Annotated in this window: 52 protein-coding genes (1 of these 52 running past the window's edge); 24 read left to right on the top strand and 28 right to left on the bottom strand. The window is 68.9% G+C overall.

Annotated features, from left to right (window positions below):
* Positions 1-22: 22 nt before the first annotated feature.
* Genes imuA through ABGI63_RS08920 form a run of 3 tightly spaced genes read left to right on the top strand, consistent with a single transcriptional unit; the run spans position 23 to position 5,227 of the window.
* Positions 23-781 carry a translesion DNA synthesis-associated protein ImuA gene (gene imuA / locus ABGI63_RS08930; RefSeq protein ID WP_349742102.1) on the top strand — a complete coding sequence of 253 codons (759 nt, stop codon included), beginning with the start codon at positions 23-25 and terminating at the stop codon, positions 779-781.
* The gene (locus tag ABGI63_RS08925) at positions 738-2,057 is read left to right on the top strand and encodes a Y-family DNA polymerase (RefSeq protein WP_349742101.1); all 1,320 of its coding nucleotides are present in this window, start codon (positions 738-740) and stop codon (positions 2,055-2,057) included. Before imuA ends, ABGI63_RS08925 begins: the two co-directional genes overlap by 44 nt.
* Entirely contained in the window at positions 2,054-5,227 is a 3,174-nt protein-coding gene (locus ABGI63_RS08920) for an error-prone DNA polymerase (RefSeq protein WP_349742100.1), read from the top strand. The genes ABGI63_RS08925 and ABGI63_RS08920 overlap by 4 nt, the downstream gene beginning before the upstream one ends.
* Before the next feature lie 9 nt (positions 5,228-5,236).
* On the opposite strand, the gene ABGI63_RS08915 is transcribed toward ABGI63_RS08920, so the two are convergent.
* Positions 5,237-5,737, bottom strand: a complete 501-nt coding sequence (locus tag ABGI63_RS08915; RefSeq protein ID WP_349742099.1) for a YgjV family protein — start codon at positions 5,735-5,737, stop codon at positions 5,237-5,239.
* A gap of 76 nt (positions 5,738-5,813) precedes the next feature.
* Here ABGI63_RS08915 and ABGI63_RS08910 point away from each other — a divergent pair, with 76 nt between their 5' ends.
* The 3 genes from ABGI63_RS08910 to ABGI63_RS08900 are packed head-to-tail and all read left to right on the top strand — an operon-like array spanning position 5,814 to position 7,150.
* Positions 5,814-6,275, top strand: coding sequence for an META domain-containing protein (locus ABGI63_RS08910; protein WP_349742098.1), 462 nt, complete (start codon positions 5,814-5,816; stop codon positions 6,273-6,275).
* Positions 6,272-6,874, top strand: coding sequence for a GNAT family N-acetyltransferase (locus ABGI63_RS08905; protein WP_349742097.1), 603 nt, complete (start codon positions 6,272-6,274; stop codon positions 6,872-6,874). The genes ABGI63_RS08910 and ABGI63_RS08905 overlap by 4 nt, the downstream gene beginning before the upstream one ends.
* Positions 6,875-6,928: 54 nt before the next feature.
* Positions 6,929-7,150, top strand: a complete 222-nt coding sequence (locus tag ABGI63_RS08900) for a hypothetical protein (protein ID WP_137941120.1) — start codon at positions 6,929-6,931, stop codon at positions 7,148-7,150.
* Positions 7,151-7,197: 47 nt separating this feature from the next.
* On the opposite strand, the gene ABGI63_RS08895 is transcribed toward ABGI63_RS08900, so the two are convergent.
* The 3 genes from ABGI63_RS08895 to ABGI63_RS08885 all read right to left on the bottom strand — a co-directional run bounded on the left by ABGI63_RS08895 (position 7,198) and on the right by ABGI63_RS08885 (position 9,507).
* Positions 7,198-7,704 (bottom strand): pyridoxamine 5'-phosphate oxidase family protein, encoded by a 507-nt coding sequence (locus ABGI63_RS08895; protein WP_349742096.1) that lies wholly within the window; start codon positions 7,702-7,704, stop codon positions 7,198-7,200.
* Between the two features lie 24 nt (positions 7,705-7,728).
* Positions 7,729-8,490, bottom strand: coding sequence for a PRC-barrel domain-containing protein (locus tag ABGI63_RS08890; RefSeq protein ID WP_349742095.1), 762 nt, complete (start codon positions 8,488-8,490; stop codon positions 7,729-7,731).
* 96 nt (positions 8,491-8,586) lie between these two features.
* Positions 8,587-9,507, bottom strand: coding sequence for a LysR family transcriptional regulator (locus ABGI63_RS08885; RefSeq protein WP_349742094.1), 921 nt, complete (start codon positions 9,505-9,507; stop codon positions 8,587-8,589).
* A 90-nt stretch (positions 9,508-9,597) separates the two neighbouring features.
* Between ABGI63_RS08885 and ABGI63_RS08880 the strand changes: the two genes are divergently transcribed.
* The gene (locus tag ABGI63_RS08880; RefSeq protein WP_349742093.1) at positions 9,598-10,617 is read left to right on the top strand and encodes a zinc-binding alcohol dehydrogenase family protein; all 1,020 of its coding nucleotides are present in this window, start codon (positions 9,598-9,600) and stop codon (positions 10,615-10,617) included.
* On the opposite strand, the gene nudC is transcribed toward ABGI63_RS08880, so the two are convergent.
* Complete coding sequence (nudC, locus tag ABGI63_RS08875) at positions 10,614-11,441, bottom strand: NAD(+) diphosphatase (protein ID WP_349742092.1); 828 nt, start codon at positions 11,439-11,441, stop codon at positions 10,614-10,616. The two genes, ABGI63_RS08880 and nudC, sit on opposite strands and share 4 nt — an antisense overlap.
* A gap of 345 nt (positions 11,442-11,786) precedes the next feature.
* Here nudC and ABGI63_RS08870 point away from each other — a divergent pair, with 345 nt between their 5' ends.
* A complete protein-coding gene (locus ABGI63_RS08870) occupies positions 11,787-13,001 on the top strand; it encodes a vanadium-dependent haloperoxidase (RefSeq protein WP_349742091.1) in 1,215 nt (404 codons plus the stop codon).
* 85 nt (positions 13,002-13,086) lie between these two features.
* The gene (locus tag ABGI63_RS08865; RefSeq protein WP_349742090.1) at positions 13,087-14,097 is read left to right on the top strand and encodes a TFIIB-type zinc ribbon-containing protein; all 1,011 of its coding nucleotides are present in this window, start codon (positions 13,087-13,089) and stop codon (positions 14,095-14,097) included.
* Between the two features lie 6 nt (positions 14,098-14,103).
* On the opposite strand, the gene ABGI63_RS08860 is transcribed toward ABGI63_RS08865, so the two are convergent.
* Complete coding sequence (locus tag ABGI63_RS08860; protein WP_349742089.1) at positions 14,104-16,101, bottom strand: SDR family oxidoreductase; 1,998 nt, start codon at positions 16,099-16,101, stop codon at positions 14,104-14,106.
* A gap of 171 nt (positions 16,102-16,272) precedes the next feature.
* On the opposite strand from ABGI63_RS08860, the gene ABGI63_RS08855 reads away from it, so the two are divergent.
* From ABGI63_RS08855 to ABGI63_RS08845, 3 genes are all read left to right on the top strand, one after another.
* Positions 16,273-16,908: a phasin family protein gene (locus ABGI63_RS08855; RefSeq protein ID WP_349742088.1), complete on the top strand. Its 636-nt coding sequence runs from the start codon at positions 16,273-16,275 to the stop codon at positions 16,906-16,908.
* Positions 16,909-16,944: 36 nt separating this feature from the next.
* Positions 16,945-18,147 carry a patatin-like phospholipase family protein gene (locus ABGI63_RS08850; protein ID WP_349742087.1) on the top strand — a complete coding sequence of 401 codons (1,203 nt, stop codon included), beginning with the start codon at positions 16,945-16,947 and terminating at the stop codon, positions 18,145-18,147.
* 123 nt (positions 18,148-18,270) lie between these two features.
* A complete protein-coding gene (locus ABGI63_RS08845; protein WP_349742086.1) occupies positions 18,271-18,882 on the top strand; it encodes a PEP-CTERM sorting domain-containing protein in 612 nt (203 codons plus the stop codon).
* Positions 18,883-18,975: 93 nt separating this feature from the next.
* On the opposite strand, the gene ABGI63_RS08840 is transcribed toward ABGI63_RS08845, so the two are convergent.
* The gene (locus tag ABGI63_RS08840) at positions 18,976-20,466 is read right to left on the bottom strand and encodes a carboxypeptidase M32 (RefSeq protein ID WP_349742085.1); all 1,491 of its coding nucleotides are present in this window, start codon (positions 20,464-20,466) and stop codon (positions 18,976-18,978) included.
* Between the two features lie 55 nt (positions 20,467-20,521).
* Complete coding sequence (locus ABGI63_RS08835) at positions 20,522-21,004, bottom strand: YqaA family protein (RefSeq protein WP_137941137.1); 483 nt, start codon at positions 21,002-21,004, stop codon at positions 20,522-20,524.
* A 198-nt stretch (positions 21,005-21,202) separates the two neighbouring features.
* Between ABGI63_RS08835 and ABGI63_RS08830 the strand changes: the two genes are divergently transcribed.
* From ABGI63_RS08830 to purH, 4 genes are all read left to right on the top strand, one after another.
* Positions 21,203-22,033, top strand: a complete 831-nt coding sequence (locus tag ABGI63_RS08830) for a substrate-binding periplasmic protein (protein WP_349742084.1) — start codon at positions 21,203-21,205, stop codon at positions 22,031-22,033.
* 83 nt (positions 22,034-22,116) lie between these two features.
* Positions 22,117-23,163, top strand: a complete 1,047-nt coding sequence (gene dusB / locus ABGI63_RS08825; protein ID WP_349742083.1) for a tRNA dihydrouridine synthase DusB — start codon at positions 22,117-22,119, stop codon at positions 23,161-23,163.
* Positions 23,160-23,393, top strand: coding sequence for a Fis family transcriptional regulator (locus tag ABGI63_RS08820; RefSeq protein ID WP_137941139.1), 234 nt, complete (start codon positions 23,160-23,162; stop codon positions 23,391-23,393). The genes dusB and ABGI63_RS08820 overlap by 4 nt, the downstream gene beginning before the upstream one ends.
* A gap of 21 nt (positions 23,394-23,414) precedes the next feature.
* A complete protein-coding gene (gene purH / locus ABGI63_RS08815; RefSeq protein WP_349742082.1) occupies positions 23,415-24,995 on the top strand; it encodes a bifunctional phosphoribosylaminoimidazolecarboxamide formyltransferase/IMP cyclohydrolase in 1,581 nt (526 codons plus the stop codon).
* 40 nt (positions 24,996-25,035) lie between these two features.
* On the opposite strand, the gene ABGI63_RS08810 is transcribed toward purH, so the two are convergent.
* Positions 25,036-25,506: an Lrp/AsnC family transcriptional regulator gene (locus tag ABGI63_RS08810; protein ID WP_266006685.1), complete on the bottom strand. Its 471-nt coding sequence runs from the start codon at positions 25,504-25,506 to the stop codon at positions 25,036-25,038.
* A 123-nt stretch (positions 25,507-25,629) separates the two neighbouring features.
* Here ABGI63_RS08810 and ABGI63_RS08805 point away from each other — a divergent pair, with 123 nt between their 5' ends.
* Together ABGI63_RS08805 and ABGI63_RS08800 are read left to right on the top strand one after the other, a co-directional pair.
* Entirely contained in the window at positions 25,630-29,199 is a 3,570-nt protein-coding gene (locus ABGI63_RS08805; protein ID WP_349742081.1) for an indolepyruvate ferredoxin oxidoreductase family protein, read from the top strand.
* A gap of 95 nt (positions 29,200-29,294) precedes the next feature.
* On the top strand, positions 29,295-30,101 hold the full coding sequence (locus ABGI63_RS08800) for a CsgG/HfaB family protein (protein ID WP_349742080.1): 807 nt from the start codon (positions 29,295-29,297) through the stop codon (positions 30,099-30,101).
* Positions 30,102-30,119: 18 nt separating this feature from the next.
* Here ABGI63_RS08800 and ABGI63_RS08795 read toward each other — a convergent pair whose 3' ends face one another.
* The 12 genes from ABGI63_RS08795 to ABGI63_RS08740 form a co-directional block, all read right to left on the bottom strand.
* The gene (locus ABGI63_RS08795) at positions 30,120-30,938 is read right to left on the bottom strand and encodes a M55 family metallopeptidase (RefSeq protein ID WP_349742079.1); all 819 of its coding nucleotides are present in this window, start codon (positions 30,936-30,938) and stop codon (positions 30,120-30,122) included.
* Positions 30,935-31,954 (bottom strand): DmpA family aminopeptidase, encoded by a 1,020-nt coding sequence (locus ABGI63_RS08790; protein ID WP_349742078.1) that lies wholly within the window; start codon positions 31,952-31,954, stop codon positions 30,935-30,937. Before ABGI63_RS08790 ends, ABGI63_RS08795 begins: the two co-directional genes overlap by 4 nt.
* A 1-nt stretch (position 31,955) precedes the next feature.
* Entirely contained in the window at positions 31,956-32,876 is a 921-nt protein-coding gene (gene gsiD / locus ABGI63_RS08785; RefSeq protein WP_349742077.1) for a glutathione ABC transporter permease GsiD, read from the bottom strand.
* Positions 32,842-33,762, bottom strand: coding sequence for a glutathione ABC transporter permease GsiC (gene gsiC, locus ABGI63_RS08780; protein WP_349742076.1), 921 nt, complete (start codon positions 33,760-33,762; stop codon positions 32,842-32,844). Before gsiC ends, gsiD begins: the two co-directional genes overlap by 35 nt.
* 83 nt (positions 33,763-33,845) lie before the next feature.
* Positions 33,846-35,396 carry a glutathione ABC transporter substrate-binding protein GsiB gene (gene gsiB / locus ABGI63_RS08775; RefSeq protein ID WP_432767401.1) on the bottom strand — a complete coding sequence of 517 codons (1,551 nt, stop codon included), beginning with the start codon at positions 35,394-35,396 and terminating at the stop codon, positions 33,846-33,848.
* Between the two features lie 47 nt (positions 35,397-35,443).
* Positions 35,444-37,336 carry a dipeptide ABC transporter ATP-binding protein gene (locus ABGI63_RS08770; protein ID WP_349742074.1) on the bottom strand — a complete coding sequence of 631 codons (1,893 nt, stop codon included), beginning with the start codon at positions 37,334-37,336 and terminating at the stop codon, positions 35,444-35,446.
* Between the two features lie 24 nt (positions 37,337-37,360).
* Entirely contained in the window at positions 37,361-38,326 is a 966-nt protein-coding gene (locus tag ABGI63_RS08765) for an isoaspartyl peptidase/L-asparaginase family protein (protein WP_349742073.1), read from the bottom strand.
* Positions 38,323-39,252, bottom strand: a complete 930-nt coding sequence (locus ABGI63_RS08760) for a MurR/RpiR family transcriptional regulator (RefSeq protein ID WP_349742072.1) — start codon at positions 39,250-39,252, stop codon at positions 38,323-38,325. The genes ABGI63_RS08765 and ABGI63_RS08760 overlap by 4 nt, the downstream gene beginning before the upstream one ends.
* A 198-nt stretch (positions 39,253-39,450) precedes the next feature.
* Positions 39,451-39,942 (bottom strand): OmpA family protein, encoded by a 492-nt coding sequence (locus ABGI63_RS08755; protein WP_349742071.1) that lies wholly within the window; start codon positions 39,940-39,942, stop codon positions 39,451-39,453.
* A 30-nt stretch (positions 39,943-39,972) separates the two neighbouring features.
* Positions 39,973-42,168: a xanthine dehydrogenase family protein molybdopterin-binding subunit gene (locus ABGI63_RS08750; protein ID WP_349742070.1), complete on the bottom strand. Its 2,196-nt coding sequence runs from the start codon at positions 42,166-42,168 to the stop codon at positions 39,973-39,975.
* Positions 42,165-42,629, bottom strand: coding sequence for a (2Fe-2S)-binding protein (locus tag ABGI63_RS08745; protein WP_349742069.1), 465 nt, complete (start codon positions 42,627-42,629; stop codon positions 42,165-42,167). Before ABGI63_RS08745 ends, ABGI63_RS08750 begins: the two co-directional genes overlap by 4 nt.
* Positions 42,630-42,747: 118 nt before the next feature.
* Positions 42,748-42,978 carry a hypothetical protein gene (locus tag ABGI63_RS08740; protein ID WP_349742068.1) on the bottom strand — a complete coding sequence of 77 codons (231 nt, stop codon included), beginning with the start codon at positions 42,976-42,978 and terminating at the stop codon, positions 42,748-42,750.
* 177 nt (positions 42,979-43,155) lie between these two features.
* Here ABGI63_RS08740 and ABGI63_RS08735 point away from each other — a divergent pair, with 177 nt between their 5' ends.
* A complete protein-coding gene (locus ABGI63_RS08735; RefSeq protein WP_349742067.1) occupies positions 43,156-44,595 on the top strand; it encodes a class II fumarate hydratase in 1,440 nt (479 codons plus the stop codon).
* Here ABGI63_RS08735 and ABGI63_RS08730 read toward each other — a convergent pair.
* A complete protein-coding gene (locus ABGI63_RS08730) occupies positions 44,592-45,569 on the bottom strand; it encodes an alpha/beta hydrolase family protein (protein WP_349742066.1) in 978 nt (325 codons plus the stop codon). The genes ABGI63_RS08735 and ABGI63_RS08730 overlap by 4 nt on opposite strands.
* Positions 45,570-45,632: 63 nt before the next feature.
* On the opposite strand from ABGI63_RS08730, the gene ABGI63_RS08725 reads away from it, so the two are divergent.
* Positions 45,633-46,571: a LysR family transcriptional regulator gene (locus ABGI63_RS08725; protein ID WP_349742065.1), complete on the top strand. Its 939-nt coding sequence runs from the start codon at positions 45,633-45,635 to the stop codon at positions 46,569-46,571.
* Here ABGI63_RS08725 and ABGI63_RS08720 read toward each other — a convergent pair.
* Both ABGI63_RS08720 and ABGI63_RS08715 read right to left on the bottom strand, forming a co-directional pair.
* The gene (locus ABGI63_RS08720; RefSeq protein WP_349742064.1) at positions 46,531-47,160 is read right to left on the bottom strand and encodes a cytochrome b; all 630 of its coding nucleotides are present in this window, start codon (positions 47,158-47,160) and stop codon (positions 46,531-46,533) included. The genes ABGI63_RS08725 and ABGI63_RS08720 overlap by 41 nt on opposite strands.
* Positions 47,147-47,482, bottom strand: coding sequence for a hypothetical protein (locus ABGI63_RS08715; RefSeq protein ID WP_349742063.1), 336 nt, complete (start codon positions 47,480-47,482; stop codon positions 47,147-47,149). The genes ABGI63_RS08720 and ABGI63_RS08715 overlap by 14 nt, the downstream gene beginning before the upstream one ends.
* A gap of 187 nt (positions 47,483-47,669) precedes the next feature.
* Here ABGI63_RS08715 and ABGI63_RS08710 point away from each other — a divergent pair, with 187 nt between their 5' ends.
* The 4 genes from ABGI63_RS08710 to ABGI63_RS08695 all read left to right on the top strand — a co-directional run bounded on the left by ABGI63_RS08710 (position 47,670) and on the right by ABGI63_RS08695 (position 50,482).
* Positions 47,670-48,572 carry a LysR substrate-binding domain-containing protein gene (locus ABGI63_RS08710; RefSeq protein ID WP_349742062.1) on the top strand — a complete coding sequence of 301 codons (903 nt, stop codon included), beginning with the start codon at positions 47,670-47,672 and terminating at the stop codon, positions 48,570-48,572.
* Positions 48,573-48,691: 119 nt separating this feature from the next.
* Positions 48,692-49,144, top strand: coding sequence for an Hsp20/alpha crystallin family protein (locus tag ABGI63_RS08705; RefSeq protein WP_349742061.1), 453 nt, complete (start codon positions 48,692-48,694; stop codon positions 49,142-49,144).
* A 21-nt stretch (positions 49,145-49,165) separates the two neighbouring features.
* Positions 49,166-49,540: an Hsp20/alpha crystallin family protein gene (locus ABGI63_RS08700; protein ID WP_349742060.1), complete on the top strand. Its 375-nt coding sequence runs from the start codon at positions 49,166-49,168 to the stop codon at positions 49,538-49,540.
* 177 nt (positions 49,541-49,717) lie between these two features.
* A complete protein-coding gene (locus tag ABGI63_RS08695; RefSeq protein ID WP_349742059.1) occupies positions 49,718-50,482 on the top strand; it encodes an SDR family oxidoreductase in 765 nt (254 codons plus the stop codon).
* Between the two features lie 6 nt (positions 50,483-50,488).
* Here ABGI63_RS08695 and ABGI63_RS08690 read toward each other — a convergent pair whose 3' ends face one another.
* From ABGI63_RS08690 to ABGI63_RS08675, 4 genes are all read right to left on the bottom strand, one after another.
* Complete coding sequence (locus ABGI63_RS08690; protein ID WP_349742058.1) at positions 50,489-51,379, bottom strand: LysR family transcriptional regulator; 891 nt, start codon at positions 51,377-51,379, stop codon at positions 50,489-50,491.
* 77 nt (positions 51,380-51,456) lie between these two features.
* Positions 51,457-52,587, bottom strand: coding sequence for an acyl-CoA dehydrogenase family protein (locus ABGI63_RS08685; RefSeq protein WP_349742057.1), 1,131 nt, complete (start codon positions 52,585-52,587; stop codon positions 51,457-51,459).
* 5 nt (positions 52,588-52,592) lie between these two features.
* Positions 52,593-53,261, bottom strand: coding sequence for an SDR family oxidoreductase (locus ABGI63_RS08680; protein ID WP_349742056.1), 669 nt, complete (start codon positions 53,259-53,261; stop codon positions 52,593-52,595).
* Between the two features lie 3 nt (positions 53,262-53,264).
* On the bottom strand, positions 53,265-54,424 hold the 3' portion of the coding sequence (locus ABGI63_RS08675; protein ID WP_349742055.1) for an acetyl-CoA C-acyltransferase. 19 nt of this gene lie beyond the right edge of the window; 1,160 of the gene's 1,179 nt are visible here — the last part of the coding sequence; its start codon lies beyond the right edge, outside the window; its stop codon occupies positions 53,265-53,267.

Genomic DNA, 54,424 nt, shown 5'->3' with positions numbered 1-54,424 from the left:
TTATTGAATCATTGCAGTCCCCATGCACGCCCCCCTCTCCCTGCTCGAAGGCCCGCTGCGCCAGTCGCTCTGGCGCGGCTCCGAGCTGGCCCATGGCAGCAGCCCGGGCCTGCCCAGCGGCTTCGCCGCGCTGGACGCCGCCCTGCCCGGCGGCGGTTGGCCGGGCCGCAGCCTCAGCGAGATCCTGCAGCCGCGCCCGGGGGTCTGCGAGTTCCGGCTGCTGGGTCCGGCACTGGCGGCGGCCCAGGCCGGCGGGCGCAGCCTGCTACTAATCAACCCGCCCTTCACACCGCATCTGCCCGGCCTGGCGGCCTGGGGCCTGAACAGCCGGCAGCTCGTCTGGCTGGCCCCCGCCACGCCGATCCAGATCCTGTGGACGCTGGAGCAGGTGCTGAAGGCCAATGCCGCCGGCGCCGTGCTGGCCTGGCTGCCGGCCTCGACGCGGCCCGAGCAGTTGCGTCGGCTGCAGGCCTGCGCACTAGGGGCACAGGCGCCCTGCTTTGTGTTCCGGCCCGAGCAGGCGGCGGCGCAGTCCTCGGCCGCGCCACTGCGCCTCGTGCTGCAGCCCCAGGAAGCCTGGGGCCTGGAGCTGCGCCTGATCAAGCGCCGCGGCCCGGCGCTGGCGGCGCCGCTGCGCCTGCAGGCCGTGCCGCCGGCGCTGGCCCCGGTGCTGGCGGCACGGCTGCTGCAGGCCTCGCGGCCGGCCCCGCTGACCCCACCCACGCCGGAGTTGCGCGATGCATTGGCTCGCCCTGCTCGCATCGTCGCCCTCGGCGCCTGAGGGCCCGTCCACCGAGGCGGATCTGCGCGCCCTGGGCTGGTGGGCGCTGCAGTTCACGCCCCGGGTGGCGCGGCTGGAGGAGGCCGTGGTGCTGGAGGTCGGCGCCAGCCTGCGCCTGTTCGGCGGCGCGCAGCGCCTGCACCGGCGGCTGTGGCGCGAGGCTAGGGATCTGGGCCTGGCCGGCATGGCCTGGGCGCCGACCAGCCTGGGTGCGCTGGCGCTGGCGCGTGTCGGTCAGCACGACGGCCTGAGCAGGCCGCTGGACGAGTTGCTGGACGCCCTGCCGCTGGGCACGCTGAGCGCCGCCCGCGCCCATGAGGCCATGCTGCTGCGCCTGGGTTGCCGGCGCCTGGGCCAGCTGCGCGCGCTGCCGCGCCGCGCCGTCGGCCGGCGCTTCGGCGACGGCCTGCTGCTGGCCCTGGATCGCGCCTACGGCCACAGCCACGAGGCCCACACCTGGCTGCAGGCGCCGGAGCGTTTCGAGGCGCGACTGGAACTGCCCTTTCGCATCGAACACGCCCCGGCCCTGGTGCATTACGCCGAGGTCCTGCTGCGCCAGCTGTGCGGCTGGCTGGCCGCACGCCAGGCCGGCATCAAGCAGCTGACCCTGGCCTGGCAGCACGATGCGATGCGCGGCCGCGATGTGGTGCTGGACGGCGCGCTGCAGTTCGGCACCGCCGACCCCAGCCGCGATCTGCGCCACCTGAGCCGGCTGCTGGCCGAGCATCTGGCGCGGCTGGAGCTGGCCGCGCCGGTCGGCGAGCTGAGCCTGCGCGCCGATGAGGTGATGCTGCGTCCCGAGCAGGCGGCCAGCCTGCTGCCCCTCTCTTCCGGTTCCGGACCCGACGAGGCCACCGAGCCGCTGCCGCGCCTGTTGGAGCGCCTGGCTGTGCGTCTGGGGCCGGAGCGGGTGCGCGCCGGCCAGTTGCAGGAAGACCACCGGCTGGAATGCATGCAGCGCTGGGAGCCCTGGCCCGGCCCGGTGCGCCCCGCAGCAGCGCGCGTGCCGCTGCTGCCACAGCCCGCCTGGCTGCTGGAGCCGCCGCAGCGGCTGGAGGTGCGCGCCAGCCAGCCGCGCCATCTGGGCGAACCGCTGCAGCTGCTGACCCGACCGCAGCGCATCGAAGGCGGTTGGTGGCAGCAAGGCGCGGGGCCGGGCGTGGTGCAGCGCGACTATGTGCTGGCGCTGAGTCCGCAGGCCGGGCTCTTGTGGATCTACCAGCAACGGCTCTCCAAGGTCGAGGCTGGCTGGTTTCTGCATGGGGTTTTCGCATGATCCCTGACTACGCCGAGCTGCACTGCCTCAGCAATTTCAGTTTTCTGCGCGGCGCCTCCAACCCCGAGGAGCTGGTCGAGCGCGCGCACCGGCTCGGCTACGCCGGCATCGCGATCACCGACGAATGCTCGCTGGCCGGCGTGGTGCGGGCCTATACCCAGCTCAAGCGCCTGCGCGAGGCCGATCCGCAGTCCGCCCTGCCCCGCTTGCTGATCGGCGCCGAGTTCCTGGTGCGCGACGACGCCGGCGGTGAACCCGACTTCAAGCTGGTGGCAATCGCCCGGCATCTGGAGGGCTACGGCAACCTCTGCCAGTTCATCACCCAGCTGCGGCGCGAGAGCGCGAGCAAGGGCCAGTACCGGCTGCGCCGCGCCCAGTTGCAGCCCGGCCGGCTTGCCGGCTGCCAGCTGATCCTGCTGCCGCGTCGCGAGGCGGACGACGCGGCGCTGCTGGCGCCAGCGCTCTGGCTCTTGCGCCATCACCCGGGCCAGGCCTGGATCGGGGTCGAGCTCTTGCGCGAGATCGGCGACGAGCTGTGGCTACAGCGCCTGCGCACGGTGGCCGATACCACCGCGCTGCCGCTGCTGGCCTGCGGCGATGTGCATATGCATCTGCGCTCGCGCAAGCCGCTGCAGGATGTGATGACGGCCACCCGGCTGGCCAAGCCGGTGCGCGACTGCGGCCTGGACCTGCAGCCCAATGCCGAACGCCACCTGCGCAGCCGGCTGCGCCTGGCCCAGCTCTATCCGGCCGACCTGCTGGCGCAGACCCTGGTCTTGATGGCGGGCTGCACCTTCTCGCTGGATGAGATCCGCTACCAGTACCCCAGCGAGGTCGTGCCGGCCGGCGAGACGCCGGCCAGCCATCTGCGCCGGCTGACCTATGCGGGCATGGCGGACCGCTGGAAGGACGGCGTGCCCAAGCAATGGCGCGAGCGCATCGACTACGAGCTGGCCCTGATCGAGGACCTGCGCTACGAGCATTACTTCCTGACCGTGGCCGATATCGTCGCCCATGCGCGCAGCCTTGGCATCCTCTGCCAGGGTCGCGGCTCGGCGGCCAATAGCGTGGTCTGCTACTGCCTGAAGATCACCTCGGTCGACCCGGGCCGCAGCACCCTACTGTTCGAACGCTTCATCAGCAAGGAGCGCAACGAGCCGCCCGATATCGATGTGGACTTCGAGCATGAGCGGCGCGAGGAGGTGATCCAGTACCTCTACAGCAAGTACGGTCGCGAGCGAGCCGCGCTGGCCGCCACCGTGATCAGCTACCGCGCCAAGAGCGCGATCCGCGATGTCGGCAAGGCGCTGGGCATGGACGAAGCCTTGCTGGAGCGGCTGGCGCTGGACCACCATGGCTGGTCCGAGGAGTCGCTGCCCGATGCGCGGCTACGCCAGCTCTGCGTCGAGCTGGGCCTCGACGAGGATGGCCGGACCCTGCGCCAGCTGGTGCAGCTCTCGCGCCAGCTGATGGGCATGCCGCGCCATCTGAGCCAGCATGTCGGCGGCTTTGTGCTGACCCAGGGCCCGCTGGACCGGCTGGTGCCGATCGAGAACGCGGCGATGGACAAGCGCACGGTGATCGAATGGGACAAGGACGATCTGGACAGCGTCGGGCTGATGAAGGTGGACGTGCTCGCCCTGGGCATGCTGAGCTGCCTGCGGCGCTGCTTCGATTTCTACCGCCAGTGGCGCGGCAAGGATTACGACCTGGCCAGCATCCCCGAGGGCGACCCGCCGACCTACGAGATGATCTGCAAGGCCGACACCGTCGGCGTGTTCCAGATCGAGAGCCGCGCGCAGATGTCCATGCTGCCGCGGCTGCGGCCACAGAACTATTACGACCTGGTGGTCGAGGTGGCCATCGTGCGCCCCGGGCCCATCGAGGGCGGCATGGTCCATCCCTATCTGAAGAACCGCGCCGAGCACCGCGCCGGCCGCAAGATCGACTATCCCAAGGGCCTGGAACCGGCGCTGGAACGCACCTTCGGCGTGCCGATCTTCCAGGAGCAGGTGATGCAGGTGGCGATGATTGCCGCCGACTTCACGGCCGGCGAGGCCGACCAGCTGCGCCGCGCGATGGCGGCCTGGAAGCGGCCCGGCGATCTGCAGCAGTTCTACGAGAAGATCATCGGCAATATGCGCCGCAACGGCTACGAGGACGAATACGCCGAGCGCATCTTCAAGCAGATCAAGGGCTTCGCCTCCTACGGTTTTCCGGAATCCCACGCCGCCAGCTTCGCGCTGCTGACCTATGTGTCCTGCTGGCTCAAATGCCATGAGCCCGCGATCTTTCTGTGCGCGCTCTTGAACTCGCAGCCGCTGGGTTTCTACACACCGAGCCAGCTGGTGCAGGACGCGCGGCGCCATGGCGTCGAGGTGCGGCCGGCCGATGTCAGTCTCAGCGAGATCGACAGCAGCCTGGAGCCCAACCCCGGTGCCAAGCAGGACCTGGCCGTGCGCCTGGGCCTGCGCCTGGTTTCCGGCCTGTCGGCCGAGGCGTCGACGCGCATCGTCGCAGCGCGCGCCGAGGCGTCGTTTGCCGATGCGCAAGACCTGGCCCTGCGCGCAAGACTGGAGCAGCGCGAGATGCAGCAGCTGGCCGCCGCCGACGCGCTGCTGTCGCTGGCCGGGCACCGTCGCCAGCAGGTCTGGCAGGCGACGGCCTGGCACAGGCTGCCACCGCTGCTGCGCGAGGCCGGGGCGCAGGAGGCCGAGGGCGAGGCCCAGCTGGCGCTGCCCGCCGCCGCCGAGGGCGAGGAGGTGCGCTGGGACTATGCGGCCACCGGCCTGACCCTGCGCAGCCACCCGCTGGCCATCCTGCGGCCGCAGCTGAGCCAGCGCGGCCTGCTCAGCTCGACCGAGCTGCTCGGCTGGCCCAGCGGCCGCAGCGCCCGAACCTGCGGCATCGTCACCGTGCGCCAGCGCCCGCAGACCGCCAAGGGCACGATCTTCGTCTCGCTGGAGGACGAGGGCGGCAATGTGCAGGTCATCGTCTGGGCCGATGTCTACGCCAAGCACCGCTCCACCATCATCGGCGCCCGCCTGCTGGCCGTGCGGGGCCGCTGGCAGAAGGAAAAAAACGGCGTGGCCCATCTGCTGGCCCAGGACTTCCGGGACCTCTCGCACCTGCTGGGGCCCATCCTGATGCCCAGCCGGGATTTCCATTGAGGTCCGGGCTCAGCGCCCGGCCCGCCACAGCCGCCAGATCGTCAGGCCGTTGACGCCGGCCACCACCAGCTCCAGCAAGGTGCCGCCCACCGAGCCGACCAGGGCGTTGTGGACCACCCAGCACAACGTGCCGGCCAGCATCAGCAGCCGCATCTGCAGGCCCTGCAGCAGGAACAGCGCCAGGCTGCCCAGGCAGGAGGCGGCGATCGGCAGCAGCGAGACAAGGCCGCTGAACAGCCAGCAGCCCAGCGCCAGGTTCAGGCCCACGAAGAACGCCGCCAGCCAGCGCGAGCGGCTGTACATCGCCGCCACCGAGCGCCCCAGCGAGACCAGGGAACTGGCCACCGCCGTGGGCTGGCCCAGCAGCCAGAAATGCAGCACATAGGCGAAACACTCGACCGCCATGAACTGCTTGAAGCGCCGGTCATCGGTCTGCACAAAGCAGCCGACGCCGAACACCAAAGCCAGATAGCCCAGCAGCTGGGCGGGCGACAACAGGGTGGGCATCATGGGTGACAACAAGGCGGCGGGAGCAGGCGCTATTCTCGGGGGCGCCACCCGCTTTGGAGTCACCCGAATGATTGCGATGAAGACCCGTCTTTGCCTGAGCCTGCTGGGCGTGATGCTGAGCGCCTGCGCCACGCCGCCCAGCCCGCCGCCACCAGCCGCGTCGGCCGCAAAACCCGACCCCCTGCTGATCGCCGAGGGCCGCGAGTGGCGGCTGGTGGAGCTGATGGGCCAAGCGGTCAAACCCGACGCGAGCGGCCGTGTGCCGACGCTGAGCTTCAAGCAGGAGGGTCAGAGCCTGCGTGTCAGCGGCCACAACGGCTGCAACGGTTTCTTCGGCCAGGCCGAGCAAGGCGCGCCGCTGCGCCTGCGCTTCGACAAGCTGGCCAGCACGCTGCGCGCCTGCCCCGACATGAGCCTGGAGCAGCAATTCATGCAGGCGCTGGAGCGCACCGACAGCTACCACGCCGACGCCAAGCAGCTGCAGCTGCACCGCGCCCGGATGGCGCCGCTGGCGCGCTTCGAGCCGGCGGCGCCTTGAGCGCCAGGCACCCGCTGCTGTTCCGCGTCGATGAGCTCGTCGCGGCACGCCGCTTCGACCCCGCCGACGCGCCGCTGCTGCAGGCCTTTCTCGACGCCAACCCCGAGTACTTCGAGCGCATCGGTGGCGCGCCGCCCAAGCCCGACGAGGCCGCCACCGAGCTGGCCGAGCGGCCGCCGGCCGAGCTGAGCTGGCGCGAGCACTTCAATATCGGGCTGTGGCGCGAAGCGCCGGACACCGCGCCGGCGCTGATCGGCTTCGCCATCGTCGACAGCGATCTGGTGATCGAGGGCTGCTGGCATGTGGCGCTGTTCATCATCGCCACGGCCCTGCATGGCCAGGGCATCGCGCCGCGCTGCTACCGGGCGCTGGAGCAATGGGCGGCGGCTCAGGGCGCGCGCTGGATGCGGCTGGGCGTGGTGCTGGGCAACGCCAGGGCGGAGGCTTTCTGGCGGCACCTGGGCTTTGTCGAACTGCGCCGCCGCGAGGGCGTGCCGGCCAATGACAGGCTCAACACGGTGCGGGTGCTGCTCAAGCCCTTGCGCGAGCCCGATGTGGCGCCCTATCTGGCCTTGGTGGCGCGCGATCGGCCCGAATGAGGGTAGGCGCTGCTATCCTCGGCCGCAAACCCAACAGCCCAGAAAGCGTCCACCATGAACACCGTCCGGATCGCCGCCATCGCCCTGATCATCGCCGGCGTGCTGGGTTTGCTCTACGGCAACTTCAGCTACACCAAGGAAACCCATGATGTGAAGCTGGGCCCGATCGAGCTGTCGGTCAAGGAGAAGCAGACGGTCAATGTGCCGGGCTGGGCCGGCGCGGCCGCGATCGCGCTGGGCGTGGTGCTGCTGGTGGTGGGGGGCAGGAAGCCCTGACCGTTGCGGCGCGACCGGGCCGGCCGCGCAGAGGCGGCGTAGCGAACTCAGCGCAAGCGGATCTCGCCGCTCTCGCCCAGCGAGGTCGGCGGCCTGCCGGTGACGACCGCCTTGGCCATGGTGTAGAGCTGGGTCAGCTTGCTTTCCCTCATGTCCCAGTAATGGGCATGAATGATCTTGACCTCGACCAGGGCCAGGTCCGGGTCATCGACCCCGCCGGGGAACCAGGCCAAGGCTTGCGGCGACCAGAGTTCGCGGGCCTTGGCAATATCGCTGACCACCCGCGCACAACCCGAGACCGACACATAGCGATCCTGGTCTGGATCGGCATAGGCCAGGTTGACCATGGCCTCGGCGGTCAGTTCGTCGACCGGCTCGCCGCTGCGGGACATGAAGAACCACAGGCAGTCATCGTCCTCGAGCTTGCGGTTCTGCGTGGTCATCGGCCGCGAGTGCAGATGGCTGTTGTCATGCAGGGTCGTGAGCATCGCAAAGCGGATGTCCTTGATCAGTTCCCATAGCAACAGACGGGGCGGCGGCGCTTCGGTCGTCATTGAGTCCATGTAGCTGGTCATCGCTCAGTACCAATAGCCCTGCCGGCCATGGGCCTCGTGCAGCCGCTCCTCGAACTCGCGGTTCAGCAGCACGCTGTCGTCGTATTCGGGGCTGTTCTTGATCTGCTCCCGGGTCAGCTGGGTGTAGACGGTTTTCTCGCTCCACTCGATGCGGTCGATCCAGTGCGTGGCGATCAGCACCTTCTTGCCGCCCGGCCACCAGTTGCGCGTGTCGACCACCAGATAGCGAATCGCCCAGGAGGCCTCGTCGAAGATGAAGTCCTTGACATGGCCGAGGCTGCCGTCGAGCGCATGGATGTCGTAGCCGCTGACATTGGCGCTGCTGCGCAGATGCACATCCTCGGGGGCCAGGTCTTGCTCGGCGCGCTCGATCTCGGCCTGGGTCTGCAGGCCGGTCGGCGGCAGCACCGGCAGGGCCTCCATCGCCCACAGGCCGACACCGCCCCAGTACTGCGGATAGTTGTAATAGTCCAGATAGACCCGCTCATGGCCGCGCAAGACCGGCTTGTGGGTGTCGATGCCCGGGCTTTTCTCGACCTGCTCGCGGCTGAGTCCGACCTGGATCTGCTTGACCCGACCCAGCGGCGGCTGCACCGCATAGGGCGAGATCAGCACCTCCCGCCCGGCCAGCCAGGAGCCGGTGTCGACCACCAGATAGCGGATGGTCCAGGCCTGATCGTCGAAATAGGCTTCCTTGACCTCACCGACCTCGCCTTCGGTCGCGCTGAGCGTGGATCCGCTGAGTTGGCTGATGCTGTTCAACATGGCAACACTCCTTGATCGCTGTGATGCCGACAGCTTGCCGTGCATCGCCGCCGCTGCCTGTAGGACAGCCGGCCCTTGCCGCGCCGGAGAATCACGCTAGGCCAGATGCGCCGCCAGATGCTCGACCAGCAGTCGCAGCCGCTGCGGCATGAAGCGCTGGCTGGGCATCACCGCATGCAGCGGCAGCTCGTCGCCGATCCAGTCCGGGAACAGCTCGACCAGGGCGCCGCTGGCCAGGCTGGCGCGCACATCGAGCTCGCTCTTGCAGATCACGCCGCGGCCCTCCAACGCCCAGCGATGGGCCAGCGCGCCGTCGTCGCAGCTGCGCCGCCCGCGCACCCGCACCAGCAGCGGCGCCGCCTCGGGCTGCTCGCGCGGGCGCAAGCGCCATTCCTGCTCGATGCGGTTGCGTATCTTCATCGTCAGGCAGTCATGGGTGGCCAGCTCGCTGGGATGCGCCGGCCGGCCGGCGCGCGCCAGATAGGCCGGTGCGGCCACCACGCAGCGCCGTGCCGCGCACAGGCGCCGCGCCACCAGGCGCGAGTCGGCCAGCTCGCCATAGCGCAGCGCCAGGTCGACATCGTCGCGTACCACATCGAGCAGCGAGTCGCTGACGCTGAGCTGCAGCTCCAGCCCCGGATGCTGGTCGAGGAAGGCATCCAGCAGCGGCAGCAAGACCTGGCGCGTCAGATCGCTCGACGCGCTGACGCGCAGGCGGCCGCGCAGCAGCGTGCGCGAGGCCGCGCCGGGGCCGCCCTCGTCGAGCAGGGCCACGCCTTCGTCGAGCAGCTCCAAGGCCCGCTGGCCATAGTCGCGCAGGCGCTCGCCGGCGGCGCTCAGGCGCAGCGCCCGCGTGCTGCGCTCGACCAGGCGCACGCCCAGCCGGGTTTCGAGCTTCTTCAGCATCGCGCTGGCGGCCGCCGGCGTGATCTGTAGCGCCCGCGAAGCGGCCGTCAGACTGCCACCGCGCGCGCATTCGATGAGCAGGCGCAGCTCGTCGGTATTTTCAATTTTCATTTGAAACTGAATCGTATTAAAGCGGCTTTTTCAGAAAGCAAGCGAGCCTCACCATAACAGCCATCGCAACGTTTCCTGAAGGAGTTCCCCATGCAAGCCATCGGCTATTTCAAGGCCCAGCCCATTGCCGCCGCCGAGTCCCTGCTCGATCTCGAGCTGCCCGTGCCGACGCCCGGCCCGCTCGATCTGCTGGTCGAGATCAGCGCCATCGCGGTCAACCCGGTCGACGCCAAGGTGCGCGCCAGCCGCAGCAGCGCCGACGGCCACACGCCGGTGCTGCTGGGCTGGGACGCGGTGGGCATCGTGCGCGGCCTGGGCGCGGCGGTGCAGGGTTTCGCCGTCGGTGACCGCGTCTGGTATGCCGGCGCCATCACGCGCGCCGGCAGCTATGCACAGTTCCAGACGGTGGACCATCGCATCGCCGCGCTGGCCCCGCGCAGCGCCAGCGACGCCGAGGCCGCCGCGCTGCCGCTGACCGGCATCACCGCCTGGGAGCTGCTGTTTGATCGGCTGGAGGTGCAGGCCCGGCCCGAGCGGCCGGTCAGCCTGCTGGTGACCGGCGCGGCCGGCGGCGTGGGCTCCATCCTCGTGCAGCTGGCGCGCGCGCTGCCGCATCTGACCGTGATCGCCACGGCCTCGCGGCCCGAGTCGGCCGCCTGGCTGCGCGAGCTGGGCGCCCATCACGTGATTGACCACAGCCAGCCGCTGGCCGCGCAGGTCGCTGCGCTGGGCGCCGCGCCGCTGCGCTATGTGGCCAGCCTGACCCACACGCCGCAGCACTTCGGCCAGCTGGTCGAGGCGCTGGAGCCGCAGGGCCGGCTGGCTTTGATCGACGACTTCGCGCCGGAGCAGCTCAATGTGATGGCACTGAAGGGCAAGAGCCTGTCGCTGCACTGGGAGATGATGTTCACCCGCTCGATGCATGCCACCCACGACATCACCGAGCAGGGCCGGCTGCTGGCCGAGTTGGCCCGCCGCATCGACGCCGGCGAGCTGCGCAGCACCCTGGGCCAGGTGCTCGGCACGATCAATGCCGCCAACCTGAAACAAGCCCATGCGCTGATCGAGAGCCAGCGCAGCATCGGCAAGCTGGTGCTGGCCGGTTTCTAAACCTTGCTCAGCGCCGCCACCTGATCGCGGATCAGGTGGCCGGCGATCGAGAAGCGCGGCGGGATGCCGGGCAAGGCGTCGAGCAGGAACCAGCGTGCATCCTCGATCTCACCGGCCTGCGGCACGATCTCGCCGTCCACCCACTCGGCCGTGTAGGCCACCATCAGGCTGTGCGGAAAGGGCCAGCTCTGGCTGCCGTAGTAGCGCAGATGCGCGACCCGCACGCCGACCTCCTCGGCCACCTCGCGGTGCACGCAGTCCTCCAGCGATTCGCCGGCCTCGACAAAGCCGGCCAGCGCGCTGTAGAAGCCCGGCGCATAGCCGGGCGAGCGCGCCAGCAGCAGCTCGGGGCCATCCGGGCGGCGGCGCCACACCAGACACATCATCGCCGGGCTCAGCCGCGGGTAGCAGACCTGGCCGCAGGCCGGGCAGCGCCGCGCCCGCTCATGCGCCAGCGCCTCGGTCGCCGTGCCGCAGACGCCACAGAAGCGATGGGTCCGTTCCCACTCCAGCACCTGGGCCGCACGCCCGGCCAGCTGCATCAGCGGCTCGGGCAGTGTCATCATCGCGGCGCGCAGCGGCAGCGCCTCGAAGCCCGGCGGCGCCTCGGCCAGCTGCAGCGCCCAGCAATCACGCTCGTCCAGCCGACCGAGGTAATGGCGGCGGCCCTGCACCGGCTCGAACACGGCCGATGTCTGCGGGCTCAGCATCTGCTCGCGCAGCAGCAGGCGGCCTCCGACGAAGACGAAGTACCAGGCCTCGGCGGTGCTGGCTGCCGGGTCGGCGGGTGAAGCGGCGGGAAAAACGGCGGCGTGGAATTGCATGGGGATGGACTTTATGCCCAAGTCCTTGACTTGGTTGGCTGTTGTCGTCGCTGTAGGGCGCCGGAGTTTGGGGCTCAAGCTTCTGCCGTCGGTTCGGGAGACGCAAGCGCGCCAGCAGGAGTGGCAGCAAGGCCAGCGGGCTCCGTCTGGCATGGCAGGGGACCGGGGTGCCAGACATCTTCTTTGCGACAGGGGCCAGGCGCTAACGATCTCCGCCAGGTAGGCTGTTCCTGGCAGCGGAATTTTCAACTGGCAATAGCCGCAGAAGGAAGGGACAGCCGGGGCATTGCGGCACAGGGGCCCGCGTTTCATGATGGCCGCTCGTCTGCAACGTCAGGAGCGACCATGAACGCAAGCAATGCAAAGCGTCTGAGTGTCTTCGCCATGCCCGTGCTGCTGGCAGCAGGCGTGCAGGCCGACGTGGTCACGGACTGGAACCAGAAGGCCAGCGAGATCACCGTGGCCCACCAGGCCGGGCCTTGGGGCCAGGCACCGATGGCACTGATCCAGGCGGCGGTGTTCGAGTCCGTCAATGCGATCACCCGGCGCTATCCGCAGGCCGGGTACTTGAAGCTGGAGGCGCCGGCGGGAGCCTCGATCGACGCCGCGGTGGCCGCGGCCAATCGCGCCGTACTGGCCCGCATGGCGACGACGCAGGCCGCGGCGGTCGACGCGGCCTACCAGGCCGCGCTCGCCGCCATTCCCGAAGGGCCCGCCAAGACGGACGGTGTTGCGCTGGGCGAGAAGGCCGCGGCAGGCATCCTGGCACGGCGGGCCCCCACGGGCGCACCGCCCGTCTTCTACCGGCCCGTCACCAATCCCGGGCACTATGTACCGACGGTCGTGCCGGCCATGGCCGATCTGCCGCCGGCGCGCTGCTGGGTGCTGGACCGGGTCGATCAGTTCCGCCCCGGACCGCCGCCCGATCTGAAGAGCGCGGTCTGGGCTCGCGACTACAACGAGGTCAAGGCCCTTGGCGCGCGCACCGGCAGCCAGCGCAACGCGGAACAGACCGAGATCGCCCGCTTCTGGGCTGCCACAACGCCGACGATCTACTATCCGCTCGCCCGCTCGGTAGCGAGTCAGCCCGGGCGCGACATCACACAGAATGCGCGCTTGCTGGCGGCCAGCGGGCAGGCGATGGTCGATGCCATCGACGCGGTCTTCGACGCCAAGTACCACTACCATTTCTGGCGCCCGTTCACGGCGATCCGCAACGGCGATCAGGACGGCAACGACGCCACCGAGCGCGATGCCGGCTGGCTGCCCCTGATCGAGACGCCGATGCATCCCGAATACCCCTGCGCTCACTGCGCGATCGCTGCATCGCTGGGCGCGGTGCTGAAAGCCGAGATCGGCAGTGCGGCCGTGCCGCGCCTGTCCACGACCAGCCCGACACTGCCCGGTGTCACCCGCTCCTGGGCCAGCGTCGATGCCTTCGAGCAGGAGGTCATCAATGCGCGGATCTATGACGGCGTGCATTACCGCAATTCGGGCGAAGTCGGCCGGGCGCTGGGTGCCAAGGTCGGCGAGGTATCGGCAGCCAAGCTGTTGCGCTGATCGCTGACCGACAGCCCGGCATCATCCCGCCGGCGGCTCGGCTGCGAAGTGCTCGCGCACAAGCGCGCAGCAGCACAAGGCTGCGATGATGATCGATAGCGATCATCATCCAACTCCCCCTCTGCCCGCCTCCATGCAGCTGACCGGCCAGCCCCACCAACTCCCCTGCCCCCAATGCGCCGCGCCGATGGCGCACCTGAATCTGGCCAGCCATCGCAGCGCGAGCGTGCCGGTGGACCATTGCGCACCATGCCGGCTGGTCTGGTTCGACCGGCTGGAATCGGTGCAATTGGCAGGCCTGGGCTGGATCGCGCTGCTGCGCGAGTTGCAGGAGCCGCAGGGACCGAGCGCGCCGCTGCCGGCGCCGCCTGCGGCCAAGCTGGCCTGCCCGGTTTGCCGCGTCACGCTCAAGCCGGTGCAGAACAGCACCCGCTTCGGCCGCTTCCCGGCGCTGGAGTGCCCGAGTTGCGGCGGCCATCTGCACAGCCACGCCGGCGTGCTGGCCGAGCGCGGCCTGGTGCGGCCGCTGCTGCCGGCCGACCGCCGGGTGCTGCAGGACGAGCGCCGTGCGCTGTGCTGCCTGAACTGCGGCGCGCCGGCCGAAGGGCGCGAGGAGGCCTGCCGCTACTGCGAGAGCCCGCTGCTGATGCTGGATCTGCCGCGCCTGACCCAGGCCCTGCGGCTGGGGCCGGGGCGAGATCCGCAGACCGGCGAGCGCCAGCGCCCCGCTGCGCTCTGGGCCTGGGCCTGCCATGGCTGCGGTGCCGCGCTGGACCCCAGTCGCCATACGGCCTGCACGCAATGCGGCCATGCGGTGCTGGCACCCTCGCTGCTGGACCTGACACCGCTGCTGGACAAGGTGGAGGCCGAATGGCGCGCCGATATCGCGGCCAGAGCCGCACGAAGGCAGTCTCAGACCGCATCGGCGCTGCGCCCCAACCAGCGGACCCGCGACTGGCGGGACACCACGATGGCACGTATGTTGGAGCAGCTCAGGGGAGACGCCGACGACGATGCCCCGACCGGGGCCGCGCTGCTCACCGTGCTGTCTGGAATCTTCCTGTTTCTACTGCTTCGATGGTGGTTGGGCGGCTGACCAGACTCAGAAGTGAATGCCCTTCATCATCTGCTGCAGCGCGATCGCTTCGGCGGACAGCTGGGGCTTGCCCCCCTTCTCGCCCTTGGCCGCATCGCTGTCCGGGAACATGCGGAAGCTGGTGTTCATCGCGATCTGCGCCACCCGCGGCGCCAGCGCGTGCATCAGCTGGCCGGTGATGCCCAGCCGGGTCGCGATGCGCACCGGCTTGGCGATACAGGCCTGGGCAATCATGTCGGCGGCCTCCTCGGGCGCCAGGGTCGGCACATTGTTGTAGATCTTGGTCGGCGCGATCATCGGCGTGCGCACCAGCGGCATATTGATGGTCGTGAAGGTGATGCCCTGGTCGGCAAACTCGCTGGAGGCGCAGCGGGTCCAGGCGTCCAGCGCGGCCTTGCTGGCCACATAGGCCGAGAAGCGCGGTGCATTGGTCAGCACGCCGATGCTGGAGATATTGACCACATGGCCTTTCTTCTTCGCCACCATGCCGGGCAGCAGGCCCATGGTCACGCGCAGGCAGCCGAAGTAGTTCAGCTGCATCGTGCGCTCGTAGTCGTGGAAGCGCTCGTAGCTGCCCTCGATGGCGCGGCGGATCGAGCGGCCGGCGTTGTTGATCAGGAAGTCGACGCCGCCGAAATTCGAGCTGATCCAGGCCATCAGCTCGGCGCAGCTCTGCTCGTTGGCGATATCGGCCGAGAAGCTGTGCACCTGGGCCTTGGGGCCGGCGAAGCTGCGGATCTCCTGCTCGGCCTCGGCCAGCTTGGCGGCGTCGCGTGCGCAGATCAGCGTGATCGCACCGGCCTCGGCAAACTTCATCGCCGCGGCCAGACCGATGCCCGAGGAGCCGCCGGTCACCAGCACCACCTTGCCGGCGGTCGCCCCCTTCAGGCTGCGGTCGATGAAGAGGTCGGGGTCGAGATGGCGCTCCCAGTAGTCCCACAGCCGCCAGGCATAGTCCTTCAGGTTCGGGCAGGCAATACCTGAGCCCTTCAGCGCGGCTGCGGTCTCGCGGCAGTCGAAGCGGGTCGGGTAGTTGATGAAGGTCAGCATGTCCTCGGGCAGGCCCAGGTCCTTCATCACCGCATGGCGGATGCGCCGCACCGGCGCCAGCGCCATCAAGCCCTTCTTGACGCTCTTCGGAATGAAGCCCAAGAGCGCGGCGTTGACGAACAGATTCATCTTCGGCGCATGGGCGGCCTTGGAGAAGATGTCCAGCACATCGCCGACGCGGTAGCCCACCGGGTCGACCAGATGGAAGCAGGCGCCGCTCTTCCTGGCCTGTTGGTGGCTGATGTGGTCGAGCGCGCTGACGACGAAGTCCACCGGCACGATATTGACCCGCCCGCCCTCCAGGCCCACCGAGGGCATCCAGGGCGGCAGGATCTGGCGCAGGCGCTGGATCAGCTTGAAGAAGTAGTAGGGGCCGTCGATCTTGTCGGCCTCGCCGGTGGCCGAGTCGCCCACCACCATGGCCGGCCGGTAGACGGTCCAGGGCCTCTTGCACTCCTTGCGCACGATCTTCTCGCTCTCGTGCTTGGTCATGAAGTAAGGGTGATCGAGGCCCTCGGCCTCCTCGAACATGTCCTCGCGGAACACGCCTTCATACAGGCCGGCCGCCGCGATCGACGAGACATGGTGGACATGGCCGGCCTCGATGGCCTGGGCGAACTCGACCAGGGCGCGGGTGCCGTCGATATTGGCCCGCACCTGCTCGTCCTCGGGCGCGGCCAGGTCGTAGATCGCGGCCAGATGGTAGACATGGTCGACCTTGCCCTTCAGCGCCTTGATCTGATCGGCCGCCACGCCCAGCTTCTTCGCATTCAGATCGCCGAACACCGGCAGCGCGCGCGTCTTGGCGACGCCCCAGAACTCCAGCAGGGCCGGCACCTTGTCGCGGCTCTCCTCGCGCAGCAGGAAATGGACCGTGCTGCCGCGCCGCGCCAGCAGTTTCTTGACCAGGCGTTTGCCGATGAAGCCGGTGGCGCCGGTGACGAAATACTGCATGCTGTGTCTCCATTGGGATGTTTGCAGCCATTCTTGACCAACTGCGCCGGGCCGCCGCTGCGCGCTTTCCCGAGGGTGGGCGATAGAGCGCACTCACTAGGATTGGCCGCTGCGGCCGCCTGTTGCGGCCCTATAGTGAAGCCACCCTCCACAGACATAGGACCGCAGACCATGGTCAAGAAGCTTCAGAAGATGGCCGCCAAGAACAAGGCCGGCTCCAACGGCGCTATCCCTGGCATCCCGGCCGGCCTGCTGGACAGCCAGCTGGCCCAGTCCGTCAAGGACTCGGCCCAGCAGATCTGGGCCGCCGGCCTGGGCGCGTTCGCCAAGGCCCAGGGCGAAGGCGGCAAGGTCTTCGAGGCCCTGGTCAAGGAAGGCCTGACCCTGCAGAAGAAAACCCAGAGCGCGGCCGAAGAGAAGCTCGGCGCCGTCACCAGCAAGATGAGCGGCATGGCCGGCGAGGTCGGTGCCAAGGCCGGCCAGCAATGGGACAAGCTGGAATCGATCTTCGAGGAACGTGTGGCCAGTGCGCTGAAGCGCCTGGGCGTGCCCACCGCCAAGGACATTGACGCGCTGATCGCCCGCATCGACGCGCTGAGCGCCGCAACCGGTGCCAAGCCCGCAGCCCGCAAGGCCGCAGCCAAGCCGGCGGCCAAGGCCGTCGCCAAGCCCGCACCCAAGACCGCCGCGAAGACAGCCACCAAGAAGCCGGCTGCCAAGAAGGCCGCTGCACCCAAGGCAACACCTGCCCCCAAGGCCGCCCCGCGCAAGCGCGCCGCCAAGCCGGCCGCTGCCGCGCAGGCCTGAGCGCGCTAGTCGCCGCTCATTGATCGCGCGCCGTCCATGCCCGCACCCAAGCGCCGCGCCCCCCGGCGCGGCCCCGCACGCATAGGCCTGGCCCTGGCCGGCGGCGGGCCGCTGGGCGCCATCTACGAGATCGGCGCGCTGTGCGCGCTCGAAGAGGCGATTGACGGGCTGGACTTCAGCGCCTGCGATGGCTATATCGGCGTCAGCGCCGGCGGCTTCATCGCGGCCGGCCTGGTCAACGGGCTGACGCCGCGCGAGCTCTGCGCCGCCTTTATCGAAAACGATGCCGAGGCTCCGGTCAGCTTCGAGCCCAGCCTGCTGCTGCGCCCCGCCTGGGACGAGTATCTGGCGCGGCTGGGCAGCCTGCCGGGCCTGCTGGGCCAGGCGCTGTGGCAGACCGCCGTGCAGGGCCGCTCGCTGCTGGCCGCCTTCGAGCGCCTGGGTCGCGCGCTGCCGACCGGGCTGCTGAGCGGCGACGTGATGGCCGAGCAGCTGCGCAGCCAGTTCAGCCAGCCCGGCCGCAGCGACGACTTCCGGCAGCTGCGGCGCCCGCTGGTGCTGGTGGCCACCGATCTGGACAGCGGCGAGGCCGTGCCCTTCGGCACGCCGGGCTACGACCATGTGCCGATCTCGCGGGCGGTGCAGGCCAGCGCGGCGCTGCCGGGGCTGTTCCCGCCGGTCGAGATCGAGGGCCGCCACTTCGTCGATGGCGCGCTGAAGAAGACCATCCATGCATCGGTGCTGCTGGACCGGGGGCTGGACCTGCTGATCTGCCTGAACCCGCTGGTGCCCTACCAGGCCGGCTTCGACGAGCATGCGCGCATCCCGCGCATCGCCGATGGCGGCCTGCCCCTGGTGCTGAGCCAGACCCTGCGCGCGCTGATCCATTCGCGCCTGGAGCTGGGGCTCAAGCGCTACGAGCTGAGCCACCCGGACACCGACATCCTGCTGTTCGAGCCCGATCCGCGCGACGCCGAGATGTTCCTGGCCAACACCTTCAGCTATGCCCAGCGCCGTCATCTGGCCGAGCATGCCTACCAGGCCACCCGCAGCGCGCTGCTGCAGCGCTACGCCGAACTGGCTCCCAAGCTGGCCCGGCAAGGCCTGACCCTCAGCCGCTCCGTGCTGCAGGACCGCCAGCGCCGCCTGCTGGCGCCGAGCCGCCTGCCCCCCACCGAGGCGGCCCTGCAGCGCCTGCGCGACACGCTGGGGCGGCTCGAAGCTCGCGTCTCGGCGTGATCTGCATCACGACCCGGGCCTGAACCCCCTGCGCGCAGGGGGATGGCAGGGGCCGAGCCGGCTGCAACACTGCATGCCATGCGCTGCCAACCAGCAGCAAGCCTTCAGCCCCTCGGAGAACTCATGCGCAAAGCCCTCATCGCCGCCCTGCTCGCCAGCCCCCTGCTGGCCCTGGCATCGCCGGTCAATCTGGTCAACAACGGCAGCTTCGAAGCCGAGATCAAGGCCAACGGCCAATGGTCGAACTACAGCAGCCTGACCGGCTGGAGCGCCGGCACCCGCGGCGTCGAGCTGCGCAACAACGTCGCCGGCAGCGCGCTGGACGGCAGCAACTTTGTCGAGCTCGACACCACCGGCAACAGCTGGATCAGCCAGACCATCGCCACCGTGGCCGGCCAGTGGTACTCGCTGGAGTTTGCCTACTCGAACCGCGCCGGCGTGGCCGCCGCCAGCAATGGTCTGGCCTGGAGCTTCGGCGGCGCCTCGGGCACCGCCGATGCGCAGGCCCTGATCAGCGGCAACCATCAATGGCAGACCGGCAGTGCCCTGGTGCAGGCCAGCGGCTCCAGCATGGTGCTGCGCTTCGAGGCCCTGGGCAGTAGCGACTCGCTGGGCAGCTCGCTGGACCGCGTCTCGGTCACCAGCGCCGTGCCCGAGCCCGAGAGCTATGCGCTGATGCTGGCCGGCCTGGGCGCGATGGCCCTGGTGGCACGCCGCCGCCGCGCACAACAGTAAGATTTTTTGGTGGGACGCGCTGCGGGGTAGAGACCAAAGCGCCTTCTCAAAAACAAGGGCGCCTCGGCGCCCTTGTTCGTTTCAGCCCGGACCTCAGCCCAGATAGCGCGACTCCAGATGGGCCTTGAAATGGGCCGGGTTCAAGGTCTCGCCGCTGGCGCGCCGCACCAGCTCGGGGGTTTCCCAACGGCTGCCCTGGCTCCAGACCTGGGCCTTCAGCCAGTCGAACACCGGCGCCAGATCGCCGGCGGCGATGCGGGCGTCGAGCTCGGGCATGGCGCGGCGCATGGTCGCGAACCACTGCGCCGCATACATCGCGCCCAGCGTGTAGCAGGGGAAGTAGCCGAACAGGCCGGCACCCCAGTGCACATCCTGCATCGGTCCGTTGCGGTAGTTGCCGCGCGTGTCCAGACCCAGCAGCTCCATCATCTTGGCGTCCCACAGCGCCGGGATGTCCTCGCACTCGATCTGCCCTTCGATCAGCGCGCGCTCGATCTCGTAGCGCAGGATGATGTGGGCCGGGTAGGTGACCTCGTCGGCATCGACGCGGATATAGCCCGGCGCGACGCGCGTCAGCAGGCGGTTCAGATTCTGCGGCGCAAACGCCGGCTGCTCGCCCAGATGGCGGCTGACCAGCGGGCTCAACAGGCCGGCAAAGGCCGGATGGCTGCCCAGCTGCATCTCGAAGGACAGGCTCTGGCTTTCATGCAAGCCCATCGAGCGTGCCCGCGCCACCGGCTGGCCCAGCCACTCGCGCGGCAGGTTCTGCTCGTAGCGGCCATGGCCCGTCTCGTGGATGGTGCCGGTCAGGCTGGGCAGAAAGCTGTCCTCGCGGTAGCGCGTGGTCATGCGCACATCCTCGGGCACGCCGCCGCAGAAGGGATGGGCGCTCTCGTCGAGCCGGCCGGCCTCGAAGTCAAAACCCATCAGCCGCATCGCGTCCTGGCCCAGCGCGCGCTGGGCCGCAGTCGGGAACGGCCCTTCGGGCTGCAACACCGTCTCGCCGGCCTGCTTGGCCTGCACCGCGCGTATCAGGCCCGGCAGCCACTGGCGCAGCTCGCCGAACACGCGGTCCACCTCGGCCGCACGCATGCCGGGCTCGTACTGGTCCATCAAGGCGTCATAGCGGCTCAGGCCGCTGCTGTCGGCCAGCAGCTGCGCTTCCTCGCGGGCCAGGCGCACGACCTCGCGCAGATTCTCCAGATAGCCGGCCCAGTCATTGGCCGGGCGCTGGCTGCGCCAGGCATGCTCGCAGCGCGAGATCGCCAGGCTCTTGGCCTCGACCAGGGACTGGGGCAAGGCGTTCGAGCTCATCCAGGCACGCCGCATCTCGCGCAGATTGGCGCGCTGCAGCTCGTCCAGCGGCTCGCTGGCCGCCGCGTCCAGCAGGCTCTTGAGCGCCGGCTCGGTGGCCAGCTGGTGCATCAGCCCGCCCATCTCGGCCAGCGCCAGCGAGCGCGCCTCATTGCCCTTGGCCGGCATATTGGCCGACTGGTCCCAGGAGGCGATGGCTTGCAGATGGGCCAGGTGGTGCAGGCGCTGGTGGCGCTGGCGCAGATCGTCGTAGGCGGTGGTGGTGCTCATGGTGTCGGATGGGGCTGGTGGGTCAAGGCGGTGCCGGTGGGCGCCGCAGGCATTGTCAGGGAAACACCCAGAGCAGGGCCGCCGTCATGACGAAGTAGCGGCCGAACTTGCCGATCGCCATATAGAACAGACAGGGCCAGAACGGCAGCCGCAGCCAGCCGGCCACCGCGCACAGCGGGTCGCCGACCAGGGGCAGCCAGCTCAGCAGGCAAGCTTTGGCGCCAAAGCGTTCCAGCCATTGCAGCGCGCGGGCTCGCGCCGGCGGGTGATGAGCGGCCCGTTCGTACAGCCGCTCGGCCCCGAAGCCCATCCACCAGCTGATCGCGCCGCCGACGGTGTTGCCGGCGGTGGCCACCAGCACGGCAGGCCAGAACATCTCGGGGTTGAGCTTGACCAGGCCGAACACCGCCGGCTCCGAGCCCATAGGCAGCAGGGTGGCCGACACCAGCGCGATGATGAAGATCGCCGACAGGCCGACCTTGGGCAGGGCCAGCGCCGCCAGCAAGGCGGCCATCAGCTCTTGCATCCAGATTTCCATGCACCGATTATCCAGGGCGCCCAGCGCACCGATGCACGCAAACGGGGGTAATCGTCGGCTTGCGGGATAGCGGCCGCCATTGCAGACTCGCGGCAGGGATGCCGTCCGCGCGTCTGTGATAGAAAGGTCGACAAGATCCGACCCGCCTGCCGATGCGGGCAGCGCAGCGGGTCATGTCGTTGAGGATCGATGAAGGCCATGTTCTCCACCATGCCGCGTGCATCCGAAACCCGCCACCGGCGGGTGTCTGTGCTGCTGCTCGCCCTTGTGACGGCCTTGTTCGCTGCGCGCGAGGTCAATGCCAACGAGAGCTGCAAGCAGCTGCTGGCCTCCGGCAATCCGCAGTACCCCCCCTATCTATGGCGCGACCCTGAGGACGAGTCGCGCCTGATCGGTGCCAATAGCGAGCTGATGCAGATGCTGGGCAAGGAGCTGGGCCTGCCCATCGAGGTGCGCTATATCGGCCCCTGGGGCCGGGTGCAGGAGGAGTCGCGGGCCGGGCGCATCGATCTGATCGCCGGCGCCTTCTTCACGCTGCCGCGCACCGAGTACATGGACTATTTCCACCCGGCCTTCCGCGAGACCCGCTCGGTGGTCTGGACCCGCGAGGGCAGCAAACTGAACTACCGGCGCTGGAGCGATCTGGCCGCGCTGCAGGGCGTGACCGTGATCAACAACAGCTTCGGCGAAGAGTTCGACCGCTATGCCAAGGAGAGCCTGAAGATCAGCCAGGTGGCCAGCCTGGAGCAGGCCATACAGATGCTGCAGCGCTCGCGGGCCGACTACCTGGTCTACGAGGACGCCCCGGCCGCCGCCTATCTGGCCAAGATGAATATCGTCGACATGAAGGCGCTGACGCCGGCGGTGGCCAACGAAAACCTCTACCTGACCCTGTCGCATCGCTCGGCCTGCAACAGTGGCGAGATGCGCGGGCGGATTGCGCGCGCGCTGTACAAGCTGGCACGCCTGGGTGTGATGAATGCCCTGGTCGAGAAGAATATCCAGCTCTGGCGGCGCCAGAATCAGTAGCGCCGGCCGCGCTGGCCGGTCATGGCAAGGGCGGCGGAGGTATACTTCTGCCTCTTTTTTGAGCAGAACCTCCCTCCTACTTTATGCACATCGGCCCTTACGCCTTGCCGAACAGACTGTTCGTCGCGCCGATGGCAGGCGTCACCGATCGGCCGTTTCGCCAGCTCTGCCGGCGTCTGGGCGCGGGCTATGCGGTCAGCGAGATGGTGACCTCGCGCAAGGATCTGTGGAACAGCCTGAAGACCTCGCGTCGCGCCAATCATGAGGGCGAGGCCGCGCCGATCGCGGTGCAGATCGCCGGCACCGATGCGGCCATGATGGCCGAGGCGGCCGCCTACAACATCGATCGCGGCGCCCAGATCATCGACATCAATATGGGCTGCCCGGCCAAGAAGGTCTGCAACAAATGGGCGGGCTCGGCCCTGATGCAGGACGAGGTGCTGGCGCTGCAGATCATCAGCGCGGTGGTGGCCGCCGCGGCACCGCTGGGCGTGCCGGTGACCTTGAAGATGCGCACCGGTTGGTGCGACAGCGAGCGCAATGCCTTGAGCATCGCCCGTGCCGCCGAGAGCGCCGGCGTCGCGATGGTGACCGTGCACGGCCGCACCCGCGAGCAGGGCTACAAGGGCCTGGCCGAGTACGACACGATTGCCGCCGTCAAGGCCGCGCTGCGCATCCCGGTGGTCGCCAATGGCGATATCGACTCGCCGCAGAAGGCCAAGCAGGTGCTGGCCTACACCGGCGCCGACGCACTGATGATAGGCCGCGCGGCCCAGGGCCGGCCCTGGATCTTCCGCGAGATCGCCCACTACCTGGCCACCGGCGAGGAGTTGCCGGCGCCCGAGGTGCTGCAGGCCCGCGACTGGCTGCTCGAGCATCTGCAGGACCACTACAGCCTGTACGGCGAGCTGACCGGCATGCGCACCGCGCGCAAGCACATCGGTTGGGCCTTGCGCGGCCTGCCCGGCGGCGAAGCGTTCCGCCAAGAAATGAATCTCCTGGAGAGCTGCGAAGCCCAGGTCAGCGCCCTCGGCGACTGGCTGGGCGAGCTCGCCACCCGCCATGACAGGCTGCCGGTGCTCGCCATCGAGGCCGCCAACGACGAACAAGAACTGAGGCTGCAGGCATGACCCCGAAACCGATTGACGCCTGCGTGCGCGAGAACCTGGAAGTCTATTTCCGCGATCTGGACGGCGAGACTCCACACTCGATGTACGAGATGCTGATCGGCCTGGTCGAAAAGCCGTTGCTGGACGTCGTGATGAAGCAGGCCGACGGCAACCAGAGCAAGGCCGCCGAATGGCTGGGCATCAACCGCAACACGCTGCGCCGCAAGCTGACCGAGCACAAGCTCCTCTAATTTCCCCTCCCGAGCCTCACCATGACCCATCTGACCGCCCTGATCTCGGTGTCCGACAAGACCGGCATCCTGGAATTCGCCCAAGCGCTGCATGCCTTGAACGTCAAGCTGCTGTCCACCGGCGGCACCGCCAAACTGCTGGCCGAGGCCGGCCTGCCCGTCACCGAGGTGGCCGAACACACCGGCTTCCCCGAGATGCTGGACGGCCGCGTCAAGACCCTGCACCCGAAGATCCACGGCGGCCTGCTGGCGCGCCGCGACCTGCCCGAGCATGTCGCCGCGATTCAGGCCCACGGCATTGACACCATCGACATCCTGGCCGTCAACCTCTATCCGTTCGAGGCCACCGTCGCCAAGCCCGGCTGCACGCTGGAAGACGCGATCGAGAACATCGACATCGGCGGCCCGGCCATGGTGCGCAGCGCGGCCAAGAACTGGAAGGACGTCACGGTGCTGACCGACGCCTCGCAGTATGCGGGCGTGCTGGCCGAGCTCAAGGCCGAGGGCAAGACCAGCGACAAGACCCGCTTTGCCTGCTCGGTGGCCGCCTTCAACCGCATTGCCCAGTACGACGCCGCGATCAGCAACCATCTGAGCGCGCTGGCCGAGGACGGCACGCTCTCGGCCTTCCCGGCCCAGATGAACAGCAGCTTCGTCAAGGTGCAGGATCTGCGCTATGGCGAGAACTCGCACCAGAGTGCCGCGCTGTACCGCGATCTGTATCCCGCCCCCGGCTCGCTGGTGACGGGCAAGCAGCTGCAGGGCAAGGAACTCAGCTACAACAATATCGCCGACGCCGATGCGGCCTGGGAGTGCGTGAAGAGCTTCGCGCTGCCCGCCTGCGTGATCGTCAAGCATGCCAACCCCTGCGGCGTGGCCGTCGCGGCCACGGCCGCCGAGGCCTATGCCAAGGCTTTCAAGACCGACCCGACCAGCGCCTTCGGCGGCATCATTGCCTTCAACCAGGTGGTCGACAAGGCGGCGGCCGAACTGGTCGTCAAGCAGTTCGTCGAGGTGCTGATGGCGCCCGGTTTCACCGAGGAGGCGCTGGCGATCTTTGCGCCCAAGGCCAATGTGCGCCTGCTGGAGATCGCGCTGCCCACCGGTGGCACCACGCCCTGGAGCCAAGGCCGCAACGCGATGGACAGCAAGCGGGTCGGCTCCGGCATCCTGATCCAGAGCGCCGACAACCATTTCCTGCAGAAGGCCGACCTGAAGGTCGTCACGACCCTGCAGCCGACGGCCCAGCAGCTCGATGACCTGATGTTCGCCTGGACCGTGGGCCAGTACGTCAAGAGCAATGCCATCGTGTTCTGTGCCGGCGGCATGACGCTGGGCGTCGGCGCCGGCCAGATGAGCCGCATCGACAGCGCCCGCATCGCCGCGATCAAGGCCGAGAACGCCGGCCTGAGCCTGACGGGCTCGGTGGTCGCCAGCGACGCCTTCTTCCCCTTCCGCGACGGCCTCGATGTGCTGGCCGATGCCGGCGCCTCCTGCGTGATCCAGCCGGGCGGCTCGATGCGCGACGAGGAGGTGATCGCCGCCGCCAATGAGCGCGGCGTCGCGATGGTGTTCACCGGCGTGCGCCACTTCCGGCATTGACCGACGGCCACCCCCAGGCGCTGCGCGCTTCGGGGGTGGGTCACCCCACCGGCAGCGCCGTCTCGTACTTGACCTCGCGCAGCACCACATTGCTGCGCACGCTGGCCACCCCCGGCACCTTGAAGATCTGCGACTGCAGGAACTGGTCATAGGCCTTCATGTCCGGCACCACGACCTTGATCACATAGTCGGCCTCGCCGGTGATGCCGTGGCATTCGATGATCTCGCGGCTGGCGCGCACCAGGCGCTCGAAGTTCTCGACCGCGCCCTCGCTGTGCCGCACCAGGCTGACATTGGCCAGCACGCAGATATTGAGCCCGAGCTTCTCGCGGTCCACCAGGGCCACATGGCGGCGTATCACGCCGCTGTCCTCCAGCTCCTTGACCCGCCGCCACACCGGCGTGGCCGACAAGCCGACCTTCTCCGCCAGCTGCTGGGTGCTCTGCCGGCCATCGGCCTGCAGCGCCTCGAGAATCTGCTTTGTCGCCCGATCGAAACGTTCAATTTCCATTTCAGCCACCTTTGAGTTGAATTCTCTCATTGACCGGCTTGACAGTAGCAAAGAGAGGAACAAACACTTGGCTTGCTGACCAAGAATCTCGCTCCAGCCCCATCAGAGCGCCAGGAGACAGCCATGCCCAGCACCGACCTCATTGCCCCGCCGCCCGCGCTGCGCGACTACAAGCTCTCCGACAACCTCGGCGCCAGAAGCGGCCAGGTCTTCATGACCGGCACCCAGGCCCTGGTGAGGCTGCTGCTGGCGCAGAAAGCGCTGGACGAGCGGGCCGGGCTGAAGACCGCCGGCTTCGTCTCCGGCTACCGCGGCTCGCCGCTGGGCATGGTGGACCAGCAGCTGTGGAAGGCGAAGAAATTCCTCGACGCGGCCCAGGTCAACTTCCTGCCCGCGATCAACGAGGACCTGGCCGCCACCGCCTGCCTCGGCGTGCAGCGGGTCGCGCTGGACCCCAAGCGCACGGTCGATGGCGTGTTCGCGATGTGGTACGGCAAGGGGCCAGGTGTTGACCGCTCCGGCGACGCGCTCAAGCATGGCAATGTCTACGGCAGCTCCAGCCAGGGCGGTGTGCTGGTGGTCTGCGGCGACGACCATGGCTGCGTCTCGTCCAGCACCCCGCACCAGAGCGATCTGGCCCTGCAAGCATGGAGCATGCCCCTGGTGCATCCGGCCAATGTGGCCGAGTACCTGGAGTTCGGCCTCTACGGCTGGGCGCTCTCCCGCTTCTCCGGCGCCTGGGTCGGCTTCAAGGCCATCTCCGAGGTGGTCGAGTCCGGCATGACCGTCGATCTGGACAGCGTGCCGCTGGACTTCGAGCTGCCCGTCGATCACCAGCCGGCGACGAACCTGCACATCCGCAGCGTCGACCTGCCCTCGCTGGAACTGGAGTCGCGCCTGGAGCACAAGCTGGCCGCGGTGCGCGCCTTCAGCAAGCTCAATTCGATCGACAAGCACATCGTCGCCAGCCCCAGCGCCACCCTGGGCATCGTCACGGTCGGCAAGGCCCACTACGACTTCATGGAGGTGCTGCGCCGCCTGGACCTGGACCCGAATGCGCTGGCCGCGGCCGGCGTGCGGGTCTACAAGGTCGGCCTGGTCTATCCGCTGGAGACCACGCGCATGGCCGAGTTCGCCCAGGGGCTGACCGATATGCTGGTGATCGAGGAAAAGGCCCCGGTGGTCGAGCGCCAGATCAAGGAACTGCTCTACCACCTGCCCGACGCGCAGCGCCCCCATGTGATCGGCAAGACCGACGAGCATGGCGCGGCCGTGCTCTCCAGCCTTGGCGAGCTGCGCCCCTCGCGCATCATGTCCACCGTGGCCGAATGGCTGGCGCGCTTGAACCCGGCGCTGGACCGCCGCCATCTGGTGGTCGATTTCCTGACCCCCTGCCTGCTCAGCAACGCGGCCGATGGCGTGCGCCGCCAGCCCTATTTCTGTTCGGGCTGCCCGCACAACACCAGCACCAAACTGCCCGAGGGCTCGCGGGCGCTGGCCGGTATCGGCTGCCACTTCATGGCCAGCTGGATGGAGCGCGGCACCTCGGGCCTGATACAGATGGGCGCCGAGGGCGTGGACTGGGCGGCGGCCTCGCGCTTCACGAGCGAGAAGCATGTGTTCCAGAACCTCGGTGACGGCACCTACTACCACAGCGGTTATCTGGCGATCCGCCAGGCCATCGCCGCCAAGACCAATATCACCTACAAGATCCTCTACAACGATGCGGTCGCGATGACGGGCGGCCAGCCGGTCGACGGCCAGACCAGCGTGCCGCAGATCGCGCGCCAGGTCGAGGCCGAGGGCGTCAAGCGCCTGGTCGTCGTCTCCGACGAGATCGGCAAATACGAGGGCCATCACGGCCTGTTCCCGGCAGGCACCACCTTCTTCGATCGCAGCGAGCTGGACAAGGTCCAGCGCGAGCTTCGAGACATAGAGGGCGTGACCGTGCTGATCTATGACCAGACCTGTGCGGCGGAGAAGCGCCGGCGCCGGAAGAAGAAGGAATTCCCCGATCCGCCGAAGCGCATCTTCATCAACGAGCAGGTCTGCGAGGGCTGCGGCGACTGCGGCCAGGCCTCGAACTGCCTGTCGGTCGTGCCGGTCGAGACCGACTTCGGCCGCAAGCGCGCGATCGAGCAATCGAGCTGCAACAAGGACTTTTCCTGCGTCAACGGCTTCTGCCCCAGCTTTGTCTCGGTGCATGGCGCGCAGCTGAAGAAGAAGGTCGGCGCTGGATACACGGCGCAAGACCTGGCCCGCGAGATCGCCGCCATCGGCGCGCCGGCCGCCTGGGACTGGACCGGGCCCTTCGACCTGCTGGTCACCGGCGTCGGCGGCACCGGCGTCGTCACCGTCGGTGCACTGGTCAGCATGGCCGCCCATCTGGAAGGCAAGCAGGCCTCGGTCCTGGACTTCATGGGCTTTGCGCAAAAGGGCGGCTCGGTGCTGAGCTTCGTGCGCCTGGCGCCGACCCAGGATCTGCTCAACCAGGTCCGCATCGACACCCAGCAGGCCGATGTGCTGCTGGCCTGCGATATGGTGGTCGGCGCCAGCCCCGACGCGCTGGGCACCGTCAAGCCGGGCCGCACCGTGATCCTGGCCAACACGCACGAGCTGCCGACCGCAGCCTTTGTGCGCAACCCCGATGCGAATCTGCAGGGCGAGTCCTTGCTGGCCAAGATGCGCCATGCCGTCAATGACGACGCGCTCTTGTCCACCATCGACGCCCAGGCCATCGCGCAGCAGCTGATGGGCGACACCATGCCCAGCAACATCATCATGCTGGGCGCCTGCTACCAGCGCGGCCTGATCCCGCTCAGCGAAGCGGCGCTGATGCGCGCGATCGAGCTGAACGGTGTCGCGGTCGAAGGCAACAAGACCGCCTTCGCGCTGGGCCGCCTGGCCATCGCTGCGCCGGACGCGATCAAGCGCCTGGGCGGCGAGCGCGCCCAGCCGGTGCAGCTGCTGCTGGGCCAGGACAAGCTCGATGGCCCCGAGGGTCTGATCGCACGCCGCCTCGCCCATCTGACGGCCTATCAGGACGCCGCCTATGCGCAGCGCTATCTGGCCCTGGTCGACAAGGTGCGTGCGGCCGAGGCTGCCCTGGGCGAAGCCGGCAAGGCCGAGCGTTTAACCAAGGCCGTCGCCCGCTACTACGCCAAGCTGCTGGCGATCAAGGACGAGTGGGAAGTGGCCCGTCTCTACACCGACGGCAGGTTCGAAGCCAGCATGCGCGCCCAGTTCGACAACTGGGAACGTCTGTCCTTCCATATGGCGCCGCCGCTGCTGTCAAAACCTGGCCCCGATGGACGTGCGAAGAAGGTCGAGCTGGGCTCTTGGACCTTCAAGGCCTTGAAGGTGATGGCCAGGTTCAAGGGCTTGCGCGGCACGCCGCTGGATGTTTTCGGCAAGACCGAGGAGCGCCGCCTGGAGCGCCAGCTGATCAGCGACTACGAGGCCTTGATCGATGAGCTGCTGGCCAAGCTCAGTGCCGACAAGCTGGAGCTGGCCGTCAAGCTGGCCCGGCTGCCGGAATCCATCCGCGGCTACGGCCATGTCAAGCTGGCCAATGTCGTGACGGTGCGGGCCCAGCAGCAGGAGCTGCTGGACCGCTTCCACGGCCGGGTGGCCGAGGCGTCGGTGCAGATCGTCAAGCCGGCCGAGCGGGTCAAGAGCGTCGCCGAGCTGTGACAACGGGGGGGCTTGCCCCCCAATGTGGGATTCCCAGGCCGGCGGCGGCGGTCACAATGCGCGCTCATTGACCCACCCGACCCAGGACCGACACGATGCCGCTGCAACGATTCCCCCGCCCGTCCGCCATCCCTCTCGTGCTGGCCCTGAGCCTTGCGGCCTGCGGCAAGCAAGGTGTCGAGCTCGGCCAGGGCGGTTCCATCGTCTCGGGCTCCGGCGGCCCGCAGGGCGCCAGCAATGCGGCCAAGGAGTTGCTGAAGTGCGAGGCGCCGGTGGCCGTGGTCGCGCTGCAGGAGAACCAGGGCGGCTATACCGGCATCGGCCGTGGCGGCCTGCCGGAGTCGCCGCTGCCGCTGGTGCGCGTGCTGATGCAGCAAAGCGGCTGCTTTCGCATCGTCGACCGCAATGCCGGGCTGAAGGCCACGGTGCGCGAGCAGGAGCTGAAGGATGCCGGCGTGCTGCGCGCCGATGGCGATGTCAAGAAGGGCCGCGGCATCATGGCCCAGTACAGCGTGATGCCCAGCCTGGTCTTCTCCGAGCAGGACGCCGGCCGCCAGCTGGGTGGCGTGATCGCCGCGATACCCGGCCTCAACAAGCTGGCCGGCGCGGCCGAGCAGGTCAAGCTGAAGGAGGCGCAGGTCGTGCTGCTGCTGACCGATAACGAAACCACCGAGCAGCTGTCCTCGGCCACCGGCTCGGCGCGCACCACCGATCTGGGCATAGGCGGCTTCGCGATCGGCGCCGGCGGCGGCCTGGGCGGCATGGGCTGGAGCAATACCAACGAGGGCAAGGTGATCGCCGCGGCTTTTCTCGATGCGCACAACCAGCTGGTGACCCAGCTGCGCACCTTGGTGGCCAAGGAGCTGCCCGAGCCGGTCGCGACCAAGCTGAAGAAGGGCTGAACGCCCTCGCTCGCGGACTTACCTCAGCATGCTCGACATGGCCGACAGGCTGTTGAGCATGCGCACCGCCGCCTCGACCGTCGGGGCCTCGAAGACCAGTTCGTCGCCGGCCACGCGGCGCAGCGTCGGCCATTGGCAAAACAGATCGGCCAGCGCGGTGCTCTGGGTCTGCAGGCGCACCGTGACGGGGCCGCTGATCACGAAGGGCTTGGCCTTGGGCTGCGTCAGCGCGCTCTTGACGCCCTCGCGTATCGCCGCGCAGGCCGCGCTGGGCGACAGGCTGACGCCCGTGCTGAAGCCGTGGGCACGCTTGGTCTGCACGAAGACCGTGTCGGGGAACAGCGCGCGGTGCTCGGCGGCAAAGACATCGTCGCCGCTGGCCATCGCGACCGGCACGCCGTACTCGCCGGCCAGCGCACCATAAATGCCCATCTCGCCGAGCTCCTGCTCGTTGAAGAACACACGAGCGAAGGCGAAGCTGTTGATCGTGTGGGCCAGCACGCCCGGGCCCTGCGCGCGGCCGTGATAGCCGATCATGCAGACGGCCATGACGCCCGCCTCCTCGACCCCGGCCACCATGCTCAGATAGCGGGGCTTGCCCAGCACCGCCTGCGCGCGCGCATCGAGCAGATCGGGCAGCAGATTGCGGAAACCGCCGTGCGAATCGTTGACCAGCACCTCGGTAGCACCCGCCTCGAAGGCGCCGGCGATGGCCGCATTGGCCTCGTCCGTCATCAGCCGGCGGGCGCGCTCGTACTCGGTATTGCCGGCGCGGGTCTGCTCGGGATGGAAGACGCCGGCGACGCCCTCGATATCGGTGGAGATCAGGATCTTCATGGTCTTGTCTTCAGGAGTTCGGACAGGGCCGCGCGGTAGTGGCCGGCGCGACCGGTGACGGCCTCGGCGCGGAACAGCGCGTGCAGGATGGCCTGCTCGGTGCTGTCGGCGGCGGCCTGGAACAGCTCGTCCAGGCGCGCGTCGTGCAGCAGCGCGACGGCGGGCATGGGCCGCAGCGGATCCTGCGGCAGGGTGTAGGCGGTCGAGAAGGCCAGCGCGATGTCGCCGCTGCCATGGCCGAACACCGAGCCGGTGCGCGCCAGGCCGGCACCGGCGCGCAGTGCCAGGCGGCGCAGCTGGCGCGCGTCCAGCGGCGCATCGGTGGCCAGCAGCATGATGATGGAGCCCTTCTCGGGGCCGCTATCAGCCTGAGTCTGGGCACCGGCCTGCAGGTCACCGAGCCATTGGCCTGCCAGGGTCAGCTGCTCGGGCCGGCCGTAGTTGGCCAGCACCAGCGCGCCGACCCGGTACTTGCCGCAGCAGCGCGAGGCACTGCCGATGCCGCCCTTCAGGCCGAAGCTGGACATGCCGCGTCCGGCGCCCACCGAGCCCTGCTCGAAGCGCACGTCGGCTGCGGCCAACGCCTGCAGATAGTGCGGCTCGGTGATGGCCAGGCGCTGGATATCGTTCAGATAGCCGTCATTGCACTCGAACACCAGCGGGTTGACGGTGGGCAGGCGCCGGCCGGTCTCGGGATTGGCGGCGATGCAGGCGCGGATCTGGGCCTGGGCCACCGCCGCCACCGAGAAGGTATTGGTCAAGGCAATCGGCGTCTCCAGCACACCGAGTTCCTCGACCTGCACCAGGCCTATGCTCTTGCCGAAGCCGTTGATCACCGCCGCCGCGGCCGGCACGCGCTCGCGGAAGGGGTCACCCTGATGCGGGCGTACGACGGTGACGCCGGTCTGCAGATCACCGTCCGCCAGCGTGCAATGCCCGACCGTGACGCCGGCCACATCGCTGATCGCGTCCAGCGGGCCGGACGGCAGGCTGCCGATGCGGGGCGCTTGCGTCATATCACTTGCGGTCGATCTTGGGATCCAGCGCATCGCGCAGGCCGTCGCCCAGCAGATTGAAGGCCAGCACGGTCAGGAAGATCGCCAGGCTGGGGAACAGCGCGACATGCGGTGCGTTGACCATGTCGGCACGGGCCTCGTTGAGCATCGCGCCCCACTCGGGCGTCGGTGGCTGCGCGCCCATGCCGAGGAAAGAAAGGCTGGCGGCCGTGATGATGGAGGTACCCAGGCGCATCGTGAAATAGACGACGATGGACGAGATCGTGCCCGGCAGGATGTGGCGCACGATGATGGTCCAGTCGTTGGCGCCGATCGAGCGCACCGCCTCGACATAAGTCATCTGCTTGAGCACCAGGGTGTTGCCGCGCACCAGGCGGGCAAAGGCCGGCACGCTGAACACCGAGACCGCGACGACGACGTTGATCATGCTGCTGCCCAGGATCGCGACCACGCCCAGCGCCAGCAGGATGCCGGGGAAGGCGAACAGCACGTCCGAGATGCGCATCACGATGCGGTCCCACCAGCCTTCGTAGTAGCCGGCCAAGAGGCCCAGCGCGGTGCCGATCAGGCCGCCGATCGCGACCGACAGAAAGCCGGTAGCCAGCGAGATGCGCGCGCCCAGCAGGATGCGGCTGAAGATGTCGCGGCCCAGCGGATCGACGCCCAGCCAGTGCACGGCCGACGGGCCTTCGTTGAGGCGGTCGTAGTCGAAGAAGTTCTCGGCGTCGTAGGGCGCGATCCAGGGCGCGAACAGTGCGACCAGGATCAGGAGCGCGACGAAGAACAGCGCGGCCATCGCCACATGCTGCTTGCGGAACTTGCGCCAGAACTCGGTCCAGGGCGTGCGCACGCCTTCGGCGCTGGGGATGGAGGTCGTGGTGCTCATATCACTTGTAGCGGATGGTCGGATTGATATAGCCATAGAGCAGATCCACGATCAGATTGATCAGGATGAATTCCAGCGAGAACAGCAGCACCAGGGTCTGGATCACCGGGTAGTCGCGCTGCGTCACCGAATCGACCAGCAGACGGCCCAGGCCCGGCCAGTTGAAGACGGCCTCGACGACGATGGAGCCGCCCAGCAGGAAGCCGAACTGCAGGCCCATCATCGTGACCACCGGGATCAGCGCATTGCGCAGGCAATGCTTGGCGATGACCTTGCGCTCGTTCAGGCCCTTGGCCCGCGCGGTGCGCACAAAGTCTTCCTGGATCACCTCGACAAAGGAGGCGCGGGTGAAGCGTGCCATCACCGCCGCCACCGCCGCGCCCAGGGTCAGCGAGGGCAGGATGTAGTGCTTCCAGCTGTCGGCGCCTACCGTCGGCAGCCAGCCCAGCTGGACCGAGAAGATCTGCATCAAGAGCATGCCCAGGGCGAAGGCCGGGAAGGAGATGCCCGAGACCGCGATGGTCATGCCCAGCCGGTCGGGCCACTGGTTGCGGTAGACGGCCGAGACGATGCCTATGGTCATGCCGAAGATGACGGCCCAGACCATGCTGCTGACGGTCAGCAGCAGCGTCGGCATGAAGCGCTCGGCGATCTCGGTGGCGACCGGGCGACGCGTGCGCATCGAGTTGCCGAACTCGCCGCTCAGCATATGGCCGAAGTAGCTGACGAACTGCTCGGGCAGCGGCTTGTCCAGGCCCAGCTCCTGGCGCACCAGGGCAATGGTTTCCTCATCGGCGTCCTGGCCGGCCGCCAGCCGCGCCGGATCGCCGGGCAGCATGTGCACGAACAGGAACACCAGCACCGCGACGATCAGCAGCGTGGGGATCAGCCCCAGCAGCCGTTTCAAGAAATAGTTCAGCATGATGGCAAGAGGCCAGTCAGAGAGAAGGCCCGCGCCCCATCACACGATGCGGCGCGGGCAGGGCACGGCCATTACTCGGAGGTTTACTCGGAGACCGCGATCTCGGTCGAGTTGATATTGCCGTCAGGCATCACGAAGATGCCGGACAGGCGCTTGCTCGTCGCATACAGGTTCTTCTCGGTGACCAGGGGCGCCCAGGGGGCGTCCTTCACCAGCTGCTCCTGGACGGTGCGATAGAGCTGGGCCTTCTCGCCATCGTCCACCGACTTCAGCGCCTTGGCGATGGCCTCATCGACCACCGGGCTGCTGTAGTAGGAGGCGTTGTTCAGCTTCGGCGGCCAGGACTCGGTGGCCAGCAGCGGACGCAGGGCCCAGTCGGCCTCGCCGGTCGACGAGGACCAGCCGGCGTAGTACATGCGCACCTTGGCGGTCTTCGGGTCCGGTGCCTGCTGCACCCACTCGACCCGCTGACCCGGCTCCAGCGCCAGCACCTGCACCTTGATGCCGACCTGGGCCAGCTGCTGCTGCAGGAACTGGATGGTCTTCTGTGCGGTGGTGGTCGTGTAGGCGCTCCAGATCACCGACTCGAAGCCGTTGGCGTAGCCGGCTTCCTTCAGCAGCTCGCGGGCCTTCTTCGGGTCATAGGGCCAGGGCGCCATCTTGTGGGCATACAGCACACCAGTGGGCACATAGCCCTCGGCCGGCACCGCGTAGCCGTTGAACGCGACCTTGGCCAGCGCCTCCTTGTTGATCGCGTAGTTGATGGCCTGGCGCACCTTCAGATTGTCGAAGGGCTTTTGCAGCAGGTTGAAGCTGAGGTAGCGGGTGATGATGGACGGTGCCGTCGTGACCTTCAGCTTGGCGTTCTTCTCCAGCGCGGCGGCCTGCTCGTAGGGCAGCGGCGAGGCGAAGTCGGCCTCGCCGGTCTGCAGCATCGCGGCGCGGGTGTTGTTCTCCAGCACCGGCTTCCAGGTGATGCTGTCCACCTTGGGATAGCCCTTGTTCCAGTAGCCGTCGAACTTCTTGCCCTTGACGAAGTCGGTCTGCTTCCACTCGACGAAGACGAAGGGGCCGGTGCCGACCGGGTTGAAGGCGATGTCCTTGTTGCCGTACTTCTTCAGCGCGGTGGGCGAGATCATCGCGGCCGAGGCATGGGCCAGCGAGTTGATGAAGGGGCCGAAGGGCTCCTTCAGGGTGATGCGCACGGCCAGCGGGCCGGTGGCCTCGACCTTGTCGATGCGGTTGAACTGGTTGAAGCGGGCCAGCTTGTTCTCGGGGTTCATCACCCGGTCCAGCGTGACCTTGACCGCCTCGGCATTGAAGTCGCTGCCGTCGTGGAACTTGACGCCGGGGCGCAGCTTGAACTCATAGACCAGGCCGTCCTTGGAGACGGTGTGGCTCAGCGCCAGCACATTGCGCACCTTCAGGTCCTTGTCGAACTCGTAAAGGCCCTGGTAGAAGGATTTGGTGACCGCCGTGGTCAGCGTGGTGTTGGTCTGGTAGGGGTCCAGGGTCTCGGGCTGGCCGCCGATGGCCAGCACCACATCCTTGGCGGCCAGGGCCGAGACGCCGGCGCTCAACAGGCCGGCAGCGAGGAAGCAGCGACCGAGCGCGCTGATGCGGTAGGTATTCATCATCTGGAGACTCCTGTGGGGTAGAGGGGAAGGAAAGTCGATTCGATTCAGTACACGCCGACGCTGTGGCGTGCGACGAAGTGGCCGGGCGAGACCTCGACCAGCGGCGCGACCGTCGGCTCGTCGCCGACCATGCGCACCGGGCTGGGGATCTCGCCGCTGAGCAGCTCGCGGCTGCGGCTGCGCCGCGTCGGGTCGGCCACCGGCACGGCGGCCATCAGCTTGCGGGTATAGGGATGCTGCGGGTTCTCGAAGATCGCGCGGCGCGGCCCGATCTCGACGATCTGGCCGAGGTACATCACCGCGACCCGGTGGCTGACCCGCTCGACCACGGCCATATCGTGCGAGATGAAGAGGAAGGCGATGCCCAGCTCGCGCTGCAGGTCCAGCATCAGGTTGACGATCTGCGCCTGGATCGACACGTCCAGCGCCGACACCGCCTCGTCGGCGATCACGACCTTGGGGTTCAGCGCCAGCGCGCGCGCGATCGCGATGCGCTGGCGCTGGCCGCCGGAGAACTCGTGCGGATAGCGCTGCGCCTGCTCGGGCGTCAGCCCGACCTTCTGCATCAGCCAGTCGACCCGGGCCTGGGCCTCGGCGCCGGAGGCGATCTTGTGCACCAGCAGCGGCTCCATGATGGAGAAGCCCACCGTGACCCGCGGGTCCAGCGAGGCGAACGGATCCTGGAAGATGAACTGGATATTGCGGCGCAGGGTTTGCAGCGCGGCCGTGGGCAGCTCGCGGATGTTCTGGCCGCCGAACTCGATCGCGCCGCTCTGGCTCTCGACCAGGCGCAGCAGCGAGCGGCCGGTGGTCGACTTGCCGCAGCCCGACTCGCCGACCAGGGCCAGGGTCTCGCCGGGGCGCAGATCAAAGCTGACCTGCTCGACCGCATGGACGCGACGGGTCACGCGGCTCAGCAGGCCGCTGCGCATATCGAAGCGGGTCACGAGATTCTTGACACGCAGGATGGGCTCGGCCTCGGCCTTGACCGTGTCCTGCGGCCGCGCCGGCTCGGCCGGCGCGCTGTCATCGGTGCGCAAGAGCTCGAACTTCAGCGGCAGATCCAGCCCCTGCATCGCGCCCAGCCGCGGCACGGCCGACAGCAGGGCTTTGGTGTAGCGGTGCTGCGGCGCGGCGAACAGCGCCTCGGAGGCGCCCTCCTCCACCTTGTCGCCCCGGTACATCACCAGCACCCGGTCGGCCACCTCGGCCACCACGCCCATATCGTGCGTGATGAAGACCACGCCCATCTGCATTTCCTGCTGCAGCTCGCGGATCAGCTGCAGGATCTGCGCCTGGATGGTCACGTCCAGCGCGGTGGTCGGCTCGTCGGCGATCAGCAAGGCCGGCTTGCAGGAGAGCGCCATCGCGATCATCACCCGCTGGCGCATGCCGCCCGAGAGCTGGTGCGGATAGCGGTCCAGGACATTGCGGGCCTCGGGGATGCGCACCAGCTCCAGCATGCGCAGCGCCTCGGCGCGCGAGGCGGCGGCGCTCTTGCCCTGGTGCTCCTGGATGGCCTCGGCGATTTGGTCGCCGGCGGTGAACACCGGGTTCAGCGAGGTCATCGGCTCCTGGAAGATCATCGCGATATCGGCGCCGCGGATGCTGCGCATCGTCGCGTCGCGCGCCGTCGCCAGATCCAGGATCTCGCCGTTGCGGCGGCGGAAAGCCATGCTGCCGTTGATGATGCGGCCGCCGCCATGCTCGACCAGGCGCATCAGCGCCAGCGAGGTGACCGACTTGCCCGAGCCCGACTCGCCGACGATGGCCAGGGTCTCGCCACGGTCGACATGGAAGCTCAGCTTCTTGACCGCATCGACGCTGCGCTCGGAGGTCGAGAAACGCACCGACAGATCATGGACGGAGACGACGCGCTGCTCGGGCAGGATCAGGGCGCTGGACTTGGCGGGGGCTTCGAGCACGGAGGTGGACATAGCAGAAGACTGACTCGAGAAGGTTCAGCGGAAGATCGCTGTTTGCGGCGCGGCATCGCCGACCCGCATCTGACCGCGGTACATGCCCTCGGTGTTGAAGGGCAGGCTGACATGGCCCTGCGCATCGACGGCGATCAGGCCGCCACGGCCCGCTATGGCCGACAGCGACTGCATCACCGCCGCCTCGGCAGCGGCCTCCAGCGACTGGCCGCCATAGGCCATGCGGGCGCAGAGCTCGTAGGCGGTGGCGGCGCGGATGAACATCTCGCCGGTGCCGGTGCAGGACACGGCGGCCGTGCGGTTGTCGGCATAGGTGCCGGCACCGATCAGCGGCGAATCGCCGACCCGGCCGGGCCGCTTGTTGGTCATGCCGCCGGTCGAGGTGGCGGCGGCCAGATTGCCATGGGCATCGAGGGCGACCGCGCCGACGGTGCCGAACTTGCGGCTCTCGTCGAGCGGCGCACCGGAGGCACCGTCATGATCCAGCACCGTCACCGAGCTGGCCTGCGCGCGGTGCAGCTGCTCGCGGCGCGCGGCGGTCGAGAAATAGTCGGGGCTGACCATCTCCATCCCCAGGCCCTGGGCAAAGGCCTCGGCGCCGGCGCCGACCAGCAGCACATGCTCGCTGTGCTCCATCACCGCACGGGCGGCGCGCAGCGGGCGCTTGATATGGCTGACACAGGCGATGGCGCCGGCCTTCAGCGTCGCGCCATCCATCACGGCGGCGTCCAGCTCATGGGTCTCGGCACTGGTGAACACCGCGCCATGACCAGCGTTGAACAGCGGGCAGTCTTCCAGCAGGTCGACCGCCAGGCTGACCGCGTCCAGCGCCGTGCCGCCCTCGGCCAGCACTCGCTGGCCGGCGCGCAGGATGGCGGCCAGGGCCTCGTGATAGGCCGCCTCTTGCGCGGGACTGATATTGCTGCGGCTCAGGGTGCCGGCGCCGCCATGGATGGCGATCACGGGCAGGGCTTGGGTGGAGTTGCTCACTTGGCAGCCTTCTTCGGTTTGGAGGGGACGGTCGCCTGCGCGCGCAGCTTGCTGGCGTGATCGCCTTCAAGCCAGGGCAGCACCGATTCGGTCAGCTGGGTGGCGGCCTGCAGCGAGCCCTTGGCGCTGTGCGCGACGGCGCTGCACAAGGCCTCGATCAGCACCAGCACGCCGGCCTCGGAGTTGGCGAAATACTGGCTGTGGGTCTGGGCATACAAGGCCACCGAGGCCAGCGGCGCCAGCGGCGAGGCCGGGCTGTCGGTCAGCGCCAGCAGCGGCAGACCGGCGGCGCGGACCCGGCCGGCCAGCATCACGGTGTCGGAGAAATAGCGCGGGAAGCTGATCGCGATCACCAGGTCCTCGCTCGTCAGCCGGCCCAGCCGGCGCGCCGCATAGGACGAGCTTTCGATGCTGGCCAGCAGCTGCACGTTGTCGCAGTACAGCTCCAGGCTGCGCTGCAGCAGGCCGCCCAGCCAGCTGCTGGCGCCGTAGCCGACGATGGCGATGCGGCGCGCCTTCAGGATCGCCTCGACCGCCTGGGTGCAGCTCTGCACATCGAGGGCCGCGCGCGTGGCCTCGATATTGCCGGCCATATCGGCCAGCGCGCTGTCGAACACATCGGCCACCGTGGCCGGGCGCTCCAGCTTGCTGCGCAGCTTCTCGACCGGGGCCAGCGCGGTCTCGAAGCCCAGCACCAGCGCGGCCCGGAACTGCGGATAGCCCTCGAAGGCCAGCGCCCGCGCGAAGCGGTTGGCGGTGGCCACCGACACGCCGACGGTCTCGGCCAGCTCGTCGATCGGCATCGTCGCGACCTTCAGCGGATGGGCCAGCACATAGTCGGCCACCCGGGCGTGCGAACGCGTCAGCGACGGCATCGCCCGCGCAATGCGCTGGGCCATCGAGGGATTGCCGGGGAAGGTCGCCATCTGCCTGCCTGGGAGTCGGATGAAGGGATCACGGAGCGAGCATCACGATTGATCGTGAATTTTCATTCACCGCGATCATAGCGAAATTTTTTGATCAAACGCAAATGCGTGAAGACTTGATGACGGCGGGCACGCGGAGCGCACAAGACATAAAAAAAACCGGCCCTCGGGCCGGTCTGTCGCGGGCCTGTGCAGCGCTCAGCGCAGCAACACCTCGACGCGGCGCGCCTGGCGCGGGCTGCCGCTGCCGGTGGCCAGCTCGGGCTTGCTCAGCTCGATGCGGCCCTCGGCCACGCCCAGGCTCAGCAGCGCCTCGCGCACGGCCAGCGCGCGCTGCTTGGCCAGCTCGGCATTCAGCGCCGCGTCGCCGCTGGCGTCGTGGTAGCCGCTGACCACCAGCGTCTTGCCTTCAGCCAGCGCCTGGGTCAGCTGAACCAGTGCCTCGTTGGCACCGCCAGCCAGTTCGGCGCTGGCGCTGGCGAAGAAGAACTTGACGACACCGTTCTCGACCAGGATCGCCGCCACATCCTCTTCGACCAGCACGGCCGCCGGCTGTGGTGCCGGCTTGGCCATGCTGCGGCTCTTGTGCACGCCGAAGCCGATGAGCAGCGCCACCACCAGGGCCACGATGATGCCTACCAGGCGCAGGGCCACGCCCTCGTTCTCGTCAAAAAGCGCGTTCGTCGTCATGGGTTTTCCTCACCGAATGAAGCGGGGATTCTAGACGCCGGACCATGACAAGTCCTGGCCCCGCAGCGGCAGGCTGCGGATGCGCTTGCCGCAGGCCGCGAAGATGGCATTGCACAGCGCCGGCGGCAGCGGCGGCAGGGCCGGCTCGCCCAGACCGGTGGGTGGGATGTCGCGCTCGATGAAGTGCACCTCGATGCGCTCGGGCACCTCGGGCATGCGGATCTGCGGGTTGTCGTCGAAATTGCCCTGCACCACCGCCCCCGCCTCCAGCGTGATGCGCTGGTGCAGGGTGCTGGAGAGGGCGTCGATCACCGCGCCCTGCACCTGCTGCTCGGCGCCGCTGCGATTGACGATGGGCCCGACATCGACCGCCGAGACCACGCGCAGCACCTTCAGCTCGCCGGCCGGGCTGACCGCGACCTCGACCACATGGGCAACATAGCCCCGATTCGCCCAGTAGCCAGAGATGCCCATGCCCCGGCCCCGGGGCAAGGCCCGGCCCCAGCCGGCCTTCTCGGCGGCCAGCCGCAGCACCGCCTTGATGCGACCGACATCGAAGTCCGGCGCCTTCAGCTCGCGGTCCTCGCCCCATAGCGCCAATCGAAAGGCCAGCGGGTCCTGCTGCGCCGCATGGGCCAGTTCGTCGACAAAGCTCTCGGTCACGAAGGCCAGGCTGTTGGCGCCCGGCGAGCGATAAGGGCCCTCGGGCACATGGCTGTCCACCACGGCCGCCTCGACCCGGTAGTTCGGCACGAAGCGGGCCGGAAACAGGCTGGCGCGCAGCTTGGGCGTGACCGGGTCGCGGAAGGCATGGCGCAGGCTGTAGGTCTCCCAGGCCGTGACACGGCCCTGGGCATCGAGCCCGGCCCGCATGCGCTGCCAGCCGTGCGGCCGGTAGAAGTCGTGCCGCATATCGTCCTCGCGGCTGTAGAACAGCTTGATGGGCTTGCCCACCCGCAGCGCGATCGCGCCCGCCTCCAGCACGAAGTCCAGCTCGAAACGCCGACCGAAACCGCCGCCCAGGCGCGGAATCGTCACCCGTATCCTGTCCGCCGGCACGCCCAGCACCTTGTGCAGCACCACCGGCACCAGATCGGGAAACTGGCTGGGCGTGGTCAGCGCCAGGCCGCCATCCGGCAGCGGCTCGGCCAGGCAGCTCATGGGCTCCATCGTGCAGTGGGCCAGCAAGGGGAACTCGTAGAAGGCCTCGACCCGCCGGGCCGCCTGGGCGAGCGCAGCGGCGCTGTCGCCGTCATTGCGCCAGATCTCGCCGGGCCGCTGCAGCGCGGCCAGCGCCTGCTCGCGGTAGCCGGCGCTGCCATGCCGGGCATAGGCGTCGGTGTCCCAGTCGACCTTGAGCGCGCGGCGCGCCTTGATGGCCGCCCAGCTGCTGCTCGCGACGATGGCCACAAAAGGCTGCAGCCCGTGGTGATTGCGGTCCGCGCTGCGGCGCAACGGCTCGGCGCTGCCCTCGACGATGAAGGCATCCCGCACGCCGGGCAGGCGCCTGATCTCCGCCAGATTGGCGCTGCGCGCCGTACCGCCGAACACCGGGCATTTCTCCACCATCGCATAGAGCTGGCCGGCTCGCTGTTGGTCCATGCAGAACAGCGGCGCGCCGCGCGCGAAGCCGGCGCCGTCCACATTCGCATGGCGCTGGCCCAGCAGCTTGAACTCCGAGCGCGGCTTGAGCTTGATGCTGTCGAGCGCCGGCAGCGGCAGGCGCGCCGCCGCATCGGCCAGCTCGCCATAGCCGGCACGCCGACCGCTGGCTTCATGCAAGACCTGACCCCGCTCGGTGCGCAGCTCGGCCGCCGGCACCGCCCAGCGCCGCGCAGCCGCGTCGATCAGCACCAGCCGGGCGGCAGCGCCGGCGCGGCGCAGCGGCTCCCAAGCATTCGGGATGGACTCGCTGCCGCCCGAGCCCTGATCGGCCATGCGGGCGTCGTAGCCAGCCTGTGCGATGCGCACCTGGTCCAGGCCCACATCCAGCTCCTCGGCCAGCAACATCGGCAGGCTGGTCTTGACGCCCTGGCCCATGTCGGGATTCTTGGCCATCAGCGTGATCAGCCCGGCCGGCGTGATCGTGATGAAGGCATTCGGGGCAAAGCTGTGCGGCGTGGCCGCCTCGGCCTGATCGGAGGCAAAGCCCAGCATCAGCCCGCCGCCGGCCAGCGTCGTCAAGCGCAGGAAGCCGCGCCGGTCCAGCACCAGTGCGGCGCTCATGCAGCCCTCCCGGCCACCGACTTGATCGCCGCGCGGATGCGCAGCTGGGTGCCGCAACGGCACAGATTGCCGGCCATGGCGGCGTCGATCTCGGCATCGCTGGGGTGCGGATTGGTCTTCAGCAGCGCTGCGGCCTGCATGATCTGGCCGGCCTGGCAGTAGCCGCACTGGGCCACATCATGGGCCACCCAGGCCTGCTGCAGCGGGTGCCGCCCTTGTGGATCGAGACCCTCGATCGTGGTGATGCTGCGGCCGGCAAGACCTGACACCGGCAGCTGGCAGCTGCGCGTGGCCTGGCCATCCAGATGGACGGTGCAGGCGCCGCACAGGCCCTTGCCACAGCCGTACTTGGTGCCGCAGAGCTGCAACTCGTCACGCAGCGCCCAGAGCAAGGGGGTATCGGCGTAATCGACATCGATGTGGCGGCGCTGGCCGTTGATCGTGAGCTGGTGGCGGGGCATGGTGTCTCCTGGCTGGTTTCGAGCTGGGGCGCAGCATAGAAACCGCGCGCGCGGCTGTCACAAGCCATCGGACGAAGTTGCGTGGGAGGTGGACGAAACCGGACCGGTAGCGACGACTTCAGCCGCCGCGGCTGCGCGCGCGGTGATGCAAGGCCTGGGCGGCCTGCTCCATATCCTCGATGTGCTGGCGCATCAGGCGCAGGCCGCGGTCCGCGCCGCTGCGTTGCTGCGCGCGTTCCTGCTGCTTCAAGCGCTCGGCCATATCGCGCGCCTTGGCCCTGAGCAGGGCCTGTTGTCGCTCGAGTTCGCTGCGGCTCAGGCGGCTCCACTTGGGTCTTTTTTGTGTCATCTCGCTCTCACTTCTTGGCAGCCACTGTGCTGCCAAGCGCTGGGCCGGGCCACCCAGATGCGACGAACTGCAAGAAGCGCGGCATGACTTCGCCATTCAAGGCGCACGATCTCAGCCAGCGCAAGCATCACTGTCCGCACAAGCGGTGGTCGAAGCCCTGACACAGGCCGCCCGCGCATGGGTAAGCTCTGGCTGCTGCCGGGGGCGCTGAGTTCCCGCGCCGAAACCGAGGACCCCAAGATGACAGCCACCCGCATCGAACGTGACAGCATGGGCGAGATGGAAGTGCCCGCTGACGCCCTCTACGGCGCGCAGACCCAGCGCGCGGTGCAGAACTTCCAGATCAGCGGGCCGATGCCGGCGCGCTTCATCGCAGCGCTGCTGCAGGTCAAGCTGGCCGCCGCGCGCGCCAATGTGGCGCTGGGCCAGCTGCCGGCCGAGATCGGTGAGGCGATCGAGATGTCGGGCGTCGAGCTGCTGGCCGACGCCGACCTGATGCGCCATTTCCCGGTCGATGTGTTCCAGACCGGCTCGGGCACCAGCAGCAATATGAACGCCAACGAGGTGCTGGCCACGCTGGCCGGGCGCAAGCTCGGCAAAGCGGTCAGCGCGAACGACCACGTCAACGCCGGCCAGAGCAGCAACGACTCGATTCCCTCGGCCCTGCACATCAGCGCGGCGCTGGCGCTGCACAACGAGTTGCTGCCGGCGCTGGGCGGCCTGCTCGACGCGCTGCGCGCCAAGAGCGCCAGCGACGGCCACCATATCAAGACCGGCCGTACCCATCTGATGGATGCGATGCCGGTGCGCCTGTCCCAGGTGCTGGACGGCTGGGCCGCGCAGATCGAGGCGCAGATCGCCCAGCTGCAAGGCCTGCAGCCGCGTGTTCAGGCGCTGGCCCAGGGCGGCACGGCGGTGGGCACCGGCATCAACGCCCATCCCGACTTCGCCGCGCGCTTCTGCAGCGAGCTGAGCAGCCTCACCGGCCTGGACTTCACGACCGCGCCCGACTTCTTCGCCGCGATGGGCTCGCAGGACACGGCCGTGGCTCTGTCCGGCGCGCTCAAGGGCCTGGCGGTGAGCCTGATGAAGATCGCCAACGACCTGCGCTGGATGAACTCCGGCCCGCTGGCCGGCCTGGCCGAGATCGAGCTGGAGGCGCTGCAGCCCGGCTCGTCCATCATGCCCGGCAAGGTCAACCCGGTAATCCCGGAGGCGGTCGCGATGGCGGCGGCCCAGGTGATCGGCCATGACGCGGCGATCACCATCGCCGGCCAGAGCGGCAACTTCGAGCTCAATGTGATGCTGCCGCTGGTCGCCCACAACCTGCTGGACAGCCTGCATCTGCTCAGCAAGACCAGCGCGCTGCTGGGCGAGCGGGCGATCGCCAGCTTCAAGGTCAATGCCCCGGGCCTGCAGCAGGCGCTGTCGCGCAACCCCATCCTGGTCACCGCGCTGAACCCGGTGATCGGCTATCTGAAGGCCGCCGAGATCGCCAAGCAGGCCTACAAGCAGGGCCGGCCGGTCATCGACGTGGCGGCCGAGCTGACCGAACTGTCACGCGCCGATCTGGAGCAGCTGCTGGACCCGGCCAAGCTGACGCAAGGCGGGCTCTAGCAGCCTGCGGCCAGCAGCGGCGTCGCCGCCTCCACCGGCGCCAGCAGCCGTGGCCAGATGCGCGGCCCGAGTTCGCGGCGGAAGGCGGCGAAATGGCCCAGGCTTTCCAGCCCCACGTCGGCCGGCGCCAGCGTGTGGCGCTGAACCTGGGCGGTGCTGAAGCGCGCGGCCAAGGCATCGACCGCCGGGGCCGGGCCGAACACCGGATCGTCGCTGATGTTCCACAGATGCACCGGCCCGGTGAAGCGGTGGTAGCCCAGCTCGGCCTGCAGGCTGGGGTCGCTGAACATGAAGCCGCGCCGCCGGCCCCAGGCCGCCCATTCCAGCGCCGCGCCCTTGGGCAGACCCTCGGCGCGCCGCGCCCCCATCAGCCAGCCGGGCGCGTGGCCCAGCAGATGGCCGGCGGCCGGCAGCATCGCGTGGAAGAACAGCCAGGCCTTGGCCTTGTGGATGCCGCTCCAGAAGCGCCAGTCGGCCGCCTGCGCCGCCACGCCCAGGATGGCATCGGCCTGCTCGTAGTCGGGCGCCAGCCCGATCGCATTGCCGCCGAAGGAATGGCCCACCAGCAGCAGGCCCAGCGCGCGGCCCTGGGCCTCCTGCTCCATCCGGCGGCGGCGCTGCACCGCACGCAGCGCCGCGCCCATGTCCAGCTGGGCCCAGTCGCGCAGCCGCGCGCGCTCCTGGCGCAGCGGCCCCTGCAGCGAGTCGCCGATGCCGCGGTAGTCGTAGCTGAGCACGGCATAGCCGCGCTGCGCCAGCCACTCGCCGAAGCCACGATAGAAGCCGCGCGCCACCGCCGTGGCCGGGCTGATCAGCGCGATCGCGCGCGGCGCACTGGCCGGCTCGAACCAGGTGGCGGCCAGCAGGCGACCGTCGGCGCAGCGCAGCTGCAGCATGCGCTGGCGCGCCAAGGGCTCGGCAGCGGCGGCACCGGCGGCCAGCGCGGGAGTGTTGAGCGTGAGGGTCTGAGGCATGGATCGAGTCTAGTTTGGCAATAATTCATTGACTAGATCAGTCAATATCATCACATTGCTTCCATGAAGTTGACAAAAGACCGCAACCCCACTTCGATGCGCACGCCCGGGCGCGAGAGCGCGCTGGATGCCAATGCGCTGGAGCTGTTCGCCCGCATCGTCCAGGCCGGCAGCTTTGCCGAGGCCGCGCGTCAGCTGGGCCTGACACGGGCGGCGGTCAGTCGCCGGGTCGCGGCGATCGAGGCGGCGGTGGGCGTCGCGCTGTTTGTGCGCAGCACGCGCAGCCTGGCGCTGACCGACTCGGGCCGGCGCCTGCATGCGCGGGCCAAGGCCGTGCGCGAGGCCGCCGAGGCCGCGCGCATGGCGCTCAAGCATCAGCGCGGCCAGTTGGGCGGCACCCTGCGCATCAGCGCCACCACCAGCTTCGGTCGCCATCTGCTGGCGCCGCTGCTGGCCCGTTTCCAGGCCCTGCATCCGGCGCTGCGCTACGAGTTGCTGTTCACCGACCGGCGCGTCGACCTCTTGCGCGAGGGGCTGGACCTGGCTTTTCGCATCACCGACCGCCCGCCCGAGGACTGGGTGGCCCAGCCGCTGCGGCGCTTCGCGGTGCGGCTCTACGGCCTGCCGCATCTGCGGCTCGAGACGCCCGAGCAGATCGCCGCCCTGCCCTGCCTGCTGCTGGGCCAGCACGAGGACCCGCGCGCCAGCCTGTGGCTGGGGCCGCAGGGCCAGCGCTGCGAGCCGATGCTGCAGGCCAGTGCCTGGGGCTCGGACATGGAGTCGCTGCTGGCGCTGGCGCGCCATGGCGCGGGCGTCGTGCCGGCACCGGACTTCTGCGTGCCGGCCGGCGACGCGCTGGTCGACCTGCTGCCGGGCTGGCGCCTGCTGGTGCCCGAGGGCGAGTGGGTGCAGGCGCTGAGCCTGCCGGCGCCCGGTGCGTCGGAGACCGCACGGGCGCTGGTCAGGTTTGTGCAGGAGGCCTTGGCCGGCGACGGGCTCTGAGCGGCCCGCCCAGCATCGACTGCCACACGCCATCACGACGCAGCAGCAGATGCCAGAAGGCTGCGGCGATATGCAGCGCCAGCAGCCCCATCAGCAGATGGCCGGCCGCCGCATGGCTGTCGAGCATGATGTTCAGCGCCAGGCTGTCACTGGCGAAGAACAGCGCGGCCGGATCGATCCTCGCGCCCGGGCGCAGCCAGGCGATCGCAAAGCCCGAGGCGATCAGATAGGCCAGCAGACCGTAGATCGCTCGATGCGCCCGGCGCGCCAGCCGCCGCTCCCAGGCCGGCCCGTCGCCCGGCAGGCGCGAGCCGCCATCGCCCCAGCGATTCCAGGCCAGGCGCGCGCTCAGCAGCAGGCCCAGCAGGCCACCGACCCAGAGTTCCTCGCGCAGCTCGGCCGGCTTGAACAGCGAGCCGGTGGCGTCGCCGTTGCGTATCAGCGCATAGACCACCAGCGGCACGCTGAGCCCGTGCAGCAGCCGGCCCGGCCAGGCCTGGGCGCGGGCCGGCGGACCGCGGTGGCGCAGGCCTTGCAGCCGCCGCCTGATATGGCGCCGCGCGCCCGCAACCATCTCAAGAAACCGCACGCTGCGGCTCCCCACACTGTTTCTGCTGCAGCGTCCTGCCGAGCAGTTCGGCGCGCTCCCCGGCCGCATCGGCGGCATTATCGGCATGGCGATAACGCACCACCACGAGAATCGGCAATATCACCTGCCAGGAATTGCGGCGCACCTCCTCGGCAATCCTGCGGGTTTCTTCGGCCTGGCTGATTTCGGCGCGCAGCGCGCTGCAGGACAGCTCGGCGAACTGCGCCTGCGGCACGCCGGGCGCCGGAATGCTGGCGCAGCCCCCGAGCCCCAGAAGAACCGGCACGGCGGCGCTCGACAATGAGGTTTGCAAGAATTTCATAGGATTCATTGAATGAGTATTCAACCGATACCACGGCGACAAATTAAGTAATGGGAAGCGCAGCCAACAAACCATCAGCCAAACCACCGCATATATTCGGCACCAATATCTATCAGCGCCGGTATTCATACTAGTTTTGCAGCTACCTCGGGTACAGTGCGTTCTTGCTCATACTTTGTTGCGCGGCATGCAATCCATCGATCTGAACCTCTTGGTAGCGCTCGACGCCCTGCTCAGCGAGGCCAGCGTGACCCGTGCGGCCGAGCGCATGAATCTGAGCCCGCCGGCCATGAGCCGCACGCTGGCGCGCATCCGCCATGTGCTGGGCGATCCGGTGCTGGTGCGGGCCGGCCGCGCACTGGTGCCGACACCGCGCGCCGAGGCCTTGCGGCCGCAGCTGCGCCAGCTGATCGAACAGGCCCAGGGGCTGTTGCACGGCGATGCGGCGGCGCTGGCCACGAGCGCACGCAGCTTCGGCATCCGCTGCTCGGAGACGGTTGCCGAGCTGTTCGCCGCCCCCTTGCTGGCGGCGATGCGCGCGCAAGCGCCGGGCATCAGCCTGCGCTTCATGCAGGAGGGGGCCGAGGATGTCGGCGCGTTGCGCGACGGGGCGGTCGACCTGGACATCGGCCTGCTGGGCCCGAGCGGGCCCGAGATCCGGGTCAGGGCCTTGTTCAGCGACCGCTTCGTGGTCGTGCTGCGCGAGGGCCATGCCCTGCTCGGCGCCCCGCTGAGCGCGGCCGCCTTCGCCGCAGCGGCGCATATCGCGGTGTCGCGCCGCGGTCGCGCTCAGGGGCCGGTCGACCGGCTGCTGGCCGAGCAGGGCCTGCGCCGCGAGGTGGCCCTGGTCGTGCCCAGCATGATGCCGGCGCTGCGGCTGGCGGCCGAATCGGAGCTGCTGGCCACGGTGTCGCTGCGCGCCGCGCGCTGGGCCGCCGCGCGCGGCCTGGCGATCCGGACGCTGGAGCTACCCTGGTCCACCGGCCAGGTCCAGATCAGCCAGTCTTGGCATCCGCGCTTCGAGCGCGACCCGGCGCACCGCTGCCTGCGCGACACCGTGCAGCGGGTCTGCGGCGACGCCGCCGTCTGAGCCCGGGCCGCGAGCCCGGCCTCTTGAAAGCCGGCACGGCGCTCCTATGTCAGGCAGCGGACCGGTCGCCGACAAGCGCCGGCCGGTGCCAAGCCACCCATGACAAGGAGGATGTCGCCATGTATGAATCCATGTTGTTGAATCAACCTGCCCACTGGTTCGGCCAGTTCGAGCGGCTACGCCGCGATCTCGACGGCGCCGCCGGCGCTCTGCCCGGCAGCATTCGCTCGGTCGCCCAGGGTTCGGAGCCGGCCATCAATATCGGCCGCACGCCGGGCAGCATCGAGGTCTATGCCTTCGCGCCGGGGCTGGACGCCCAGCGCATCGAGGTCACGCTGGACCGCGGCGTGCTGCGCATCAGCGGCGAGCGCGCCTCGGGCGTGCCCGAGGACCGGCCGGCCCAGCTGCATGTCTACACCCGGGAACGGGCGACCGGCCGTTTCAATCGGGCGGTCGCGCTGCCGGACGATGTCGACCCCGATCGGGTCAGCGCCAGCTACCGAGACGGCGTGCTGCAGATCAGCATCGCGCGCCGCGAATCGGCGCAGGCCCGCCGCATCACCGTGCAGTAAGCAGACACAGGAGCCCCCATCATGAGCAAGAACACCCCAAGCAGCGCCTCCTCCCAGGAGCAGGAGCGCTCGGTACAGCCGGCGGTCGATGTCTTCGAGGACGAGGCCGGCATCACCCTGCTGGCCGATATGCCGGGCGTGCCGCGCGAGCGGCTCGAGATCCGCGTCGAGGGCGACGCGCTGCTGATCGAAGGCAGCGTGCAGCCGGCCACGCCCGAGGGCCTGGAGGCCGTTTACGCCGAGCTGCGCGTCCCGCGCTACCGGCGCAGCTTCACGCTGAGCCGAGAGCTCGACAGCGCCAAGATCGACGCCAGCATCAAGGACGGCGTGCTGACACTGCGCATCCCCAAGCAGGCCCATGCGCAGCCGAGGCGCATCGAGGTGTCGGCCGGCTGAGCCCAGCGGGCATCGGTCAGCGCCGGGCGGCGCGCCGATGCCCGCAGCGGGTCGAGCGGCCTCGATTGTTCGCTTGCGCCGGACAGCAGTTCCGCGTCCTGGCGGCTTCTGCAAAAACGGTCCCGCTCCCACACTGTGATCACGGTTCAACACAGCCTCATCACAGGAGCAAACACCATGCATCGCTTGTCAGGAAAAGTCGCCCTCATCACCGGCGCCAGCTCGGGCATCGGCCACGCCACCGCCCTGCTCTTCGCCGCCGAAGGCGCCAAGCTGGTCGTCGGCGCCCGCCGCCAGGCCGAGCTCGATCAGCTCGTCGCGCAGATCACCGCAGCCGGCGGCGAGGCCGTCGCGCTGGCCGGCGATGTGCGCTCGGAAGCCTATGCCCAGGCCCTGGTGGCGCTGGCCGTCGAGCATTACGGCAGGCTCGACATCGCCTTCAACAACGCCGGCACCCTCGGCGAGGGCGGCCCCAGCACCGCGGTCTCGGAGTCGGGCTGGACCGACACGCTGGCCATCAATCTGAGCGGCGCCTTCCTGGGCGCCAAGCACCAGATCGCGCAGATGCTGGAGAACGGTGGCGGCTCGGTGATCTTCACCTCGACCTTCGTCGGCCATACCTTCGCCTTCCCGGGCATGGCCGCCTATGCGGCCAGCAAGTCCGGCCTGATCGGCCTGACCCAGGCGCTGGCTGCCGAGTACGGACCGCAGCAGGTGCGGGTCAATGCGGTGCTGCCGGGTGCGGTCGACACCGATATGTACCGCGACAAGAACAGCACAGCCGAGGCGCAGGCCTTCGTGAGCAATCTGCACGCGCTCAAGCGCGTCGCCACGCCGGAAGAGCTGGCGCGCTCGGTGCTGTACCTGGCCTCGGACGATGCTTCCTTCGTCACCGGCACCGCCTCCCTGGTCGATGGCGGCGTCTCGATCACCCGCAGCTGAACGCTCTCAGACGGCCTCCCAGTAGGGCGGGCTGCCGAAGGCTGCCCGCAGGCAGTCGGCCAGCGCGCGCAGCTTGGCCGAGGCGCGCCGACCCTCGGGATGGGCGATGTAGATGGATTCGGCCGCAGCCGGCCGGCCCAGCGCGATCTCGCGCAGCAGGCCCGACTTCAGCGCCTCGCCGACGATGAAGCCGGGCAGCAGGGCCAGGCCCAGGCCGGCCACGGCGGCATCGCGCATCATGTCGCCGTTGTTGACGCGCAGCGCCACCACGGGCCGCGCATCGCCGCTCTCGAAGCGCCAGTCGGCGACGCCGCGGTTGGTATAGAAGATGCCACGGTGCACGGCCAGCTCGTCCAGGCTGGCCGGCACGCCGGCGCGTGCCAGATAGGCCGGCGCGGCCACCAGGCGGCGCCGGCTCTGTGCCAGCTGCCAGGCCACCAGGCGAGAGTCCTCCAGCACGCCATGGCGTATCACCGCATCGAAGCCATCGGCGGCCGCATCGACGCGCCGATCGTCCAGCTCCAGGCTCAGCTCGATGCCCGGGTGCTGCAGCAGGAAGGGATAGAGCGCCGGCCCCAGGTGCAGGCGGCCAAAGGTCACCGGTGCCGAAATCCGCATCGGCCCGATCAGGCTGCCGCGGCGCTCGGCCATCTCGGCGGCGGCCTCCTCGACCTCGCGCATGATGCGCGAGGCCTTGTGCAGAAAGGCCGCGCCGTCCTCGGTCAGGCTCAGCTTGCGGGTGGTGCGGTGCAAAAGGCTGGCACCGAGCTGGCGCTCCAGCTCGGCCAGGCGCTCGCTGACCACCGACTTGGACAGATGCAGACGGCGGCCGGCCGCGCTGATCGAGCCCGCTTCGACGACGGCGACGAAGCTGGCGATGCCATCGAGTTTGAGCATGGGGAACGCCGGCCGCAGAGCTGATCTGCTCGGCACTCTAGCCCAGGCGCGGCCGGCTTGCGAAAAACTTCGCCGCCTCAGCCCAATGCGCGCCCGATCAGTATCTTCTGCACCTCGGACGTGCCCTCGTAGATCTGGCAGACCCGCACATCGCGGTAGATGCGCTCGACCGGGAAATCTGACACATAGCCATAGCCACCATGCACCTGGATCGCGTCGGAGCAGACCCGCTCGGCCATCTCGGTGGCGAAGAGCTTGGCCATCGCCGCCTCCTTCAGGCAGGGTTGGCCGGCGTCCTTCAGGCTGGCGGCATGCCAGATCAGCTGGCGCGCGGCCTCGATCTGGGTGGCCATCTCGGCCAGCTTGAACTGGATGGCCTGGTGGTTGAAGATGGGCTGACCGAAGGAGACGCGGTCCTTGCTGTACTTCAGCGCGGCCTCGAAGGCCGCGCGTGCCATGCCCACCGCCTGCGACGCGATGCCGATGCGGCCGCCCTCCAGGCCCGACAGCGCGATCTTCAGGCCCTGACCCTCCTCGCCCAGCCGGTTGGCGGCGGGGATGCGGCAGTTCTCGAACAGGATCTGCGCGGTGTCGCTGGCGTGCTGGCCCATCTTGTCCTCGATGCGGGCCACCGTGTAGCCGGGCGTGGCGGTCGGTACCAGAAAGGCGCTGATGCCCTTCTTGCCGGCAGCCTTGTCGGTGACCGCCATCACGATGGCCACATCGCCGTTCTTGCCGCTGGTGATGAACTGCTTGACGCCGTTCAGCACATAGTCGTCGCCGTCCCGCACCGCTGTCGTCTTCAGGCCGCCGGCCTCCGAGCCGACATGGGGCTCGGTCAGGCAGAAGGCGCCCAGCATCGCGCCGCGCGCCAGCGGCTTCAGGAAGCGCTGCTTCTGGTCCTCGTTGCCAAAGCCCATCAGGATGGAGCAGACCGGGCAGTTGTTGACGCTGACCACGGTCGAGGTCGCGCCGTCGCCGGCACCGATCTCCTCCAGGATGATGGACAGCGCCAGATAGTCCAGGCCGGCGCCGTCGTACTCGGTCGGTACGGCCACGCCGTAGCAGCCCAGCTCGGCCAGGCCCTTCAGCTCGGCGGCCGGGAAGTGATGGCTCTTGTCCCATTCGGCCGCCTTGGGCGCGATCTGGTCTTGCACATAGGCGCGCACGGCGTCCTGCACGGCACGGTGGTCGTCGGAGAGGATCATGAGGGTCACCAGGCCAGAGGCTGGCCGTCGTAGTTGAAGAAGCTGCCGCTGTCGGCGGGCGTCAGCCCAGCCAGCACCGCGCGCATGCCGGCCACGCTGGTGGCGGCATCGATGTCCGCGCCCTCGCCGCCCATCTCGGTGCGCACCCAGCCGGGATGAAAGCTGCACAGCGCGGCCTTGCCGGCCAAGGCCAGCGAGGCGTCCTTCATCACCGAGTTGAGCGCCGCCTTCGAGGCCCGGTAGAGCCAGCCAGCATGGGCGGTGCGCAGGCCGATCGAGCCCATGCGCGAGGACAGGAAGCCGATGCGCGCGCCGGGCGCCAGCGCGTCCTGCAACTGCGGCAGCACCCGCATCGCGCCCAGCACATTGGTGTGCATCACCGTGTCGAAATCGGCCTCGCTCGGTGTGTCCAGGCCCAGCTGGCGCGGGCCATAGACACCGGCATTGAGCACCACGGTGTCGAACTGGTGGCCGTCGATCTGCCAGGCCAGGCCCGAGGCGCTGGCCGTGTCGGCGACATCGAGCTTCAGCGCGGTGGCGCCCAGCTCGCGCAAGGCGGCCAGCGCCTCCTCGCTGCGCGCGGTGGCCACCACCCGATCACCAGCAGCGCGGTACTGACGGACGAACTCCAGGCCGATGCCGCGCGAGGCCCCGATGATCAGGATCTGCGCCATGGCTTAGATCAGCTCCACACCGACGGCCGTTGCCTCGCCGCCGCCGATGCACAGCGCCGCGACGCCGCGCTTCAGACCGCGATGGCGCAGCGCGCCCAGCAGCGTGACGATGATGCGGGCACCGGAGGCGCCGATCGGGTGGCCCAGCGCGCAGGCGCCGCCGTTGACGTTGACGATCTCGTGCGGCAGCTTGAACTCGGCCATCGCGGCCATCGTGACGGCGGCAAAGGCCTCGTTGACCTCCCACAGATCGACGCTCTTGGCGTCCCAGCCGTTCTTGGCCAGCAGCTTCTGGATCGCGCCGACCGGCGCGGTGGTGAACCACTCGGGCGCATTGGCATGCACGGCCGTGCCGACGATGCGGGCCACCGGCTTGACGCCCAGGCGGCTGGCGGTGCTCTCGCGCATCAGCACCAGCGCGGCGGCGCCGTCGGAGATCGACGACGAGGTGGCGGCGGTGATGGTGCCGTCCTTCTTGAACGCGGGCTTGAGGCCGGCGATCTTGTCGAGCTTGGCCTTGAAGGGCTGCTCGTCGCGGTTGATCACGGTGTCGCCACCCCGGCCGGCCACCGTCACCGGGGCGATTTCCCAGGCGAAGCTGCCGTCCTCGTTGGCACGCTTGGCGCGCTCGGTCGAGGCAATGGCAAAAGCGTCCTGGGCCTCGCGGGTGAAGGCGTATTTGTCGACGCACTGCTCGGCAAACACACCCATGGCCTTGCCGCGCTGGTAGGCGTCTTCCAGGCCGTCCAGCGCCATATGGTCATACATCTGGGCGGCACCGTACTTGACGCCCTTGCGCGCGAACATCAGGTGCGGCGCGTTCGTCATCGATTCCATGCCGCCGGCGATCAGGATGTCGGCGCTCTCGGCCTTCAGCGTGTCGTGGGCGAACATCGTCGCGCGCATGCCGGCGCCGCACATCTTGGACAGCGTGACCGCGCCGACCGACTGCGGCAGGCCGGCCTTCAGCACCGCCTGGCGCGCCGGGGCCTGGCCCTGGCCGGCCATCAGGCAGTTGCCGATGAAGGCCTCGTTGATCGCGTCGCCGGGCACGCCGGCCCGCTCGACCGCCGCCTGGATCGCGACGGCGGCCAGTTCCCAGGCCTGCAGCGAGGCGAAATCACCCAGCAGGCCACCGATGGGCGTGCGGGCGGCGGAAACGA

This window comes from Roseateles cavernae, from assembly GCF_040187885.1.
GTDB classification, from domain to species: Bacteria; Pseudomonadota; Gammaproteobacteria; order Burkholderiales; family Burkholderiaceae_C; genus Roseateles_E; species Roseateles_E cavernae.
The sequence above is the reverse complement of the archived record's forward strand: the minus strand, read 5'-3'. Positions and strand labels throughout refer to the sequence as shown.

Bases quoted from the DNA above. Each gene is read 5' to 3' on its own strand.
- imuA (WP_349742102.1), top strand. From the start codon at position 23: ATGCACGCCCCCCTCTCCCTGCTCGAAGGCCCGCTGCGCCAGTCGCTC.
- ABGI63_RS08925 (WP_349742101.1), top strand. From the start codon at position 738: ATGCATTGGCTCGCCCTGCTCGCATCGTCGCCCTCGGCGCCTGAGGGC.
- ABGI63_RS08920 (WP_349742100.1), top strand. From the start codon at position 2,054: ATGATCCCTGACTACGCCGAGCTGCACTGCCTCAGCAATTTCAGTTTT.
- ABGI63_RS08915 (WP_349742099.1), bottom strand. From the start codon at position 5,737: ATGATGCCCACCCTGTTGTCGCCCGCCCAGCTGCTGGGCTATCTGGCT.
- ABGI63_RS08910 (WP_349742098.1), top strand. From the start codon at position 5,814: ATGAAGACCCGTCTTTGCCTGAGCCTGCTGGGCGTGATGCTGAGCGCC.
- ABGI63_RS08900 (WP_137941120.1), top strand. From the start codon at position 6,929: ATGAACACCGTCCGGATCGCCGCCATCGCCCTGATCATCGCCGGCGTG.
- ABGI63_RS08895 (WP_349742096.1), bottom strand. From the start codon at position 7,704: ATGACGACCGAAGCGCCGCCGCCCCGTCTGTTGCTATGGGAACTGATC.
- ABGI63_RS08890 (WP_349742095.1), bottom strand. From the start codon at position 8,490: ATGTTGAACAGCATCAGCCAACTCAGCGGATCCACGCTCAGCGCGACC.
- ABGI63_RS08885 (WP_349742094.1), bottom strand. From the start codon at position 9,507: ATGAAAATTGAAAATACCGACGAGCTGCGCCTGCTCATCGAATGCGCG.
- ABGI63_RS08880 (WP_349742093.1), top strand. From the start codon at position 9,598: ATGCAAGCCATCGGCTATTTCAAGGCCCAGCCCATTGCCGCCGCCGAG.
- nudC (WP_349742092.1), bottom strand. From the start codon at position 11,441: ATGCAATTCCACGCCGCCGTTTTTCCCGCCGCTTCACCCGCCGACCCG.
- ABGI63_RS08870 (WP_349742091.1), top strand. From the start codon at position 11,787: ATGAACGCAAGCAATGCAAAGCGTCTGAGTGTCTTCGCCATGCCCGTG.
- ABGI63_RS08865 (WP_349742090.1), top strand. From the start codon at position 13,087: ATGATGATCGATAGCGATCATCATCCAACTCCCCCTCTGCCCGCCTCC.
- ABGI63_RS08860 (WP_349742089.1), bottom strand. From the start codon at position 16,101: ATGCAGTATTTCGTCACCGGCGCCACCGGCTTCATCGGCAAACGCCTG.
- ABGI63_RS08855 (WP_349742088.1), top strand. From the start codon at position 16,273: ATGGTCAAGAAGCTTCAGAAGATGGCCGCCAAGAACAAGGCCGGCTCC.
- ABGI63_RS08850 (WP_349742087.1), top strand. From the start codon at position 16,945: ATGCCCGCACCCAAGCGCCGCGCCCCCCGGCGCGGCCCCGCACGCATA.
- ABGI63_RS08845 (WP_349742086.1), top strand. From the start codon at position 18,271: ATGCGCAAAGCCCTCATCGCCGCCCTGCTCGCCAGCCCCCTGCTGGCC.
- ABGI63_RS08840 (WP_349742085.1), bottom strand. From the start codon at position 20,466: ATGAGCACCACCACCGCCTACGACGATCTGCGCCAGCGCCACCAGCGC.
- ABGI63_RS08835 (WP_137941137.1), bottom strand. From the start codon at position 21,004: ATGGAAATCTGGATGCAAGAGCTGATGGCCGCCTTGCTGGCGGCGCTG.
- ABGI63_RS08830 (WP_349742084.1), top strand. From the start codon at position 21,203: ATGTTCTCCACCATGCCGCGTGCATCCGAAACCCGCCACCGGCGGGTG.
- dusB (WP_349742083.1), top strand. From the start codon at position 22,117: ATGCACATCGGCCCTTACGCCTTGCCGAACAGACTGTTCGTCGCGCCG.
- ABGI63_RS08820 (WP_137941139.1), top strand. From the start codon at position 23,160: ATGACCCCGAAACCGATTGACGCCTGCGTGCGCGAGAACCTGGAAGTC.
- purH (WP_349742082.1), top strand. From the start codon at position 23,415: ATGACCCATCTGACCGCCCTGATCTCGGTGTCCGACAAGACCGGCATC.
- ABGI63_RS08810 (WP_266006685.1), bottom strand. From the start codon at position 25,506: ATGGAAATTGAACGTTTCGATCGGGCGACAAAGCAGATTCTCGAGGCG.
- ABGI63_RS08805 (WP_349742081.1), top strand. From the start codon at position 25,630: ATGCCCAGCACCGACCTCATTGCCCCGCCGCCCGCGCTGCGCGACTAC.
- ABGI63_RS08800 (WP_349742080.1), top strand. From the start codon at position 29,295: ATGCCGCTGCAACGATTCCCCCGCCCGTCCGCCATCCCTCTCGTGCTG.
- ABGI63_RS08795 (WP_349742079.1), bottom strand. From the start codon at position 30,938: ATGAAGATCCTGATCTCCACCGATATCGAGGGCGTCGCCGGCGTCTTC.
- ABGI63_RS08790 (WP_349742078.1), bottom strand. From the start codon at position 31,954: ATGACGCAAGCGCCCCGCATCGGCAGCCTGCCGTCCGGCCCGCTGGAC.
- gsiD (WP_349742077.1), bottom strand. From the start codon at position 32,876: ATGGCTATATCAATCCGACCATCCGCTACAAGTGATATGAGCACCACG.
- gsiC (WP_349742076.1), bottom strand. From the start codon at position 33,762: ATGCTGAACTATTTCTTGAAACGGCTGCTGGGGCTGATCCCCACGCTG.
- gsiB (WP_432767401.1), bottom strand. From the start codon at position 35,396: ATGAATACCTACCGCATCAGCGCGCTCGGTCGCTGCTTCCTCGCTGCC.
- ABGI63_RS08770 (WP_349742074.1), bottom strand. From the start codon at position 37,336: ATGTCCACCTCCGTGCTCGAAGCCCCCGCCAAGTCCAGCGCCCTGATC.
- ABGI63_RS08760 (WP_349742072.1), bottom strand. From the start codon at position 39,252: ATGGCGACCTTCCCCGGCAATCCCTCGATGGCCCAGCGCATTGCGCGG.
- ABGI63_RS08755 (WP_349742071.1), bottom strand. From the start codon at position 39,942: ATGACGACGAACGCGCTTTTTGACGAGAACGAGGGCGTGGCCCTGCGC.
- ABGI63_RS08750 (WP_349742070.1), bottom strand. From the start codon at position 42,168: ATGAGCGCCGCACTGGTGCTGGACCGGCGCGGCTTCCTGCGCTTGACG.
- ABGI63_RS08745 (WP_349742069.1), bottom strand. From the start codon at position 42,629: ATGCCCCGCCACCAGCTCACGATCAACGGCCAGCGCCGCCACATCGAT.
- ABGI63_RS08740 (WP_349742068.1), bottom strand. From the start codon at position 42,978: ATGACACAAAAAAGACCCAAGTGGAGCCGCCTGAGCCGCAGCGAACTC.
- ABGI63_RS08735 (WP_349742067.1), top strand. From the start codon at position 43,156: ATGGGTAAGCTCTGGCTGCTGCCGGGGGCGCTGAGTTCCCGCGCCGAA.
- ABGI63_RS08730 (WP_349742066.1), bottom strand. From the start codon at position 45,569: ATGCCTCAGACCCTCACGCTCAACACTCCCGCGCTGGCCGCCGGTGCC.
- ABGI63_RS08725 (WP_349742065.1), top strand. From the start codon at position 45,633: ATGAAGTTGACAAAAGACCGCAACCCCACTTCGATGCGCACGCCCGGG.
- ABGI63_RS08715 (WP_349742063.1), bottom strand. From the start codon at position 47,482: ATGAAATTCTTGCAAACCTCATTGTCGAGCGCCGCCGTGCCGGTTCTT.
- ABGI63_RS08710 (WP_349742062.1), top strand. From the start codon at position 47,670: ATGCAATCCATCGATCTGAACCTCTTGGTAGCGCTCGACGCCCTGCTC.
- ABGI63_RS08705 (WP_349742061.1), top strand. From the start codon at position 48,692: ATGTATGAATCCATGTTGTTGAATCAACCTGCCCACTGGTTCGGCCAG.
- ABGI63_RS08700 (WP_349742060.1), top strand. From the start codon at position 49,166: ATGAGCAAGAACACCCCAAGCAGCGCCTCCTCCCAGGAGCAGGAGCGC.
- ABGI63_RS08695 (WP_349742059.1), top strand. From the start codon at position 49,718: ATGCATCGCTTGTCAGGAAAAGTCGCCCTCATCACCGGCGCCAGCTCG.
- ABGI63_RS08690 (WP_349742058.1), bottom strand. From the start codon at position 51,379: ATGCTCAAACTCGATGGCATCGCCAGCTTCGTCGCCGTCGTCGAAGCG.
- ABGI63_RS08685 (WP_349742057.1), bottom strand. From the start codon at position 52,587: ATGATCCTCTCCGACGACCACCGTGCCGTGCAGGACGCCGTGCGCGCC.
- ABGI63_RS08680 (WP_349742056.1), bottom strand. From the start codon at position 53,261: ATGGCGCAGATCCTGATCATCGGGGCCTCGCGCGGCATCGGCCTGGAG.